The 56918-nt window shown below is 59.7% G+C and carries 54 protein-coding genes and 1 riboswitch (2 of these 55 running past the window's edge); of the genes, 26 read left to right on the top strand and 28 right to left on the bottom strand.

The window, feature by feature from the left end:
- The 7 genes from betA to yccS form a co-directional block, all read left to right on the top strand.
- On the top strand, positions 1–175 hold the 3' portion of the coding sequence (gene betA / locus WA225_RS26815; protein ID WP_422610285.1) for a choline dehydrogenase. 1529 nt of this gene lie to the left of the window's left edge; only the last 175 of its 1704 coding nucleotides appear in the window; its start codon lies beyond the left edge, outside the window; the stop codon is at positions 173–175.
- A gap of 256 nt (positions 176–431) precedes the next feature.
- Positions 432–1874, top strand: coding sequence for a TldD/PmbA family protein (locus tag WA225_RS26810; protein WP_422610284.1), 1443 nt, complete (start codon positions 432–434; stop codon positions 1872–1874).
- Complete coding sequence (locus tag WA225_RS26805; RefSeq protein WP_422610283.1) at positions 1874–3211, top strand: TldD/PmbA family protein; 1338 nt, start codon at positions 1874–1876, stop codon at positions 3209–3211. Before WA225_RS26810 ends, WA225_RS26805 begins: the two co-directional genes overlap by 1 nt.
- 139 nt (positions 3212–3350) lie before the next feature.
- The gene (mdtD, locus tag WA225_RS26800) at positions 3351–4778 is read left to right on the top strand and encodes a multidrug transporter subunit MdtD (RefSeq protein ID WP_007913788.1); all 1428 of its coding nucleotides are present in this window, start codon (positions 3351–3353) and stop codon (positions 4776–4778) included.
- 80 nt (positions 4779–4858) lie between these two features.
- Positions 4859–6244: an ATP-dependent RNA helicase DbpA gene (gene dbpA / locus WA225_RS26795; RefSeq protein ID WP_008085781.1), complete on the top strand. Its 1386-nt coding sequence runs from the start codon at positions 4859–4861 to the stop codon at positions 6242–6244.
- A 131-nt stretch (positions 6245–6375) separates the two neighbouring features.
- The gene (locus WA225_RS26790) at positions 6376–7554 is read left to right on the top strand and encodes an NAD(P)/FAD-dependent oxidoreductase (RefSeq protein WP_422610282.1); all 1179 of its coding nucleotides are present in this window, start codon (positions 6376–6378) and stop codon (positions 7552–7554) included.
- 223 nt (positions 7555–7777) lie between these two features.
- Positions 7778–9970 (top strand): YccS family putative transporter, encoded by a 2193-nt coding sequence (gene yccS / locus WA225_RS26785; protein WP_422610281.1) that lies wholly within the window; start codon positions 7778–7780, stop codon positions 9968–9970.
- Positions 9971–10091: 121 nt separating this feature from the next.
- Here yccS and WA225_RS26780 read toward each other — a convergent pair whose 3' ends face one another.
- The gene (locus WA225_RS26780; protein ID WP_422610280.1) at positions 10092–10829 is read right to left on the bottom strand and encodes a substrate-binding periplasmic protein; all 738 of its coding nucleotides are present in this window, start codon (positions 10827–10829) and stop codon (positions 10092–10094) included.
- Between the two features lie 254 nt (positions 10830–11083).
- Between WA225_RS26780 and WA225_RS26775 the strand changes: the two genes are divergently transcribed.
- Positions 11084–11536: a GNAT family N-acetyltransferase gene (locus WA225_RS26775; RefSeq protein WP_099757392.1), complete on the top strand. Its 453-nt coding sequence runs from the start codon at positions 11084–11086 to the stop codon at positions 11534–11536.
- Positions 11537–11722: 186 nt separating this feature from the next.
- Here WA225_RS26775 and WA225_RS26770 read toward each other — a convergent pair whose 3' ends face one another.
- From WA225_RS26770 to WA225_RS26760, 3 genes are read right to left on the bottom strand one after another with little or no spacing between them, the layout of a single operon-like run.
- Complete coding sequence (locus WA225_RS26770) at positions 11723–12019, bottom strand: winged helix-turn-helix domain-containing protein (protein WP_093429875.1); 297 nt, start codon at positions 12017–12019, stop codon at positions 11723–11725.
- 24 nt (positions 12020–12043) lie between these two features.
- Positions 12044–12538: a M48 family metallopeptidase gene (locus WA225_RS26765; protein ID WP_034153713.1), complete on the bottom strand. Its 495-nt coding sequence runs from the start codon at positions 12536–12538 to the stop codon at positions 12044–12046.
- Positions 12539–12581: 43 nt separating this feature from the next.
- Positions 12582–14705: a putative bifunctional diguanylate cyclase/phosphodiesterase gene (locus WA225_RS26760; RefSeq protein WP_422610279.1), complete on the bottom strand. Its 2124-nt coding sequence runs from the start codon at positions 14703–14705 to the stop codon at positions 12582–12584.
- A gap of 321 nt (positions 14706–15026) precedes the next feature.
- Between WA225_RS26760 and WA225_RS26755 the strand changes: the two genes are divergently transcribed.
- From WA225_RS26755 to WA225_RS26740, 4 genes are all read left to right on the top strand, one after another.
- The gene (locus tag WA225_RS26755; RefSeq protein WP_077574849.1) at positions 15027–15695 is read left to right on the top strand and encodes a polysaccharide lyase family 7 protein; all 669 of its coding nucleotides are present in this window, start codon (positions 15027–15029) and stop codon (positions 15693–15695) included.
- 391 nt (positions 15696–16086) lie between these two features.
- On the top strand, positions 16087–16449 hold the full coding sequence (locus WA225_RS26750; RefSeq protein ID WP_422610278.1) for a DUF6124 family protein: 363 nt from the start codon (positions 16087–16089) through the stop codon (positions 16447–16449).
- Positions 16450–16551: 102 nt separating this feature from the next.
- Positions 16552–16803 (top strand): helix-turn-helix domain-containing protein, encoded by a 252-nt coding sequence (locus WA225_RS26745; protein WP_007913766.1) that lies wholly within the window; start codon positions 16552–16554, stop codon positions 16801–16803.
- Complete coding sequence (locus WA225_RS26740; RefSeq protein ID WP_422610277.1) at positions 16800–17999, top strand: type II toxin-antitoxin system HipA family toxin; 1200 nt, start codon at positions 16800–16802, stop codon at positions 17997–17999. The genes WA225_RS26745 and WA225_RS26740 overlap by 4 nt, the downstream gene beginning before the upstream one ends.
- Before the next feature lie 82 nt (positions 18000–18081).
- On the opposite strand, the gene WA225_RS26735 is transcribed toward WA225_RS26740, so the two are convergent.
- The 8 genes from WA225_RS26735 to tkt form a co-directional block, all read right to left on the bottom strand.
- Positions 18082–19356, bottom strand: coding sequence for a type II toxin-antitoxin system HipA family toxin (locus WA225_RS26735; RefSeq protein WP_422610276.1), 1275 nt, complete (start codon positions 19354–19356; stop codon positions 18082–18084).
- On the bottom strand, positions 19349–19600 hold the full coding sequence (locus WA225_RS26730) for a helix-turn-helix transcriptional regulator (RefSeq protein ID WP_422610275.1): 252 nt from the start codon (positions 19598–19600) through the stop codon (positions 19349–19351). The genes WA225_RS26735 and WA225_RS26730 overlap by 8 nt, the downstream gene beginning before the upstream one ends.
- Positions 19601–19757: 157 nt before the next feature.
- Entirely contained in the window at positions 19758–20822 is a 1065-nt protein-coding gene (fba, locus tag WA225_RS26725) for a class II fructose-bisphosphate aldolase (protein ID WP_008081027.1), read from the bottom strand.
- Positions 20823–21107: 285 nt separating this feature from the next.
- Entirely contained in the window at positions 21108–21440 is a 333-nt protein-coding gene (locus tag WA225_RS26720; protein WP_016987235.1) for an MliC family protein, read from the bottom strand.
- Between the two features lie 57 nt (positions 21441–21497).
- Positions 21498–21719 carry a hypothetical protein gene (locus WA225_RS26715; RefSeq protein ID WP_007913756.1) on the bottom strand — a complete coding sequence of 74 codons (222 nt, stop codon included), beginning with the start codon at positions 21717–21719 and terminating at the stop codon, positions 21498–21500.
- Positions 21720–21753: 34 nt separating this feature from the next.
- On the bottom strand, positions 21754–22917 hold the full coding sequence (locus tag WA225_RS26710; protein WP_422610274.1) for a phosphoglycerate kinase: 1164 nt from the start codon (positions 22915–22917) through the stop codon (positions 21754–21756).
- A gap of 12 nt (positions 22918–22929) precedes the next feature.
- Positions 22930–23982 carry an erythrose-4-phosphate dehydrogenase gene (gene epd, locus WA225_RS26705; RefSeq protein WP_422610273.1) on the bottom strand — a complete coding sequence of 351 codons (1053 nt, stop codon included), beginning with the start codon at positions 23980–23982 and terminating at the stop codon, positions 22930–22932.
- A gap of 178 nt (positions 23983–24160) precedes the next feature.
- Complete coding sequence (tkt, locus tag WA225_RS26700; RefSeq protein WP_397483955.1) at positions 24161–26158, bottom strand: transketolase; 1998 nt, start codon at positions 26156–26158, stop codon at positions 24161–24163.
- Between the two features lie 259 nt (positions 26159–26417).
- On the opposite strand from tkt, the gene WA225_RS26695 reads away from it, so the two are divergent.
- The 4 genes from WA225_RS26695 (at position 26418) to WA225_RS26680 (ending at position 31061) form a co-directional block, all read left to right on the top strand.
- Positions 26418–27413 carry an ArsR/SmtB family transcription factor gene (locus WA225_RS26695; protein ID WP_422610272.1) on the top strand — a complete coding sequence of 332 codons (996 nt, stop codon included), beginning with the start codon at positions 26418–26420 and terminating at the stop codon, positions 27411–27413.
- Positions 27414–27431: 18 nt separating this feature from the next.
- Complete coding sequence (gene metK / locus WA225_RS26690) at positions 27432–28622, top strand: methionine adenosyltransferase (protein WP_194935207.1); 1191 nt, start codon at positions 27432–27434, stop codon at positions 28620–28622.
- Positions 28623–28882: 260 nt separating this feature from the next.
- The gene (gene ligB, locus WA225_RS26685; RefSeq protein WP_422610271.1) at positions 28883–30559 is read left to right on the top strand and encodes an NAD-dependent DNA ligase LigB; all 1677 of its coding nucleotides are present in this window, start codon (positions 28883–28885) and stop codon (positions 30557–30559) included.
- A 97-nt stretch (positions 30560–30656) separates the two neighbouring features.
- A complete protein-coding gene (locus WA225_RS26680; RefSeq protein ID WP_422610270.1) occupies positions 30657–31061 on the top strand; it encodes a DUF1090 domain-containing protein in 405 nt (134 codons plus the stop codon).
- A gap of 63 nt (positions 31062–31124) precedes the next feature.
- Here WA225_RS26680 and WA225_RS26675 read toward each other — a convergent pair whose 3' ends face one another.
- Positions 31125–31574 (bottom strand): c-type cytochrome, encoded by a 450-nt coding sequence (locus WA225_RS26675; RefSeq protein ID WP_129395868.1) that lies wholly within the window; start codon positions 31572–31574, stop codon positions 31125–31127.
- Positions 31575–31702: 128 nt separating this feature from the next.
- Here WA225_RS26675 and WA225_RS26670 point away from each other — a divergent pair, with 128 nt between their 5' ends.
- Positions 31703–32887, top strand: coding sequence for a murein transglycosylase A (locus WA225_RS26670; RefSeq protein WP_422610269.1), 1185 nt, complete (start codon positions 31703–31705; stop codon positions 32885–32887).
- Positions 32888–32999: 112 nt separating this feature from the next.
- Here the strand turns inward: WA225_RS26670 and WA225_RS26665 are convergent, their stop codons facing one another.
- Both WA225_RS26665 and WA225_RS26660 read right to left on the bottom strand, forming a co-directional pair.
- Positions 33000–33383 carry an MAPEG family protein gene (locus WA225_RS26665; protein ID WP_242209575.1) on the bottom strand — a complete coding sequence of 128 codons (384 nt, stop codon included), beginning with the start codon at positions 33381–33383 and terminating at the stop codon, positions 33000–33002.
- A gap of 39 nt (positions 33384–33422) precedes the next feature.
- Positions 33423–34256, bottom strand: a complete 834-nt coding sequence (locus WA225_RS26660; RefSeq protein WP_422610268.1) for an EamA family transporter — start codon at positions 34254–34256, stop codon at positions 33423–33425.
- Between the two features lie 213 nt (positions 34257–34469).
- On the opposite strand from WA225_RS26660, the gene WA225_RS26655 reads away from it, so the two are divergent.
- Positions 34470–35639: an MFS transporter gene (locus WA225_RS26655; RefSeq protein ID WP_064116238.1), complete on the top strand. Its 1170-nt coding sequence runs from the start codon at positions 34470–34472 to the stop codon at positions 35637–35639.
- A gap of 269 nt (positions 35640–35908) precedes the next feature.
- Positions 35909–37174 carry a cation:proton antiporter gene (locus WA225_RS26650; protein ID WP_422610267.1) on the top strand — a complete coding sequence of 422 codons (1266 nt, stop codon included), beginning with the start codon at positions 35909–35911 and terminating at the stop codon, positions 37172–37174.
- Here the strand turns inward: WA225_RS26650 and WA225_RS26645 are convergent, their stop codons facing one another.
- Together WA225_RS26645 and WA225_RS26640 are read right to left on the bottom strand one after the other, a co-directional pair.
- Positions 37175–38062, bottom strand: coding sequence for a formate/nitrite transporter family protein (locus WA225_RS26645; protein ID WP_422610266.1), 888 nt, complete (start codon positions 38060–38062; stop codon positions 37175–37177).
- A 163-nt stretch (positions 38063–38225) separates the two neighbouring features.
- Positions 38226–38633, bottom strand: a complete 408-nt coding sequence (locus tag WA225_RS26640; RefSeq protein WP_016984776.1) for an acyl-CoA thioesterase — start codon at positions 38631–38633, stop codon at positions 38226–38228.
- Positions 38634–38831: 198 nt separating this feature from the next.
- A riboswitch (S-adenosyl-L-homocysteine riboswitch) is annotated at positions 38832–38931 on the top strand.
- A 23-nt stretch (positions 38932–38954) separates the two neighbouring features.
- Between WA225_RS26640 and ahcY the strand changes: the two genes are divergently transcribed.
- The 4 genes from ahcY to WA225_RS26620 all read left to right on the top strand — a co-directional run bounded on the left by ahcY (position 38955) and on the right by WA225_RS26620 (position 44430).
- Positions 38955–40364, top strand: coding sequence for an adenosylhomocysteinase (ahcY, locus tag WA225_RS26635; protein WP_102357732.1), 1410 nt, complete (start codon positions 38955–38957; stop codon positions 40362–40364).
- 173 nt (positions 40365–40537) lie between these two features.
- Entirely contained in the window at positions 40538–41383 is an 846-nt protein-coding gene (gene metF / locus WA225_RS26630) for a methylenetetrahydrofolate reductase [NAD(P)H] (RefSeq protein WP_095049506.1), read from the top strand.
- A gap of 125 nt (positions 41384–41508) precedes the next feature.
- Positions 41509–42321: a substrate-binding periplasmic protein gene (locus WA225_RS26625; RefSeq protein ID WP_422610265.1), complete on the top strand. Its 813-nt coding sequence runs from the start codon at positions 41509–41511 to the stop codon at positions 42319–42321.
- Between the two features lie 222 nt (positions 42322–42543).
- Positions 42544–44430 carry a DEAD/DEAH box helicase gene (locus WA225_RS26620; RefSeq protein WP_422610264.1) on the top strand — a complete coding sequence of 629 codons (1887 nt, stop codon included), beginning with the start codon at positions 42544–42546 and terminating at the stop codon, positions 44428–44430.
- 252 nt (positions 44431–44682) lie between these two features.
- Here the strand turns inward: WA225_RS26620 and WA225_RS26615 are convergent, their stop codons facing one another.
- From WA225_RS26615 to WA225_RS26605, 3 genes are all read right to left on the bottom strand, one after another.
- Positions 44683–45261 (bottom strand): YceI family protein, encoded by a 579-nt coding sequence (locus WA225_RS26615; RefSeq protein WP_064116243.1) that lies wholly within the window; start codon positions 45259–45261, stop codon positions 44683–44685.
- A 31-nt stretch (positions 45262–45292) separates the two neighbouring features.
- Positions 45293–45844, bottom strand: a complete 552-nt coding sequence (locus WA225_RS26610; protein ID WP_422610263.1) for a cytochrome b — start codon at positions 45842–45844, stop codon at positions 45293–45295.
- A gap of 348 nt (positions 45845–46192) precedes the next feature.
- Positions 46193–47980, bottom strand: coding sequence for a flavin monoamine oxidase family protein (locus WA225_RS26605; RefSeq protein ID WP_422610262.1), 1788 nt, complete (start codon positions 47978–47980; stop codon positions 46193–46195).
- A 223-nt stretch (positions 47981–48203) separates the two neighbouring features.
- Here WA225_RS26605 and WA225_RS26600 point away from each other — a divergent pair, with 223 nt between their 5' ends.
- Together WA225_RS26600 and WA225_RS26595 are read left to right on the top strand one after the other, a co-directional pair.
- Positions 48204–49610, top strand: coding sequence for an adenosylmethionine--8-amino-7-oxononanoate transaminase (locus tag WA225_RS26600; RefSeq protein ID WP_007913711.1), 1407 nt, complete (start codon positions 48204–48206; stop codon positions 49608–49610).
- A 143-nt stretch (positions 49611–49753) separates the two neighbouring features.
- Positions 49754–50473: a 16S rRNA (uracil(1498)-N(3))-methyltransferase gene (locus WA225_RS26595; RefSeq protein ID WP_422610261.1), complete on the top strand. Its 720-nt coding sequence runs from the start codon at positions 49754–49756 to the stop codon at positions 50471–50473.
- Positions 50474–50609: 136 nt separating this feature from the next.
- On the opposite strand, the gene trhA is transcribed toward WA225_RS26595, so the two are convergent.
- The gene (gene trhA, locus WA225_RS26590) at positions 50610–51227 is read right to left on the bottom strand and encodes a PAQR family membrane homeostasis protein TrhA (protein WP_007964065.1); all 618 of its coding nucleotides are present in this window, start codon (positions 51225–51227) and stop codon (positions 50610–50612) included.
- 142 nt (positions 51228–51369) lie between these two features.
- On the opposite strand from trhA, the gene WA225_RS26585 reads away from it, so the two are divergent.
- Entirely contained in the window at positions 51370–52290 is a 921-nt protein-coding gene (locus WA225_RS26585) for a LysR substrate-binding domain-containing protein (RefSeq protein ID WP_422610260.1), read from the top strand.
- Between the two features lie 191 nt (positions 52291–52481).
- On the opposite strand, the gene madM is transcribed toward WA225_RS26585, so the two are convergent.
- From madM to WA225_RS26550, 7 genes are all read right to left on the bottom strand, one after another.
- Positions 52482–53246, bottom strand: coding sequence for a malonate transporter subunit MadM (madM, locus tag WA225_RS26580; protein WP_201228976.1), 765 nt, complete (start codon positions 53244–53246; stop codon positions 52482–52484).
- 1 nt (position 53247) lies between these two features.
- The gene (gene madL, locus WA225_RS26575; protein WP_201228977.1) at positions 53248–53664 is read right to left on the bottom strand and encodes a malonate transporter subunit MadL; all 417 of its coding nucleotides are present in this window, start codon (positions 53662–53664) and stop codon (positions 53248–53250) included.
- A 67-nt stretch (positions 53665–53731) separates the two neighbouring features.
- Positions 53732–54652 (bottom strand): malonate decarboxylase subunit epsilon, encoded by a 921-nt coding sequence (gene mdcH, locus WA225_RS26570; protein ID WP_422610259.1) that lies wholly within the window; start codon positions 54650–54652, stop codon positions 53732–53734.
- The gene (locus WA225_RS26565; RefSeq protein ID WP_422610258.1) at positions 54649–55269 is read right to left on the bottom strand and encodes a malonate decarboxylase holo-ACP synthase; all 621 of its coding nucleotides are present in this window, start codon (positions 55267–55269) and stop codon (positions 54649–54651) included. Before WA225_RS26565 ends, mdcH begins: the two co-directional genes overlap by 4 nt.
- Complete coding sequence (mdcE, locus tag WA225_RS26560) at positions 55263–56048, bottom strand: biotin-independent malonate decarboxylase subunit gamma (protein ID WP_422610257.1); 786 nt, start codon at positions 56046–56048, stop codon at positions 55263–55265. Before mdcE ends, WA225_RS26565 begins: the two co-directional genes overlap by 7 nt.
- Positions 56045–56896 carry a biotin-independent malonate decarboxylase subunit beta gene (locus tag WA225_RS26555; RefSeq protein WP_175555540.1) on the bottom strand — a complete coding sequence of 284 codons (852 nt, stop codon included), beginning with the start codon at positions 56894–56896 and terminating at the stop codon, positions 56045–56047. The genes mdcE and WA225_RS26555 overlap by 4 nt, the downstream gene beginning before the upstream one ends.
- Positions 56889–56918, bottom strand: partial view of a malonate decarboxylase subunit delta gene (locus tag WA225_RS26550; protein WP_007913697.1) — the 3' end only. Its footprint extends 270 nt past the window's final position; 30 of the gene's 300 nt are visible here — the last part of the coding sequence; its start codon lies beyond the right edge, outside the window; the stop codon is at positions 56889–56891. Before WA225_RS26550 ends, WA225_RS26555 begins: the two co-directional genes overlap by 8 nt.

Genomic DNA, 56918 nt, shown 5'->3' with positions numbered 1-56918 from the left:
GCCGATCATCACCACCGGCAACCTGAACGCGCCGACAATCATGATCGCCGAGAAAATCGCCGACAAGATCCGTGGCCGCCAGCCGCTGCCGCGTAGCACCGCCGACTACTATGTCGCGGGCGATGCGCCGGTCAAGGGCAAGCCGATGCGTGATATCACCCCGGTTGCTCAGTAGCCGGAAGTGATCGTTCCCACGCTCCGCGTGGGAATGCATCCGGTGACGCTCCGCGTCACACAGCGGACGCAGAGCGTCCATGGCGGCGTTCCCACGCAGAGCGTGGGAACGATCTCCTGCCTCGCACAGTAAATCTTCCTACACCCGCTCTTCACTTGATCCTACCCCCACGCAGGCCTACTCTAGACCTCGCGCAACCGTTTCACCCCCTCCCCGCCGTTGCTCTACCGCTTCCCCCTGACAAGGAGGTTCCCGAATGTTCGATTTCCACCCCCAGCTCAAGCAGCGCTTCGCTGCCTTGCGCACGGGCGCTGAGTTTTTTTCCCTGCGGTATGTACGCGAGTCCGGCCAATACCTGTCGGTACGTAAAAACGTCGCCGAGCCGCCGAGCCTGAGCCGCGACGAAGGCGCGATGCTCACCGTGCGCGTCAACGGTGTTGAGGCCTACGCCGCGACCAACGACCTGTCGCAACAAGGTCTGCAAGCCGCCCTTGAGCGCGCAGAACTGCAAGCCCGCCGACTCAAGCCGCACGCCTTGCTCGACCTGCGTGATCAGCCAGTGTCCAGCGATCGCGCTGATTACTTTTCACCCAATCTCGACCAAGCCTTCCCGTCCCTGAGCGAATGCTTCGAGCTGCTCGGCGCGGAATCCGCCTCGGTGCCAAAGGATGAGCGCCTGGTGAACTGGCAGGTGAGCATTGGCATTACCCACGTCGAACAGATCTACCTGAGCAGCGCCGGGGCGCAATTGCGCCAGGCCCAGCGCTTCGTCTATCCAGGCCTCGACGTCACCGCCTACGACGGCAACGACAGCCAGACCCGCAGCCTCGGCCGCGAGAACTTCGGCCAACAGGGCGGCGCTGATGTGATCAGCCGCTGCGGCCTGATCGGTGCCGGCCCGCAAGTCGCCGACCAGGCATTGCAACTGCTGCTCGCGCCGAACACCCCGCAAGGCCCGCGCGACCTGCTGTTGATGCCTGATCAAATGATGCTGCAGATCCACGAATCCATCGGCCACCCGCTGGAACTCGACCGCATCCTCGGCGACGAACGCAACTACGCCGGCACCAGTTTCGTCAAAGCCAGCGACTTCGGCAGCCTGCAATACGGCTCGAAACTGCTCAACGTAACCTTCGATCCGGGTATTCCCGAAGAACTCGCCAGCTATGGCCACGATGACGACGGCACCAAAGCGAGCAAACAATTCCTGATTCGCGATGGCTTGCTGCTGCGTCCGCTGGGCGGTGCGCTGTCGCAGTTCCGCGCTGGTCTCGATGGCGTTGCCAACAGCCGCGCCTGCGGCTGGAACCGGCCGCCGATCGACCGCATGGCCAACCTCAATATCGAGCCGGGCGATCAGCCGTTGAACAAACTGATCGAAGGCATCGAGAACGGCATCCTGATGAGCACCAACCGTTCGTGGTCGATCGACGATGCGCGCAACAAATTCCAGTTCGGCTGTGAATGGGGTCAGTTGATCGAAAACGGCGAACTCAAAGGCGTGGTGAAAAACCCGAACTACCGGGCGATTTCCGCGCACTTCTGGAAAAGCCTGCGCGCTGTCGGCGACGCCAACACCGTCAAGGTGCTCGGCACGCCGAACTGCGGCAAGGGTGAACCGAACCAGGTGATCCGCGTCGGCCACGCTTCGCCGGCCTGCGTATTCAGCAACGTTGATGTGTTTGGGGGAGACGCCTGATGAGCATTTCGAAGAGTCAGTCCGACGCCTTCAAGGTCATGGTCGAGTGGCTGCGCGACAGCGTCCGTGAGCCGGAGCAATTCACCCTCAGCTTCGCCGCTGAATCTTCGGCCTTCGTGCGTTTCAACCACGCCAAGGTGCGTCAGGCCGGGCAAGTGCAGCAAGCCAACATCGTTCTGAAGCTGATCAACGACGGCCGTCACGCCGACCTGCAAGTCACCCTGTCCGGCGACCAGGAAGGCGATCTGCAACGGCTTGCCGAAGGCCTGCAACAACTGCGCGAAACCCTGCCGTTGCTGCCGCAGGATCCGTATCTGCTGCTCAATCACACCGGCTGGCAGAGCCAGAACGTGCAGGAGCATCCGCTGCCGGATACCGAACAGGTGGTCGATGAAATCTGCGCCGCCGCTGAAGGGCTGGATCTGGTCGGCTTTTATGCTGCCGGTCCGATCAGCCGTGGTTTCGCCAGTTCTTCGGGGGCGTTTGGCTGGCATCAGGCCAACAGCTTCAACTTCGACTTCAGCCTGTTTCACGAGAACGGCGAAGCGGTGAAAGCCAGCTACGCCGGGCATGACTGGAGCCGCGAAGGTTTTGCCAAGCGCTTTGCTCAGGCGCGCGAGCAACTGGAGTTTCTCGGTCGTCCGCTGCGCACCCTGGCGCCGGGGCAATACCGCGCGTACCTGGCACCGGCGGCGCTGGAAGAAATCATGGGCATGCTGAGCTGGGGCGGTTTCTCTGCGCAGTCGATTGCCAGCAAGAGCAGCCCGTTGCAGAAGCTGTATGTCGGCGATCAGGCGTTCAGTCCGCTGCTGTCGCTGGACGAGAAAGTCAGCGAATCGCTGAGCCCGGCGTTTTCCGGCGAAGGTTATCCGCGCAGTGATTTGCGGCTGATCGTCGAAGGCAAGGCCGGCGATCAACTGGTGGGCTCGCGCAGTGCCGCTGAATACGGCCTGACCGCCAACGGCGCCGGCGGCGGTGAAATGCCGAGTGCATTGAACATGGCCGCCGGTGATCTGTCGCAAGCAGAGATCCTCAAGCAGTTGGGCACCGGGCTGTACATCAGCAACCTGTGGTACCTGAACTACTCGGATCAACCGGCGGCGCGCATGACTGGCATGACCCGTTTTGCGACTTTCTGGGTCGAGAACGGCGAGATCCAGGCGCCGGTGAGCACCATGCGCTTTGACGACAGCGCTTACAGTTTGCTGGGTTCGCAGCTGGAAGCGTTGACCGCCGAACGTGAGTTGTTGCTGTCGGCGAGTACGTACAGCCAGCGCAATACCTCGTCGGCGTTGCTGCCGGGAGCGCTGGTCAGCCGGTTGACCTTGACGCTCTGACGGCAATCGTTCCCACGCTCTGCGTGGGAATGCAGCCCGGGACGCTCCGCGTCCCTGCCGAAAGCGGACGCGGAGCGTCCGTTGAGGCATTCCCACGCAGAGCGTGGGAACGATCATCAAACAGACAACAAGAGGTTCCATGCCCAACCGCCCGCCTCTCGACGCCATCACCGCCCGCTGGTTGCCGTGGGTCGTCGCTATCGCTTTCTTCATGCAGTCCCTCGACGGGACCATCCTCAACACCGCCCTGCCCGCCATGGCCCGCGATCTCGCCGAAGATCCGTTGCGCATGCAGGGCGTGATCATCGCCTACATGCTCACCGTAGCCCTGCTGATCCCCGCCTCAGGCTGGATCGCCGACCGCTTCGGTACCAAGAAAATCTTCTTCGGCGCGATTCTGCTGTTCAGTTTCGGCTCGCTACTCTGCGCCTTGTCGAGCAGCTTGAGCATGCTGATCGGCGCCCGGGTCATCCAGGGCCTGGGCGGTGCGCTGATGTTGCCGGTCGGGCGACTGGTGGTGCTGCGTGCCTATCCGCGCTCCGAACTGGTGCGGATCATGGGCTTCATCACTATCCCCGGCCTGCTCGGCCCATTGATCGGCCCGACAATGGGCGGCTGGATGGTCGAATACCTGACGTGGCACTGGATCTTCCTGATCAACCTGCCGGTCGGCGTCATCGGTTGCTACGCCGTGTGGAAATTCATTCCCGACCTGCGCGGCACCGAGCGCACACGCTTCGATAGTTTGGGTTTCCTGTTGTTCGGCGCGGCGATGATCCTCATCACCATCGCCATGGAAGGCCTCGGCGAATTGCACCTGCCGCACTTGCGCGTGATGTTGCTGCTGTTCGGCGGCATGGCCTGTCTGGCGGCGTACTGGTTGCGCGCCGGGCACATCGAAAATCCGTTGTTCGCACCGTCGCTGTTCAAGACCCGCACGTTTGCCGTGGGTATTCTCGGCAACCTCTTTGCGCGTCTGGGCAGCGGTGCTCTGCCGTTTCTGGTGCCGTTGCTGTTGCAAGTGGCGCTGGGCTATTCGCCGTCGCAAGCGGGGATGAGCATGCTGCCGCTGGCGGCTGCGGCGATGATCGCCAAGTGGGTGGCGCGACCGTTGATCGAACGACTTGGTTATCGCATCGTCCTCACCGGCAACACGCTGGCGCTGGGGATCATGCTGGCGAGCATGGGGCTGGTCAGCGAGCAGACGCCGTACTGGCTGTTGTTGTGTCTGCTGGCGATTCTCGGCGCGATCAACTCGCTGCAATTTACGGCGATGAACACGGTGACGTTGATCGATCTGGATGATGCCAGCGCCAGCAGCGGCAACAGCTTGCTCTCGGTGGTGGCGCAGTTGTCGCTGAGCCTCGGCGTTGCCTGCGCCGGTGCGTTGCTTGGCGGGTTTACCGCAGAGATCGGCAACGATGGCGTGGAAACCGTGCTCGGCGCGTTTCAGTTGACCTTCGTCACCGTCGGCATCATGGCCATGCTCGCTGCAACGATCTTCTCGCAACTGTCGAAAGAAGACGGCCGCCGCGCCAAACGCCCGGAAGAACACATCGAACATTAACCACTGTTCGTCCAGAACTTTCGAAGAAAGTGGCACGGGGCTGCTACACTGCGCGACATTTTGTTTTGCAGGCCAGTCCCGTGACCACCATCGCCACCGCTTTTAATACTCTGCCGCTGTCCGCCGCCATGCTGGCTAACCTCGAATCCCTCGGTTATGCCCAGATGACGCCGATCCAGGCGCAGAGCTTGCCGGTGATCCTCAAGGGGATGGACCTGATCGCCCAGGCCAAGACCGGCAGCGGCAAGACCGCCGCGTTCGGCATCGGCCTGCTCAACCCGATCAACCCGCGCTACTTCGGTTGCCAGGCACTGGTGATCTGCCCGACGCGTGAGCTGGCCGACCAGGTTGCCAAGGAAATCCGTCGTCTGGCCCGTGCCGAAGACAACATCAAAGTCCTGACCCTGTGCGGCGGCGTGTCGTTCGGCCCGCAGATCGCTTCGCTGGAACACGGCGCGCACATCATCGTCGGCACCCCGGGCCGCATTCAGCAGCACCTGCGCAAGGGTTCGCTGGTCCTCGATGGCCTGAACACGCTGATCCTCGACGAAGCCGACCGCATGCTCGACATGGGTTTCTACGACGCCATCGAAGACATCATCGTCAAGACTCCGGAACGTCGTCAGACCTTGCTGTTCTCTGCCACTTACCCGGTGGGCATCAAGCAACTGGCGTCGAAGTTCATGCGTGATCCGCAAACGGTGAAAGCCGAAGCGTTCCACGATGACACGCAGATTGAGCAGCGCTTCTACGAGATTTCTCCGGAAGATCGCATGAGCGTGGTGACCAAAGTCCTGCACCACTTCCGCCCGGCTTCATGCGTGGCGTTCTGCTTCACCAAGCAGCAAGTGCAGGAAACCGTCGATCACCTGACCGCCAAAGGCATTTCCGCCGTCGGCCTGCATGGCGATCTGGAACAGCGTGACCGCGATCAGGTGCTGGCGATGTTCGCCAACCGCAGTACCTCGGTACTGGTCGCCACCGACGTCGCCGCCCGTGGCCTGGACATCGATGCGCTGGACATGGTGATCAACGTCGAACTGGCCCGCGATTCGGAAATCCACATTCACCGCGTTGGCCGTACCGGTCGTGCTGGCGAAAAAGGCATCGCGATCAGCCTGGTTGCACCGGGTGAAGCGCACCGCGCACAAGCCATCGAACAACTGCAGAAATCGCCGCTGAACTGGGATCAGGTCGATAACCTCAAATCCCAGGGCCTCGCCCCGTTGCAGCCGCCGATGACCACCCTGTGCATCGGTGCTGGCCGTAAAGACAAGGTTCGCCCGGGTGACATTCTGGGTGCATTGACCGGCGATGCCGGCATTCCGGGTGCACAGGTTGGCAAGATCGCGATCTTCGACTTCCAGGCTTATGTAGCCGTGGACCGCACCGTGGCCATGCAGGCCTTGCAGCGTTTGAACGACGGCAAGATCAAGGGCCGTTCGCTGCGCGTCCGCATCCTCTGACCTGATCGTTCCCACGCTCTGCGTGGGAATGCATCCCGTGACGCTCCGCGTCACATAACAACGGACGCAGAGCGTCCATGGCGGCATTCCCACGCAGAGCGTGGGAACGATCATTGTGTGAGGACACCGTTTTGCGCTCTACCGAAGTCGTGATCATTGGCGCTGGCGCCGCTGGGTTGATGTGTGCACTGACCGCCGCCGGGCGTGGGCGTCAGGTGTTGCTGCTCGACCATGCGAACAAGGCCGGCAAGAAAATCCTGATGTCGGGCGGTGGCCGCTGCAATTTCACCAACATGTACACCGAACCGAGCAACTTCCTCTCGCAGAATCCGCACTTCTGCAAATCCGCACTGGCGCGCTACACCCAGTGGGATTTCATCGGCATGGTCGGCAAACACGCCGTGCCGTACCACGAGAAAAAACTCGGCCAGTTGTTCTGCGATAACAAATCCAGCGACATCCTCGAAATGCTCCTGACCGAGTGCGATCAGGCTGGCGTCGAATTGCACCTCGACACGTCGATTCAAACGATCGAGAAGGTCGAAAGCGGTTACCTGCTCGACACCACCCTCGGCCAGGTTCAGTGCCAGTCGCTGGTGATCGCCACCGGCGGTCTGTCGATCCCGACGTTGGGCGCCACCGGTTTCGGTTATCAGGTCGCCAGGCAGTTCGGTCATGAATTGCTGCCGACCCGCGCCGGGCTGGTGCCATTCACCATCACCGACCAGCTCAAGGAACTCTGCACCGAGCTGTCCGGAACGTCGGTGGATTGTCTGGTCAGCTGCAACGACCAGAGCTTTCGCGAGAACATTCTGTTCACGCACCGCGGCCTCAGCGGTCCGGCGATTTTGCAGATTTCCTCGTTCTGGGAATCCGGGGATACGGTGGAGATCAACCTGCTGCCGGATCACGACGCGGCAAGCTGGCTGCAAGAGCAAGTGGCCGAGCGCCCGAACAGTGAATTGAAAACCCTGCTCGGTGAAATCTTCACCAAGAAGATGGCCAATTTGCTGGCGGACAACTGGTTTGTGTCCAAACCGATGAAGCAGTACACCCACGCGGAACTGGCGGAAATTGCCGAGAAGCTGGGCAACTGGAAAGTCGTGCCAGCGGGGACTGAGGGTTATCGCACAGCCGAGGTAACACTCGGTGGCGTCGACACCCGCGAAGTGTCGTCGAAAACCATGGAATCGCTGAAAAGCCCCGGCCTCTACTTTATCGGCGAAGTGCTCGACGTCACCGGGCATCTGGGCGGTTTCAACTTCCAGTGGGCGTGGGCCTCCGGCTACGCCGCCGCGCAGTACGCCTGATCAATACACAAAACCCTGTGGGAGCGAGCTTGCTCGCGAAAGCGGTCTTTCAGTCAACATTGTGGTGACTGACACATCGCATTCGCGAGCAAGCTCGCTCCCACAGTGGTTTTTGGTGTAAGTAAAAGGAACACTTTTTGCTGTCAGATGTGATCGGCGCCATTGCGTCGGCGTCATTACTGGCTCAATTTAGCGGCATCGCCTCGGAAGGCCTTCGCACTTCATGTCCTCGACCTCGTTTCGTCAGTCTTTGCGGCGCCTGTGGGCGCTGGATAAATTCAGCTACAGCGTGCGGGTGTTCATCGCCCTGACCGGCAGCATGGCGCTGTGTTGGTATCAGGATGAAATGGGCCTGCTGATCCCGTTGTTCCTGGGGATTATTGCCAGCGCCCTGGCCGAGACCGACGACAGTTGGCAGGGCCGCCTCAACGCCCTCGCGGTGACGCTGGTGTGTTTCAGCATCGCCGCACTGTCGGTGGAACTGCTCTTCCCCTACCCCATCGTCTTTGCCATCGCCCTGGCGCTGGCCAGTTTCGGCCTGACCATGCTCGGTGCGCTCGGTGAGCGTTATGGCGCGATTGCCTCGGCGACACTGATTCTGTCCGTATACACGATGATCGGCGTTGATCAGCGCGGCGGCGCGGTCACTGATTTCTGGCACGAACCGATGCTGCTGGTCGCCGGTGCCGCCTGGTACGGCTTGCTCTCGGTGGTGTGGCAGGCGCTGTTTTCCAACCAGCCGGTGCAGCAGAGTCTGGCGCGGTTGTTCCGCGAACTGGGCTTTTACCTGAAGCTGAAATCCTCGCTGTTCGAGCCGATCCGGCAGATGGACGTCGAAGCGCGGCGTCTGGAACTGGCCCAGCAAAACGGCCGCGTAGTGGCTGCGCTGAACAGCGCCAAGGAAATCATCCTGCACCGCGTCGGCAACGGTCGCCCCGGTTCGAAAGTCAGCCGCTACCTGAAGCTGTACTTCCTCGCTCAGGACATCCACGAACGCGCCAGCTCCTCGCACTATCCGTACAACGCGCTGGCCGAAGCGTTCTTTCACAGTGACGTGCTGTTCCGCTGCCAACGCCTGTTGCGCCAGCAAGGCAAAGCCTGCCGTGCACTGGCCGAATCGATCCAGATGCGCCAGCCGTTCATTTACGACGCCAGTTTCGCCGAAGCCCTGAGCGACCTCGACGCCTCGCTCGAACACCTGCGCATCCAGAGCAACCCGGCATGGCGCGGACTCCTGCGTTCGCTGCGCGCACTGGCCGCCAACCTCGGCACCCTCGATCGTTTACTCAGCGACGCGAGCAACCCCGATGCCTTGGCCGATGCGACCGACAGCAGCCTGCTCGACCGTTCGCCGCGCAACCTCAAAGACGTCTGGATTCGTTTGCGCACGCAACTGACTCCAACGTCGTTGCTGTTCCGCCATGCCCTGCGCCTGCCATTGGCGCTGAGTATCGGCTACGGCATGGTGCATTTGATTCACCCGTCGCAAGGCTACTGGATCATCCTCACCACGCTGTTCGTCTGCCAGCCGAACTACGGCGCGACCCGGCGCAAGCTCGGCCAACGGATCTTCGGCACCGCCATCGGCCTGACCGTGGCGTGGGCGCTGTTCGATCTGTTCCCGAGTCCGTTGGTGCAGTCCTGCTTCGCCATCGCTGCCGGCGTGGTGTTCTTTACCAACCGCACCACCCGCTACACCCTGGCGACGGCGGCGATCACCATCATGGTGCTGTTCTGCTTCAATCAGGTTGGCGACGGTTACGGACTGTTCCTGCCACGCCTGTTCGATACCTTGCTCGGCAGCCTGATTGCGGGTCTGACGGTGTTCCTGTTCCTGCCGGACTGGCAGGGTCGACGGCTGAACAAAGTGCTGGCCAACACCCTGACCTGCAACAGCATCTATCTACGGCAGATCATGCAGCAATACGCTGCCGGCAAGAGTGATGACCTCGCTTATCGTCTGGCCCGGCGTAATGCGCACAATGCCGATGCGGCGCTGTCGACGACGCTGGCGAACATGCTCATGGAGCCGGGGCATTTCCGTAAGGAAGCGGATGTCGGATTCCGCTTTCTGGTGTTGTCGCACACGTTGTTGAGTTATCTGTCAGGGCTCGGCGCACACCGGGAAACCCAGTTGCCGGCGGATGTGCGTGAGCATTTGATCGATGGTGCAGGGGTGAAGCTGGCGACCAGCATCGATGAAATTGCTCAGGGGCTGGCGAACAAGCAGCCGGTGGCGATTCAGAGTGACGAGGAAGAAGCGCTGGCCAATGAGCTGGAGCAGATGCCTGATGAAATTGATGAGGGGCAGCGGTTGGTGCAGACGCAACTGGCGTTGATTTGCCGGCAGTTGGGGCCGTTGCGGACGTTGGCGGCGCACCTTATCAAGGACACCAGTGAGGTTGGCGCTGGCTGACAGGACGTCTTCGCGAGCAAGCTCGCCCCCACAGTTGTTCTGTGTCGTTCACAAATCCAATGTGGGAGCGAGCTTGCTCGCGAAGAGGCCATCAGCCCCACAGAAAATGCTGGATCAACGCTCACATGCCATGCTGGCGAAGCAACTTGTCATAACTGCCATCCGCCTTCATCGCCGCAATCGCCTTGTCAAACCCCGCGACAATCTGCTCATGCTGCGGATTCTTCAGGCTGACCAATATATGCAGGCTGTTCTCACTCAACGGCTGGGGCAAAAACTCCACCGAGTTGCGCACCTTGGCTGATTCCCTGGCCAGGTAATACTTCGCCACAAATTCATCCTCCAGCGTCAGCTTGACCCGATCCGCCGCGAGCATGCGCACGGCCATGGCGAAGTTATGCACGGGGACTTTCTGCAACGCCGTGTCGGCATCGAACGGCGCCGAATAGGCATAGCCGCGCACCACTGCAATCGGATACGTGTGCAGTTGCTGCAGATTTGAGTAGTCGAGTGGTGTGTCTTTGCGTTTGAGAAAGCGGATGCGGTTGAGCAGGTATTCCCCGGAAAACTGCCCGAGCTTGGTGCGCTCGTCGTTGTACCAAGCGTTGACCAAGACGTCGTAACGCCCTTCGCCGACGCCGAGCAGCGCCCGCGCCCATGGCACCTGTTCATAACCGCTGGCGTAACCGGCCCGGGCCAGTGCCGTGCTGACGATGTCGGTGGCCAGGCCACCGTTGACCAAGGTGTCGTCGGTAAAGGGTGGCCAGATATCAAACACCAGCCGCAGCTTCTCCGCTGCAGCGGTCTGAGCCAGCAAGAGCAATCCGATCAAAGCAAAGGCTCGATGCAAACGCGGCATGCTTGAAAATCCTTAGCGGGCAAGTGCCCAGCATGTTTTCAGTCAAAACCCCAAGGCCCCTTACCGGCAAAACCCAGGCCCTAACATTAGCTCATTGCAGCCAGTGCACAGGGCTCTCCAGCAGATTACACAAAGTCGGCGTGGCCGCGACAAAGGAATGATGGCATTTTGACCTTTGTCACAGACTCTTACGCCATACAGACATCTGTGCCGTGGGCGCTTAGTATCGGGCGACACGTTCAAGGAATCGGCAAATGACAATCGAATGGGTCTGCAAACATCACAGTGATCTGGGCAAGGAACAGCTGTACGCGCTGTTGAAGCTGCGCTCGGACGTGTTCGTGGTCGAACAGAAATGCGCCTATCCGGACCTCGACGGTCAGGATCTGGAAGGCGATACCTATCATTTGATGGGGTGGGAAGATGACCAGTTGATGGCGTACCTGCGCCTGCTGGACCCGGAATCCCAGGGCGGTGACGTGGTGATTGGCCGGGTGATTACCGCACCGCAAGGGCGCGGCAAAGGGCTGGGGCACGAAATGATGGAGCAAGCACTGAAACAGGCCGAGAAGCATTGGCCGCAGGTGCCGATCTATCTGTCGGCGCAGGCGCATTTGCAGGGGTACTACGGTAAATACGGGTTTGTTGTCGCGGGTGAGGAGTATCTGGAGGATGACATTCCACACATCGGGATGCGTCGTTCCTGAAGAGCCCCTCACCCTAGCCCTCTCCCGGAGGGAGAGGGGACTGACCTTATTGTCTTGCGGCAGACATCGACCTGAAAAACCGAGTCGATTATGGATTCAGAGGAATTCGTTCAAGTCGGCGTACTTCTCCAATATCCCCCAATCGGCTCCCTCTCCCTCTGGGAGAGGGCTGGGGTGAGGGGCTTTTCAGGGATATCCCAGAACTGCCTTGATCTGCCGCAAATTACGCTCGATCCACCCGCGATCAATCGCCCCCCACTCGCGAATCCGATAGCGCCCGGCATGATTACGTGCGCCCTCTTCCTGCTCGAATTCACAGACGATATCCAGATCCGCCAACGCCGCAATCGTATCCTGCGCCGTGCGCCGGGGCATGCCGGTCACTTCGGTCAGCGTCGGCACACTCGGCGCCAGACCGCTGTCGATCAAGTACGCCACATACAAGCGGCGGTAGAAACTGCTTTTGGTCTTGCTGACGTCCATCCCCACCTTCCTGGTTGCGTACGGTTAAGCCTGCATGTCCCGCCACGTCAGGTACACGCGCAGATCAAACTCGACCTGGTGATACCCCGGCAGCATGTGCTCACACAATTTATAGAACGCCTTGTTGTGATCCGATTCCTTGAAGTGCGCCAGCTCATGCACGACGATCATTTTCAGAAAGTCCGGTGCGGCGTCTTTGAACAACGAGGCGATACGAATCTCTTTCTTGGCCTTGAGCTTGCCGCCCTGCACCCGTGAAACCGTGGTGTGCAGACCGAGGGCGCGGTGGGTCAGGTCGAGGCGGTTGTCGAACAGCACCTTGTCGATGGCCGGCGCGTTGCGCAGGTATTCCTGTTTCAAATCCAGCGCGTAACTGTACAAGGCCTTGTCACTCTGCACATCGTGACGCCCTGAATAGCGTTGATTCAGGTATTCACCCAGACGCCCTTCGGCAATCAGTTGGCGCACCTGATCCTGCAATTGCGCGGGGTAGGCCTGGAGGTACTTCAACACAGTCATGGACGAGCGACACGGTTCGAAAAGGTGCGCCAGTGTAGCGAATTCAGCCGGGCAGCGCGCTCCAGTCAAACGGTGCGGCGAAGCTGGCGGCGTCCTCGGCGATCAATGGCCGCGCGACGAGGAAGCCCTGCACGTACTCGCAGCCGTGAGCTTGCAGCCATTGGTATTGCTCGATGGTTTCGACACCTTCGGCGATCACCAGCAAACCGTATTGTTTGCACAGACTGATCACCGTGCTGACCAGCGAGGCATCCCGTTTCGAGTCCGGCAATCGCGCGATGAGATGGCGATCGAGCTTGAGCGTATCCAGCTCCAGATCGCGCAGATGCGCCAGCGAGCACGGCCCGGAGCCGAAGTCATCCAACGCCACGCGCACACCGAGGTTGCGCAGCAAACGCAGTTGCTTACGTGTTTCATCCGGGTTTTGCATCAGCGCTTCTTCGGTCACCTCGACCTCCAGTTGCCGAGGCTGCAAGGCATGTCGCTCCATCACCTGACGCAACTCGGTGACCAGATTCGGCAGACTGAACTGGGTGTTGCTCAAACTCACGCCAAGCACCAGATCTTCGGCAAACAGGGTTTCCCAGGCTTTACGCTGGCCGGCACCGCGATGATAAATCCAGCTGCCGAGGCGACTGATCAGCCGTGCCTCCTCCAGCAATGGCAAAAACAATCCCGGCGGCACATCACCGACACTCGGGTGCTGCCAGCGCAGTAAAGCTTCAAAACCACGAATCTGCCCCGTGTCGATGGCCACTTGCGGCTGATAGACCAGATTGAAATCACGGTTCTCGATGGCGCTGCGCACGCTTTCTTCGAGCATCAACCGCGAGCGCGCACGGCCATTCATTTCATGATCGTAGAAGCGATATTGCTGGCGGCCGGCGCGTTTGGCTTCGTACATGGCAATGTCGGACGCGCGCAGCAAGCCGTCGAGGTTCGAGCCGCAATCGGGGTAAGTCGCGATGCCGATGCTGGCGCCGAGAGCGATGTCCAACCCTTCGATCTGCTGACAGATCGACACTCGCTCGATGAGTTTTTCGGCAATCTTCGCCGCTTGCTCGGGGAACTCCAGATCGAGCAACGCAGTAAACTCATCACCGCCCATGCGCGCGAGAATGTCGAACGGTCGCAGACAGGCCTTCAATTGCTCGGAGACCCAGCGCAACACCCGATCGCCAGCATCGTGACCGAGTGAATCGTTGACCCGTTTAAAGCCGTCGAGATCCAGATACAGCAACACCCAACTGCTATCGCTGCGCTCGCCGCGCAGCAGCAGGTTTTCAACGGTCTGATAAAACCCGCGACGGTTGAGCAATCCGGTCAGTGGATCGGTGACCGCCTGGAACTCCAGTTGTTGGTGCAAGTGACGCACCACCGACATATCGAGCACGGTCACCACCATCGCATGCTGTTCGGCGGGCAACGCCGCACAGGACAGCGCCACCGGCACTTGCTGGCCGGGCGCGGTGCGCAGCAAGGCGTCGTGCAGCCTCAACGTCTCGCCACGCTTATAGCTGGCATAAAACTCAGAATCGGCCCACAGCGCAATGTGCGGTTTCTGTAGATAGTCGAGAAACTCCTTACCTTCCAGCTCCTTCACCGGCGCATTGAGCAGCCGCGAAATCGCCGGATTGGCGAAGCGGATCAAACCGTCCTCGCCCAGCACCAAAATGCCCTCGGCGGCGTTATCCAGCACCGAGGCATTGAAGGCGCGCGCCACTTCCAGGTCATGGCTCAGGCGCTGCAAGGCCCGGCGATTACGCTGGTGTTCCAGCAACGCCTGCACCTTGGGCTTGAGGATTTGCGGGTCGAACGGTTTGAACAGGTAATCCACCGCGCCACTGGCATAGCCCTTGATCACGGCATCCTGGGACTGTTCGTTGGCGGTCAGAAAGATAATCGGCGTGAGGCGCGTACGCTGGCTGCCGCGCATCAGCCGCGCCACTTCAAAGCCGTCCATGCCCGGCATCTGCACATCCAGCAGCACCAGATCGACGTCGTGGGAGAGCAGAATATTGAGCGCTTCGAAACCGGAGGCTGCGGTGAGGACGTGCCAATCCTGGCGCTGCAGCAACGCGCGCATGCTGATCAGATTTTCAGGGTAATCATCAACGATCAAAAGGACAGAGCTGCCTTCACCTGGCGGGGGTTGCGCGCATTCCATGCTGCTTCTCTTGTCGGGACTTTCGGTCGGTTTCCGGTAAAAACCGCACACATACTGAGCCTTCACTCTAGTACTGGATCCAGGAAAGCAGAAGCTGTCATCAGGCCATCATTTAACCAAAGCGTGAATTAGCCGACTAACGGTCACCGCTGAAGCCCCCGGAAACCGGCAGAGATGGCATTTCGACAGGATGTTGACGTCAACCATCTGCCAAACGGGCGTTAACAAAATTTCCCTCTACGCTTATAAAGGCCGCCCCAAAACGTGCGGGCTAGAGCTTCTGGCACGTACGTGCAGTGAATCTAGAGTGGAAGAACCGACATGATCGATCTCGCAACCTGGAACCTCAGCGTTCCCGTTGGCAGCCCGCCATACACCGTCGAAACCTCCAAACTGGTGAACGGCTTCAAAGATCAGTACTTCCATTCCGACACCGGCACCTTGTTCTTCTGGTCACCGGTTACCGGGTCAAAAACCGAAAACGCCATCTACCCGCGCACCGAACTGCGTGAAACCTACAGCAACGGCACCCTGCGCAACTGGTATTACCCGGACGCCGACAACTTGCTGCGCGCGACGGTCACGGTGAACAAAGTACCGAGCTCCGGCAAGATCGTCATCGGCCAGATCCACGCTTATGAAAGCCAGAAGCCGATGGTCAAACTCGAATACCAGTACAAAAGCAAAACCGAGACCGGCAACCTCGTGATCAAGGTGCGCATGCACCCGGATGAAGATGAAAGCCGCGTGATCACCTTGGCGACCGGCATCAAACTGGATCGCGAATTCAACTACCTCATCCACTTGAGCCCCGGCGGCGCCTTGGGTGTGAGTGCGGCAGGTTATCAGTGGGATTCACAAATCAGCGCGACATGGCGCAACAAGCCGTTGTACTTCAAGGCTGGGGTGTATGTGCAGGACAACACCGGCTATACCAGCGAAGGCGGCCAGGTGACCTTCTCAAAACTCGATATTGATCACGACAAATAACCCAATCCCCACTGTAGGAGCTGCCGAAGGCTGCTCCTACCTTTAAACAGCGCTGTTTATATCTGTCAGCAATTACTTCCGGATGCCTACAACACCTTGCGTCGTTGCCTACCACTACGCCAGAATCCGCCGGCTTGTGCGCCTGGCGGGCCATCGGTAACTTGATTCGTGTCACTGATTTCCAGTGATCGGGTTTAGTAGCCCGAGGTTACGCGAAGCGTATGAGCATCCGTTCAGTCAGGTATTTCTAAGCCTGCACTTGATGGTAGCTGTACGCAGGGCGCCTTCGGGTGCGCCGGTCGCGTCTCCCCGGTCTACTAACCTGCGTTCAGCTGCCACCCTCTTCGTTTAGTAGCGATCCGGTGTCGGCTCCATTTACCGGAGACGAAACATGATCAAATCAACGCCACACCCGCCAGAAACAAATCCCGCATCCCCCTACGAATCCCTCGATTCAAAAAAACTCAACGACGCCGCCGAGCGCGCCCTCGACCACTACCTAAAACCGTCCGCCTTCATCATGGCCAGCACGCATAAACCGGAGCCCATGTACCTCGCCAACCCGAAGTACAACACCGAATCCCTGCTGGCCAACGCCAGCGAAACCCTGGGTTCAGCCAGCGAAATGCTCAACAACTTCGCCGCCATGCTCGACACCTCACACCGCAAGACCGCGCTAGGCATCGCGCAAGTGGTCATGCTCGGTGAACTGGCGGTGAATCAGGCGCTGGATCACGTTGAACTGAAGGAATAGTCGTCCACAAAAAAAGCCCGCATCACGGCGGGCTTCTTGAGCCAAATAGATTAAATGTTCCGTATACGCTACATTGACATCAAAATGTGACGGTAGCGCAACATGGATTACTCTCTTTTAATTACCCGTCTCGGCATTCAATTACGTGAAAAACGTATAAATCGTGGCCTGACGCAGGCGCAGCTTGCCGATCTGGCGGGACTGACGCGATACAAAGTCATCGCAGTGGAGAAAGGCACCCTTTCTGTCGGCATGATCGCTTACGCGCGGGTTTTAGCTGCGCTGGACTGCGAACTCTCGGTGGTTCCAGCAACGATGCCAACCCTTGAAGAGCTTGGAGATTTATTCGAATGAAAATGTCCTCTCTTCAAGTCAGTACCCCTGAGGGTAATAGCGGCAGACTGTTCAGCGATGCCGAGGATTTCACTTTCCGTTATCACGAAGATGCATCGCCACAAATGGCGATCAGCCTCTCGATGCCTGTACGACATGACGACTTTCGTCGGCGCGAGCTGCACCCTGTTTTTCAGATGAACCTGCCAGAAGGCTATGTATTGGAGCAGTTGCGCAACCGCTTGGCCAAGACTGTGAACGTCGACCCGATGCTCCTACTGGCGCTTTCCGGCAGTACATCGCCGATTGGCAGGGTTCATGTACGCTCTGAAACCGTTGATGCATTGTTGCAGGCGCAAGAATTTCCGGGAGAAAAACTCGAAGAGATTCTCACGTGGGACGGTACGGAAGATATCTTCGCCGACATGCTTGATCGCTACATCCTGCGTGCGGGCATTTCAGGTGTTCAACCCAAGTTGCTGGTGCCGGAGCGGCAAGAAATAGAATTGCCGAGAGTGACATCCAAAACCTCGGATCTGATCATCAAGAGTGGCAGAGACGAACTTCCGGGCCTGGCGATCAACGAATTCCTTTGCATGTCCATGGCGAAAGAGGCGGGTATTCCCGTTCCACCGTTTTACCTTTCCGACAACGCCAAACTGTTTGTCATGCGTCGATTTGACCGCGACGACCAGCTCAACCCCATTGGGTTTGAAGACATGGCCGTGCTGATGGGGCTGTCGGCTAATCAGAAGTACAGCAAAAGTTATGCGGCAATCGCCAAGGCTGTCCGAGTGTTTTGCCCGGTGAGACACTTGCGTACGTCGCTTGATCAACTCTTCGATAGCGTCGCCCTGAGCTGCATCGTCGGAAACGGCGACGCTCATTTGAAAAATTTCGGATTGCTCTATTCAGAACCCACGCAACGCGATGCGCATCTGGCGCCGGCTTACGACATCGTCAACACCACGGCCTATATTCCAGAAGATGTTTTGGCATTGGATCTGGCGGGCAACAAGTCAATGTTCGCCTCACGACAAGGACTCCTGGAGTTCGCTCACACCTGTGAAATCGACCAACCCAAAGAGCGCATTCAGCATCTGCTAGCCTCGGTTGAAACCGTGCTTGAGCGCTATCCTCAATATCGCGAACAGGCGCCTCATGTGGTCAACGCCATTGAGCACGCGGCAGCGCCATTTTCTCTGACTTTTAGATAACTTCGTTACCTTGAGAAATCCCGCCCACAAAAAAACCGCCTCGCGGCGGGTTCTTGAACAGCAGCATAGCGCTAAAGCTTGGCTAAACTTTGCCATCACCCAATATAGGCTTACGCTTCAACCCCGATCCAACCGAATTATTCAAGGCAACTGTACGCCCGGCATCCCATTCGCGTTGCATCCCCACAAACAATTCAGCATCCACTCGCGACCGATGAGCAGTCATTGCCTGACTCATTGCCTCAGCTATCCGATCAATGATCAATGCCGGCCTATCCACCGCGCAGTGTTTGCGCCCGAACTCAATCAGTTGCTGGCGATCCGGGTAGTCTTTGGTTTTATTCATTTTGATTGCCAGGGTACGGTCAACCAGTGACCGCCCGGACTTCGGGTTGTAGTTTTCATAGACCGTGGTGGTCGTAACATCGTATATCGGGGCCAACTGCACAGTTTCTGGAGCCGCAGGCTGCGTGTATATAACGCCGAAGTTCTTCAAATGTGCATCGCCATTACGCACCATCACCGAAAGGCAAACAGAGGAAAAGTATCGCTCCAGCTCCCGAATCGGATCGGCATGGCGACATACCTGGCGGATGACAGCCGCGAGGGTTTCATAGCTTTGCGAATACTTGTAATTGTCGTGCGGATCTTTGTTCAGGCCCAACAGCACCGCCATGTCTTCAAACCCGAGCCGACCTGAAGAAGTCAGGTCAAATCGCTCCATGACGAAAAGCTGACCGTTTTCAGAAAGCCAGAACGGTGGCGTTTCCAATCCTGCCAGCCTCGCCGCCTCCAGACACAGAAACTCGTTCTGGGCCAAGTGCTCATACTCCTCGGCGCCTGATTTGACGATAAGATCGGAGCTGAGCATTGTTTTTCGGCTACCGGTGAGTTTGTCCAGGTCAGGCACTAGTACCTTGGGCTGCACTCCGGAAATACCCGACTCGAAGTAGGTTTCAACCAGAAAGTTGAAAACACCCTGAGAGGCGTCGGCAGACAGAATGTCTTGCAGACCGACCTGCGCGCGCACAGCGGTAGGGGGCTCAGTCGGATTTTCATAAGTAAGGCGCCCAATCTGATTACCGCCAATGACCGATAGCAGGCGCATTTCATCGACCTGCATATGCTTGGCCATCCGGCGTTTGATCTGATCGGCCAGAAAACCTTCCGGCACATTCATATCGAAGATCGGGTGCAACACATTGCTCACCGCGGGTGTCGGGTCATAAGGCATGACCAACGAGACTTCCCGAGACGCTTCTGCCGCCTGGTAGGCAAACGAGAACTGCGAACCTTTGGATAGCTCGCCCGCGCAGCCTTGCGGCGTCATGACTTTGAGTCGTTTGACCTTATTCATCATGCTCTACCAGATCGGCAAGCGACTTGAGATCGATTCGGTTGTCGACAATTTCGAGCGCCATGCCCAACGCGGCAATCACCCGGTACACGGTATAAAAAGCGACGTTTTCACCGGCCTCAAGATCGATGATGGTCTTGCGACTGCATTTGGCCTTGTGCGCCAGCATTAGCTGGCTATAGCCCTTGGCTTTGCGCAGCTGACGAATGCGTTCGGCGAAAATCGCAGGATTGTTCAGGATCAAAATGTCACCTATACCGGACTTTAAGCTGATAAAAATTATTAAAGTTCACTATAGGTGACATTTCAAGTGCGGATTTCCAAGTATCGCTACCAAACATTTCACCCACAAAAAACCCGCCTCACGGCGGGTTTCTTTTAAAGCAGTCTAACGCTCAGGCTTAGTTAACCTTGGCGTTCAACTCACCCTTCAGATAACGCTGATACATCGCTTCCAGCGAGATCGGCTTGATCTTCGAAGCATTACCGGCAGTACCAAACGCTTCATAACGAGCGATACACACATCACGCATCGCCGTCACAGTCGCGCCGAAGAATTTACGCGGGTCGAATTCGCTCGGGTTGGTGGCCATCAGGCGACGCATCGCACCGGTGGACGCCAGGCGCAGGTCAGTGTCGATGTTGACTTTGCGCACGCCGTGCTTGATGCCTTCGACGATTTCTTCAACCGGTACGCCGTAGGTTTCTTTGATGTCGCCGCCGTACTGGTTGATGATCGCCAGCCACTCTTGTGGCACCGAGGACGAACCGTGCATCACCAGGTGGGTGTTCGGGATGCGTTTGTGGATTTCCTTGATGCGGTCGATCGCCAGCACGTCGCCGGTAGGTGGCTTGGTGAACTTGTAGGCGCCGTGGCTGGTGCCGATGGCGATGGCCAGGGCATCGACCTGGGTGCGCTTGACGAAGTCAGCGGCTTCTTCCGGGTCGGTCAGCATTTGGCTGTGATCCAGAACGCCTTCGGCGCCGATGCCGTCTTCTTCACCGGCCATACCGGTTTCCAGCGAACCCAGGCAGCCCAGCTCGCCTTCTACCGAAACGCCGCAGGCGTGCGCCATGGCCACGGTTTGTTGGGTAACGCGGACGTTGTAGTCGTAGTCGGTCGGGGTCTTGCCGTCTTCGCCCAGCGAGCCGTCCATCATTACCGAGCTGAAGCCCAGTTGGATCGAGCGCTGGCAGACGTCAGGGCTGGTGCCGTGGTCCTGGTGCATGCACACCGGGATGTGCGGGAATTCTTCGATCGCGGCGAGGATCAGGTGACGCAGGAAAGGCGCGCCGGCGTATTTGCGAGCGCCGGCCGAAGCCTGGACGATCACCGGGGAGTCAGTCTTGTCAGCGGCTTCCATGATGGCGCGCATCTGCTCAAGGTTGTTGACGTTGAAAGCTGGAACGCCGTAGCCGAACTCGGCTGCGTGGTCCAACATCTGGCGCATGCTGATAAGTGCCATTGTGTGTGTCTCTCCCGGTTGAGGGTCGTTAATCGTGCCAGCCTGCCGGAGCGGCGGCGGCTATTCAAGTGATTGCAGATCGGGGGTTGAGGCCCGGTCTGGTGATTCGATAAAGCAAAATCCTGAGAGCTACACAGAACCCCTGTGGGAGCGAGCTTGCTCCGGGCGGCGATCCGACGAATGCATTTCAACAGCCAACATTGATGCAAGCTGATCCACTGCTTTCGCGAGCAAGCTCGCTCCCACAGTTGGATCGGTTTCCACATTGGATCTGTGTCGTGTCAATTACTGCGCTTTGCAGCCGCGGCCGATCAGGTCATTGGTGGCGACCCAGTACACCAGGCCTTCCTCACCCTTGACGTGAAACGCCAGCATGCCGTCGCTGTACAGCGTGCCCGAGGCGCCCGGCTCTTCTTTCAGGCGATAGACCTGATCACCGCCACCCAGTCGAACGTCGACTTCCTTCTGGCCGGCATCGGCGTAGCGCCACAGCACTTTGGCTTGGCTGTCGCAGGTCCAGGTCGTCCAGTTATCCGCCGGGGCGGAGGACTGAAACAGGTTCAACTGCGCGCAACCGCCCAACAATGCCAACGCCGCAATGGCGATCAAGCCTTTCATCCGTGTTCCTCGACTGACGGCACACGCCGCCAGCCCTGAGTTAAAGAGTCAGACCCGTCAAGGACAACCATGTTCCTTGGCCGGGGTTTGCGTCTCGTATTTGTCCAGACCATCCGGGCCCGAGCGCTTGTTCAGCACCGGGTTGGTTTCGGCCTGCCAGTCGGCCTGATAGCAGCCCTTCTGCGACTCGCTCGGCGCCGGCGTGGCTTCGGCCTTCGGGTTACTCCCGCAGGCCGCCAGCGTACCGGTCAGCAACAACAGTGCTAACGACTTGACCATGTAAACACTCCTTTGCCTGGCCAAACGGGCGGCCTCAGGCCTTGGCCCGGCTTTCCAGGACTTCAACGGCTGGCAGCACTTTGCCCTCGACGAATTCGAGGAACGCGCCACCACCGGTGGAAATGTAGGAGATTTGCTCAGCCACGCCATATTTATCGATCGCGGCCAAGGTGTCGCCACCGCCAGCGATGGAGAACGCCGAGCTTTCAGCGATGGCCTGGGCCAGCACTTTGGTGCCGTTGCCGAACTGGTCGAATTCGAACACGCCGACCGGGCCGTTCCACAGAATGGTTTTCGACGATTTCAGCAGTTCGGCGAAGTTGGCTGCGGTTTGCGGGCCGATGTCCAGAATCATGTCGTCAGCCGCAACGTCAGCGATCAGCTTGACGGTGGCTTCTGCGGTTTCGGCGAATTCTTTGGCAACCACCACGTCAACCGGCAATGGCACGCTGACCTTGGCGGCGATGGTGCGTGCGGTGTCGAGCAAATCTGGCTCGTAAAGGGATTTGCCAACCGGGTGACCGGCCGCCGCGAGGAACGTGTTGGCGATGCCGCCGCCGACGATCAGTTGATCGCAGATCTGGCTCAGGCTGTTCAGCACGTCGAGTTTGGTCGACACCTTGGAGCCGGCAACGATGGCCGCCATTGGCTGAGCCGGGGCGCCCAGAGCTTTGCCCAGTGCATCCAGTTCAGCAGCCAGCAATGGACCAGCAGCGGCGACTTTGGCGAACTTGGCGACACCATGCGTCGAACCTTCAGCGCGGTGAGCAGTGCCGAAAGCGTCCATCACGAACACGTCGCACAGGGCGGCGTATTGCTGGGCCAGTTCGTCAGCGTTCTTTTTCTCGCCCTTGTTGAAGCGTACGTTTTCGAACAGCACGATGTCGCCGGCCTTGACGTCAACGCCGCCGAGGTAATCAGCCACCAGCGGCACTTCACGGCCAAGCGCCTTGCTCAGGTAGTCAGCGACTGGCTTGAGGCTGTTCTCGGCGGAGAACTCGCCTTCGGTCGGACGGCCAAGGTGCGAGCAGACCATCACCGCCGCGCCTTTTTCCAGGGCCAGCTTGATGGTCGGCAGCGAAGCCAGGATACGCGCATCGCTGGTGACGACACCGTCCTTGACTGGGACGTTGAGGTCTTCGCGGATCAATACGCGCTTACCTTGCAGATCGAGGTCGGACATCTTCAACACGGTCATGGGTCGCACTTCCTACGGTTTTTTTGAAGTTGCTGTTTGCAGATAGTGTTCTGCAACGTCCAGCATTCGGTTGGCAAAACCCCACTCGTTGTCGAACCAGGCCAGGATGTTTACCAGTTTGGGGCCGGAAACACGGGTCTGACTGGCATCGACGATGGCCGAATGTGGGTCATGGTTGAAATCACAACTGGCGTGCGGCAGCTCGGTGTAGGCGAGCAAGCCTTTGAGCGGGCCACTGGTGGCGGCCTCGCGCAGGATCCGGTTGACCTCATTGGCGTCGGTCGCGGTCGCGGTCTGCATCGTGATGTCGAGGCAGGACACGTTGACCGTCGGCACGCGTACGGCTTTGGCCTGAATTCGCCCGGCAAGTTCCGGCAGCAGACGCTCGATACCGCGCGCCAGACCAGTGGACACCGGGATCACCGACTGGAACGCCGAACGGGTGCGGCGCAGGTCTTCGTGGTGATAGGCATCGATCACCGGCTGATCGTTCATCGCCGAGTGAATCGTGGTGATCGACACGTAATCCAGGCCGATCGCCTTGTCGAGCAGGCGCAACAACGGCACGCCGCAGTTGGTGGTGCAGGAGGCGTTGGACACCAGCAGTTCGTCGCCGGTCAGGCAATCCTGATTGACGCCGTAAACGATGGTCGCGTCGACATCCGCCTCGCTGGCCATCGGCTGCGAGAACAACACCCGTGGCGCGCCGGCGTCGAGAAAGCGCTGGCCGTCGGCACGGGTGTGGTAAGCGCCGGAACATTCCAGCACCAGATCGACGCCCAGTGACGCCCAATCGATGCCTTCGGGGGTGGCGCTGCGCAGGACCTTCACGCAATCGCCATTAATATGCAGACAATCGCCGTCGACACGCACCTCGCCGGGAAAGCGCCCGTGGGTGGAGTCGAAGCGTGTCAGGTATTCGATGCTGGCCATGTCCGCCAGATCGTTGATCGCGACAATTTCAAACCCGGCTTTCTCGCCTCGCTCAAACAACGCACGCAAGACGCAACGACCAATCCGGCCGTAGCCGTTGAGTGCAACTTTGTAAGGACGCGGTTGAGGCATGGGGTTCTCGATAGTACGCAGGCAGACGTAATGTTTGTTGCAACACAACCCTTGTGGGAGCTGGCTTGCCAGCGATAGGGCCATTCGCTTCAACATATATGCTGAATGAACGGACGCTATCGCTGGCAAGCCAGCTCCCACAGGGATTGCGGTGACCCTGAGGCCACCGCGCTGTGCCTTAGTCTTCCAGCAGTTCTTCCGCCTGACCCAGGATGTTTTCCAGGGTGAAGCCGAACTCTTCGAACAGTGCCGAAGCCGGAGCCGATTCGCCGTAAGTGGTCATGCCGATCACGCGACCTTCCAGACCCACGTACTTGAACCAGAAGTCAGCGTGAGCTGCTTCAATGGCGATACGTGCGCTGACTTGCAACGGCAGCACCGCTTGCTTGTAGCCAGCGTCCTGAGCATCGAACACGCTGGTGCACGGCATCGAAACCACACGCACCTTGCGGCCCTGCTCGGTCAGCTTGTCGTAAGCCTGAACCGCCAGACCGACTTCCGAACCGGTCGAAATCAGGATCAGCTCAGGCTCGCCTGCGCAGTCCTTGAGCACGTAACCGCCACGGCTGATGTCGGCAATCTGGCCGGCATCGCGTTCCTGATGTTGCAGGTTCTGACGCGAGAAGATCAGCGCCGATGGGCCGTCCTTGCGCTCCAGAGCGTTTTTCCAGGCCACGGCCGATTCAACGGCATCGGCTGGACGCCAGGTGTCGAGGTTCGGCGTGGTACGCAGGCTGGTCAGTTGCTCGATCGGCTGGTGCGTCGGGCCGTCTTCGCCCAGACCGATGGAGTCGTGGGTGTAGACGTGGATGACCTGCTTCTTCATCAGCGCCGACATGCGCACGGCGTTACGGGCGTATTCCATGAACATCAGGAAGGTCGCGCCGTAAGGCACCAGGCCGCCGTGCAGGGTTACGCCGTTCATGATTGCGGTCATGCCGAATTCGCGCACGCCGTAGTACATGTAGTTGCCGCTGGCATCTTCAGCGCTGACGCCTTTGCAACCTTTCCACAGGGTCAGGTTGGAGCCGGCGAGGTCAGCGGAACCGCCGAGCAGTTCCGGCAGCAGCGGGCCGAACGCGTTCAGGGTGTTCTGGCTGGCTTTACGGCTGGCGATGGTTTCGCCTTTGGCCGCGACTTCAGCGATGTAAGCCGAAGCTTTTTCCGAGAAGTCGGCCGGCAGTTCGCCGCTCAGGCGACGTACCAGTTCGTTGGCTTCGGTCGGGAACGCAGCGGAGTAGGCAGCGAAACGCTGATCCCATTCGGCTTCAGCGGCGCGACCTTTTTCTTTGGCATCCCACTCGGCATAGATGTCGGCCGGGATTTCGAACGGGCCGTAGTTCCAGTTCAGCGCCTTGCGGGTCAGAGCGATTTCCGCGTCACCCAGTGGAGCGCCGTGGCAGTCTTCTTTGCCCTGCTTGTTCGGCGAGCCGAAACCAATAGTGGTCTTGCAGCAGATCAGCGTCGGCAGCGGGCTCTTGCGCGCGGTTTCGATAGCGGTCTTGATCTCTTCCGGATCGTGACCGTCAACGTTGCGGATCACTTGCCAGTTGTAGGCTTCGAAACGCTTCGGCGTGTCATCGGTGAACCAGCCTTCGACTTCGCCGTCGATGGAGATGCCGTTGTCATCGTAGAAAGCGATCAGCTTGCCCAGACCCAAAGTACCGGCCAGGGAAGCGACTTCATGGGAAATGCCTTCCATCATGCAGCCATCACCCAGGAACACGTAGGTGTGGTGATCGACGATGTCGTGGCCAGGACGGTTGAACTGCGCGCCCAGGACTTTTTCAGCCAGAGCAAAACCTACCGCGTTGGCCAGGCCCTGACCCAGTGGGCCGGTGGTGGTTTCAACGCCCGGGGTGTAACCGAATTCCGGGTGGCCCGGAGTGCGGCTGTGCAGTTGACGGAACTGCTTGAGGTCTTCGATCGACAGGTCATAACCGGTCAGGTGCAGCAGCGAGTAGATCAACATCGAGCCGTGGCCGTTGGACAGCACGAAGCGGTCACGGTCGGCGAACGATGGATTGCTCGGGTTGTGCTTGAGGTAGTCGCGCCAAAGCACTTCGGCAATATCTGCCATACCCATTGGGGCACCGGGATGGCCGCTGTTGGCTTTTTGCACGGCATCCATGCTGAGGGCACGAATGGCGTTGGCACGCTCACGACGGCTAGGCATCGCTGATCTCCTGGGTGTGAATAGATTGAAACGGAAAAAAGGAGGGCATTTTCCCTCACCGGAGCGCCTCGGGGCAATGACAGATAGTCATCCACGGACGTTTTTCCCATGGTTAGCGGCGGTTTCCGTTGGTGAATCCTTTCCGCTGCTCGTTTGTAGAGTTAACCGTTTCGGGAGAAGTGCCATTTATCGAGCAATATCAAAACTTTTTGATATTGCCCTTGCGATGAATTGCCCCCCTCTCTAGACTGCCAGCCCTATGAACTTACGCGTGCCCTCCATTCGCCATGACGATTGCGACGAGCTGGCGGCCCTGTGCAAGGCCGGCGGCGATCCGCTGCGCCTGAATGTATTGCGCGCGCTGGCCAACGATTCGTTTGGCGTACTGGAACTGGCGCAGATCTTCGGCATTGGCCAGTCCGGCATGAGTCATCACCTCAAGGTACTGGCACAAGCCGACCTGGTGGCGACCCGCCGCGAAGGCAATGCAATTTTCTATCGCCGCGCCCTGCCCCACACCGAACTGCTCGGCGGCAAGTTGCACGCGGCATTGTTAGAAGAAGTCGACAACCTGGCGCTGCCTGACGATGTGCAGGCGCGCATTGAACAGGTGCACGGCCAACGCGCGGCGGCCAGTCAGGATTTTTTCGCCAGGGTCGCGGAGAAGTTTCGTGCCCAGCAGGATTTGATTGCAGGCCTGCCGCAGTACCGCGAAAGCGTGCTGGCCCTGCTCGACAAACTGAACTTCAATGGTGCAGCCACGGCCATTGAAGTCGGCCCCGGCGATGGTGCTTTTCTGCCGGAACTGGCGCGCCGCTTCGGCACCGTAACCGCGCTGGACAACAGCCCGGCGATGCTCGAACTGGCGCGTCAGGTATGTGAACGTGAACAGCTGGCTAACGTCAGCCTGCAATTGGCCGATGCATTGAACGGCACAAGCCTTCAGGCCGATTGCGTGGTGCTGAACATGGTGTTGCACCATTTCGCCGCGCCGGCCGATGCGCTCAAGCACATGGCCGACCTGCTGCAACCGGGCGGTAGCCTGCTCGTGACAGAGTTATGTAGCCACAACCAGAGTTGGGCCAGGGAGGCCTGCGGTGATCTGTGGTTGGGGTTTGAACAGGACGATTTGGCCCGTTGGGCCACCGCTGCGGGACTCGTTCCCGGGGAAAGCCTCTATGTAGGCTTACGTAATGGTTTCCAGATCCAGGTTCGCCACTTTCAGCGACCGGCTGGCGACACTCACCATCGGTAAATTCAGGAAAACATCGAGATGAGCGAATACTCCCTCTTCACCTCCGAGTCCGTGTCTGAAGGACATCCGGACAAAATCGCCGACCAGATTTCCGATGCGGTGCTGGACGCCATTATTGCCCAGGACAAACACGCACGCGTGGCTGTGGAAACCCTGGTCAAGACCGGCGTGGCCATCGTTGCCGGTGAAGTGACCACCAGCGCCTGGGTCGATCTGGAGCAGATCGTTCGTGACGTGATTTGCGACATCGGCTACACCAGCTCCGAAGTCGGCTTCGACGGCGCGACCTGCGGCGTGATGAACATCATCGGCAAGCAGTCCCCGGACATCAACCAGGGTGTTGACCGTGCCAAGCCTGAAGATCAGGGCGCCGGCGACCAGGGCCTGATGTTCGGCTACGCCAGCAACGAAACCGACGTTTTGATGCCAGCGCCGATCACCTTCTCGCACCAGTTGGTACAGCGCCAGGCCGAAGCCCGTAAATCGGGCCTGCTGCCTTGGCTGCGTCCGGACGCCAAGTCGCAAGTGACTTGCCGTTACGAAGGCGGCAAGGTTGTCGGTATCGACGCGGTTGTTCTGTCGACCCAGCACAACCCTGAAGTGTCGTACAAAGACCTGCGCGAAGGCGTGATGGAGCTGATCGTCAAGCACGTGCTGCCTGCCGAACTGCTGAGCAAGGACACCCAGTTCCACATCAACCCGACCGGCCAGTTCATCATTGGCGGCCCGGTAGGTGACTGCGGTCTGACCGGTCGCAAGATCATCGTCGACAGCTACGGCGGCATGGCCCGCCACGGCGGTGGCGCGTTCTCCGGTAAAGATCCATCGAAGGTTGACCGTTCGGCTGCCTACGCTGGCCGTTATGTTGCCAAGAATATCGTCGCAGCCGGCCTGGCCGAGCGTTGCGAGATTCAGGTTTCCTACGCGATCGGTGTGGCTCAGCCTACTTCGATCTCGCTGAACACCTTCGGCACCGGCAAGATCAGCGATGACAAGATCGTCAAACTGGTACGTGAAGTGTTCGACCTGCGTCCATACGCAATCACCACCATGCTCGATCTGCTGCACCCGATGTACCAGGAAACTGCAGCGTACGGCCACTTCGGTCGCGCGCCAGAGACCAAGACCGTTGGCGAAGACACCTTCACCACGTTCACCTGGGAAAAAACCGACCGCGCCGACGCTCTGCGTTCCGCTGCTGGTCTGTAAGACCTTCCCGGCGGCACAAAAAGCCCCGCACGGTTCGCGCCGTGCGGGGCTTTTTCATGCCTGAAACCGAGAATTCAACTCAGAACGTTCAGGTCGATGCACATCCAACAAACCACTCGGTCAGTCCCCTCTCCCCCGGGGAGAGGGTTAGGGTGAGGGGCTGTTTTCACTGCACAGAAACAAGCCGCAAAACACCCATCCGGCGGAGTAAATATCTTCGCCTAACCTTCAAGTATTCCCCCTGAGCAAGGACGCTCACGATGCTTGCCACGCTGCGCCTGTTATTGGTTTTCCTCATCGCCTGTACGGCCCTCAACGTCCACGCCGACTGCCCGAAATGGCCGACCACTCAAGCAAAAAACGAAATCGCCACCCTGCAAAAACAGATCGACCAATGGGACGACGCCTATCACCGCGAAGGTCGTTCACTGATTGCCGATGAGCTCTACGATCAATCGCGCACACGCCTGAACGAATGGCGAGAGTGCTTCAAACTCCCCTCGCCACCCGCGCCCTTACGCACAGCCTCAGGCTCGATCGCCCACCCCATCGCCCATACCGGCCTGGATAAACTGCATAAAGCCGGGGCTGTGCAAGCGTGGCTGCGCGACCGCCAGGATGTCTGGGTACAACCCAAAGTCGACGGCGTCGCGGTAACACTGATTTATCGTGCAGGCGTTCTGCATCAGGCCATCAGTCGTGGTGACGGGATTCGTGGTCAGGACTGGACACTGGCGGCGCAGAAGATCGGCGCCATTCCTCAACGCCTTTCACAACCTGTGGATCTGCTGGTGCAAGGCGAACTCTACTGGCGCTTGAGCGAACACGTGCAAGCCCGAGCGGGGAGCGTCAACGCCCGCGCCACCGTGGCAGGTCTGATGGGACGAAAATCGCTTGAGGCCGAACACGCCGCAGGCATCGGTCTGTTCGTTTGGGACTGGCCGCAAGCATCTTCGGAATTGCCCGAGCGAATCGCCAGATTGGCGGCACTGGGTTTCGCCACAATTGGGCCGTACAGCCACCCCGTCAGCGACTTCGCAGAGGCGCAGAAGTGGCGCGAGCACTGGTATCAATCGCCCCTGCCGTTTGCCACCGATGGCGTGGTTTTGCGCCAGAGCCAGCGCCCACCCGCCGAACGTTGGCAGGCGCGCGCCCCGTACTGGGCGGTCGCCTGGAAATACCCGTTTGCACAAGCGTTGGCGCAAGTGCGCAAGGTCAACTTCAAGACTGGTCGCACCGGCCGCATCACACCGGTGATCGAGTTGATCCCGGTCATGCTCGATGACCGAGAAATCAAACGGGTCAGCGCCAGCTCGTTGAAACGTTGGCAAACGCTGGATATTCGTCCCGGTGATCAGATCGCGATCAGCCTCGCCGGCCTGACCATTCCACGGCTCGACAGTGTTGTGCTGCGCACCCGCGAACGGGCAGACATCAATATTCCCAAGGCCGAAGACTTCCACACCTTGAGTTGCTGGCAACCCACCGCCGGCTGCGAGAGCCAGTTTCTCGCGCGCCTGACCTGGCTCAGTGGCAAACAGGGTTTGGCGATGCAACATGTCGGTCGTGGCACCTGGGAGAAACTTCTCGAAACACGCCGCGTAAACAACCTGCTGGATTGGTTGACCCTCGACGCGCCAGAGCTTGCTAACATTGCCGGCTTCGGCGAGCGCAGCAGCGAACGCCTGATGAACAGTTTTCACAGTGCGCGCCAGCGGCCGTTCGCCCAATGGCTCAAGGCCTTGGGCCTGCCGCCAACCGGTCAGGCCCAACTGCCTGCTTCGTGGCAGGCGGTGGCACAACGCACCACCGAACAATGGCAGGCAGAAGCCGGTATCGGCCCGGGACGCGCAACGCAATTAAGCGCATTCTTTCGCGACCCGCAGGTACTGGCCTTGAGCGAAACCTTACGTGCCGCCGGAATCGACGGTTTTTGACTACGCAATCCCGGCGCGCCGGGAACCCATCGGCTGCCGAGGCGCTCCAACAGCGCAGTGCCTGACCGACCCGATTGCCTTTGCACATGGAGCTTTTATGAAATTTCTTGCACCGTTCGCCATGCTCACCCTCTGCGGCATGATGGCCGCGCCCGTAATGGCCGACGAAGACGCCCCGGGGCTGACCGGTTGCGCTGCGAAAAAGCAGGGCATCATGAACCAGATCGAACAGGCCAAAACGCGCGGCAATGCCGATCAGCAGGCCGGGCTGGAAACTGCCTTGCGTGAAGTGACCGAGCACTGCACCGATGCCGGCCTGAAGAAAGAACGCGAAAACAAGGTGCTCGAAGCCAAGCACGAAGTGAAGGAGCGTCAGGCTGATCTCGACAAGGCCATGAAGAAAGGCGATCCGGAGAAGATCAACAAGCGCAAAGACAAGCTCGCCGAGTCGCGCAAAGAGTTGCAGGAAGCGCTGGACGCGCTGGACGAAAACGATAAGTAATCGGCGGATTACTGTGGTGAGGGGACTTATCCCTCACCACAAGTTACTCGGCAGATTCAAGCATCAATGATCGCGAAACTGTTTATGGCAAGCAGTGCAGGCATCTTCAACTTTCTGCACCGCGGGCCCCAGGTTGCTGGCTTTGTACGGCTGAACCTGACTGGCGATCACCAACTCACCGGTGGCCGCTTCAAGGTTGCGGGCCATTTCCTGAAAACGCGCCTGCTGCTTCCAGACATCATCCTTGGCGCTGGTGTGATCTTCTTCGCGAACCTGCGGGAAATGCTTCCACGGTTCATGGGACAACGCATCGAGTTTGACCGCGCCTTCGGCGAACTTCGGCCCGTCGAACGGAATGCGTCCACGCAACATACCGCCCAGGTCTTCGCCGGTCTTGAGCATCTGCTTGAAGATCGCCTTGCGTTGGCCCAGCGGGGAATTGGGGTCGACACCGCCGCAGGCGGAAAGGGTCAGACAGGCCAGCAATACAACAGAAATTCTTTTAAGAGTCATGGTGGCCTCAGGTCACGGAATTCGGCGGCCAGTATCCTCGCGTCACCGTCAAACACCAATAGCCCTATTAAAAATACGGGTTGTCCGAGCGCATGGAGCACGCGGGCAACCGGCACAGGAATCACTCCATGAACAGCCGTTTCAAGGCCTGGCGTCACCCGCTGATCGCAACCCTGCCACTGCTGGCAATTCTCGCCGGCTGCACCGGCGGTGACAACGCCAAGCCAAAAACCCACGCGCTGGCCACCTATTCCAGCGCCACCTGGGAAGCACTGCCGGCCGTGTCCGACAGCGATCTGGTCGCCGGCTTCGGATCGTGGCGCAGCGCCTGTATCCGGCTCAAGGCTGATGCAGTCTGGGGCACCACCTGCGCCGCCGCGGCAAACGTCCCGCAAAGTGCCGGCGAGATTCGCGCCTTCCTCAAACAAAACCTCGACGTCTACGGCCTGCGCGCCGAGAACGATAACCCCAACGGTTTGATCACCGGTTACTACGAACCGGTCTACCCCGGCAGTCTGACGCCGACCGACACGGCCAATGTGCCGGTGTACGGCGTGCCGGAAGACATGATCATCGTCTCGCTGGACAGCATTTACCCGGAACTGAAAGGCAAGCGACTGCGCGGTCGCCTCGAAGGTCGCGTGCTCAAGCCTTACGACGACGCAGCGACCATCGAATCCAAAGGCGTGAAAGCCCCCGTGGTTGCCTACCTGACCGATCCGATGAATCTGCAGTTTTTGCAGATCCAGGGTTCCGGGCGAATTCAAACCCCGGACGGCAAACAGTTGCGCATCGCTTACGCCGATCAGAACGGCCATCCGTATCGCCCTATCGGGCGCTGGCTGGTCGAGCAAGGTGAGCTGAAGAAAGAAGACGTGACCATGAACGCGATCAGCAACTGGGCCAAGGCCAATCCTTCGCGCATTCCGGAACTGCTCGGCAGCAATCCGAGCTATGTGTTCTTCACCCGCAACCCGGACAGCAACGAAGGCCCACGCGGTTCGCTGAACGTACCGTTGACGGCCGGCTACAGCGCGGCGGTGGATCGCAAGGTGATTCCGCTGGGCAGCCTGTTGTGGCTGTCGACCACTCGCCCGGATGGCACGGCACTGGTGCGCCCGGTGGCGGCGCAGGACACCGGCGGCGCGATTGCCGGCGAGGTGCGTGCGGATCTGTTCTGGGGCACCGGTGATGCCGCCGGGCAACTGGCCGGGGACATGAAACAGCAAGGGCAGATCTGGATGCTTTGGCCAAAAGGCGCGGCGTTGCCGCAAGTGCCACAGGTGGCTGATACACCGAAGGAAAAATCTTAAGTCTTCAGTGCCTGATCAATCGCCTTCGCGGGCAAGCCCGCTCCCACAGTTGGAACGTATCACCCTGTGGGAGCGGGCTTGCCCGCGATGAGGCCATCAGCAACACCGATAATCAAACAGAGACAAAGAAGAACGAAGCAATCAACCCCATCCCCACAAACCACACCAGCGAGCGCAAGATCGCCCAGTCCGCCAGGTAGCAAATGATGTACAGCAGGCGACTGGTGATAAACATCACCGCCAGCACATTCACCGTCACCAGCTGCGCCGTCCCCACCAAATGCGCAACGATCACCGCTGCGGCAAACGCCGGGGTCACTTCAAAGCTGTTCATCTGCGCGGCATGCGCACGTCTCGCCACACCGTTGAGACTTTCGAGAAAGTCGCGCGGATCGTGGTTATCACTCAGCCGGTAGCCGCCCACGGCTTTCGCCACGCCAGTGCAGATATACGGCAGAAAAATCGCGATCAACACACACCACAGAGCCACCGTCATAACGCCGTCCTTTTTTCGATTTAGAGAATTCGCGAGCGATCAGAACTTCATCACCAGCATGCCGATCAGCACCAGCCCACAGGCTAAGAGCCGTGGCCGGCCAAAAGGTTCTTTGAGGTAGCGCATGCCGAACAGCACGACCAGAATCACGCTGATCTCGCGCAACGCCGCCGCTTCGGCAATCGAGCCCAACTGCATCGCCCATAGCACCAGAGCGTAGCTGGCCAACACACAGACGCCCACTGCCAGGCCCAGCCTCCACTGCTCACGCCAGAACAGCATGAACGCCGGACGCTTGGCGACCCACGCCAACAGCGGAAATGGCCAGGCGCTGAGCAGCGTGACCCAGACCAGATAATCGAGCGGGTGCGACCAACGCCGCAGTGCCTGACCATCGATGTAGGTGTAGCAGCCGATGCACAGGCCAATCAGCGCCACCACCGGCAGCATCGACCACGGCAAGTGCTTGCCACCGCCGCCCTGCCACAGCAAGCAGACCATGCCCAACGGAATCAGCATGATGCCGAATATCTGCTGGGTGGTGAGCACTTCACCGGCGAAGATCAGGGTCAGCGCCAGCACGACCAGCGGCGACAAACCGCGCATCAGCGGATACACCAAGCCCAGATCGCCAACCCGATACGCCTGAATCAGCAGGTAGCGATACAGCAATTCAAACGCTGCCGACGCCAGTATCCATGGCCAGATTTCCATGGGCGGCAGGCTCACGAATGGCAACGCAATGGCGACGACCAGCAGCGCCACGCTGTCCATGCACGCCACCACCAGCAGCCGTTCGGCGCTGAATTTGATCAATGTATTCCACGTCGCGTGCAACAGCGCCGCCACCAATACCAAAGCTGTCGCCAGCACGTCCCACTCCTTATTGTTGTTATCCAGCCAATTAGTCAGATTATTGATTCGCGATGTGTCAGCAGCTGTTTATACTGCAAGCGACCACGCCGCACTCAGTTGCGCACAGAAAAAAAACCAATAATTGCTGCCTGCACCGGCCTCCATCGAGATCGGTCGTCGGCCTGCGTATGCCTGATCAAAGCGTCAAGACTACCGACAGAGACCTTGCGCATGCCACTCGCCTTGCTTGCACTCGCTGTTGCCGCGTTCGGCATCGGCACCACCGAATTCGTCATCATGGGCTTGTTGCCCGACGTCGCCCGCGACCTTGCCGTGAGCATTCCCCACGCTGGTCTGTTGATCACCGGTTATGCGTTGGGCGTGGTCTTCGGCGCGCCGATCCTGGCGATCGGCACCGCAAACATGCCGCGCAAAGCAACGTTGCTGGGCATGACGCTGATGTTCATCCTCGGCAACATCCTCTGCGCACTGGCGCCCAACTACGCGACGCTGATGGCCGCTCGTGTGGTCACAGCGCTGTGTCACGGTGCGTTCTTCGGTATTGGCTCGGTGGTCGCCGCCGGGCTCGTCGCGCCGAACAAACGCGCGCAGGCGATTGCGATGATGTTCACCGGCCTGACCTTGGCCAACGTCCTCGGCGTGCCATTGGGTACAGCGCTCGGGCAATACGCCGGTTGGCGTTCGACCTTCTGGGCAGTCTCGGTGATTGGTGTGATCGCCGCTCTGGCGCAGTGGCTGTGGTTGCCCAAACACATCCCGATGGACAAGGCCAACCTCGCCAGCGAATTCAAGGTGCTGGGCAAGGTCAACGTGTTGCTGGCGCTGGGCATGAGCGTGTTGGCCTCGACCAGCCTGTTCAGCGTGTTCACCTACATCGCGCCGATCCTGCAGGACATCACCGGCGTCAGCCCGCACGGCGTCACGGTGATGCTGCTGTTGTTCGGCGTCGGTCTGACCGGTGGCAGCATGCTCGGCGGGCGTTTGGCCGATAGCCGTTTGCTGCCGTCGCTGGTCGGTGTGGCCTTGGCGGTGGTGGTGATTCTGGCAGCGTTCAGCCAGACCAGCCGTTCGGTCGTACCGGCGGCGATCACGCTGGTGCTGTGGGGGATTTTCGCTTTTGCCCTGTGCCCGATTCTGCAACTGCTGATCATCGATCAGGCCCATGAAGCGCCGAACCTCGGCTCGACGTTGAACCAGAGCGCTTTCAACCTCGGTAATGCCGCGGGTGCGTGGATTGGCGGGCTGGTCGTGGCCAGTGGCGCGGACCTGGCGGATTTGCCGTGGACGGGTGCGCTGGTCGGCGTGTTGACGGTGCTGACGGCGCTGTTTTTCATCTATCTGCAACGTCGCGAAGCGGCTGCGGTCAATGTGTCCGGCTAGCCCTCACCCTAACCCTCTCCCAGAGGGAGAGGGGACTGACCGTGTTGAATGTTCGAGTTACATCGACCTGAAATTTCGAGCCGAACTCAGGCCCTGAAAGACTTGAAGATCTGCTCCCTTTCCCCCTCTCCCTAAGGGAGAGGGCTGGGGTGAGGGGGCTCTTGATCTCATCACACCATCAACTGTGTCCCGATCCTGACTCAGCCCATCCAATCCCTGCACCAAAGATTCGGTGCGCTATCTTTCACCCCTCATCCAAAGGACCCCGGATGCTTGAACTTGTCGCCGCTTTCATCTGCCTCACCACCCTCCTGACCTTCGTCAACTTCCGCTTCATCGGCCTGCCGCCGACCATCGGCGTGATGGTTACCGCGCTGCTGTTCTCGCTGATCCTGCAAGGCCTGAGCGTGCTCGGCTACCCCGGTCTCGAAGAGCGCGTGCAGCAACTGATCGGCCAGATCGACTTTGGCGATCTGCTGATGAACTGGATGCTGTCATTCCTGCTGTTTGCCGGCGCCCTGCACGTCAACCTCAATGACCTGCGCAGCTACCGCTGGCCCATCGGCCTGTTGGCGACCTTCGGCGTATTGATTGCCACCACGGTCATCGGCAGCCTCGCCTATTACATTTTTGCCCTGTTCGGCTGGCACGTGAGCTTCTTGTATTGCCTGCTGTTCGGCGCGTTGATTTCGCCGACCGACCCGATCGCGGTGCTCGGCGTGTTGCGTACCGCCAACGCCTCGAAACCGCTGAAAACCACCATCGTCGGTGAGTCGCTGTTCAACGACGGCACCGCTGTAGTGGTGTTCACCGTGTTGCTGGGCATCGCCCAACTCGGCGAAACCCCGACCGTCAGCGCCACCGCGATGTTGTTCGTGCACGAAGCGATTGGCGGTGTGCTGTTCGGCGGGCTGATCGGCTATCTGGTCTATCGGATGATCAAGAGCATCGAGCAGCATCAGATCACCGTGATGCTGACGCTGGCGCTGGTCATCGGCGGTTCGGCGATGGCCACCGAGATTCACGTTTCAGCGCCGATTGCGATGGTGGTCGCCGGTCTGATCATCGGCAACGTCGGGCGCAATCTGGCGATGAATGACATGACTCGCCGCTACCTCGATGGTTTCTGGGAATTGCTCGATGACATGCTCAACGCGTTGCTGTTCGCGCTGATCGGCATGGAGCTGTTGCTGCTGCCATTCAACTGGCTGCACATGGCCGCGGCAGGTTTGTTGGCGGTGGCGATTCTGCTCTCGCGCCTGCTCACCGTGGCCCCGGCGATTGTCCTGCTGCGCCGCTGGCGCACGGTGCCGGCCGGCACCATCCGGATTTTGACCTGGGGCGGTTTGCGCGGCGGTGTTTCGGTGGCACTGGCGCTGGCCCTGCCGCTGGGCCCGGAGCGCGATCTGCTGCTGAGCATCACTTACATCGTGGTGCTGTCCTCGATCCTGTTGCAGGGACTGACCATCGGCAAACTGGTCAAGTACGCGACTCGCAACGAGCCCGTGACCACCAGCGAACCCGCGCATCACTGATCATTTTTTGATCTCTCGCGGATCAGGCTTCTCGGCCTGATCCGCCGCTTCCTTCGGCGCCCCGCTCTCGCTGCGGATCTGCGCATGACTGATCAGCGCAAAGATAAAGCTGCCGCCAATGATGTTCCCCGCCAATGTCGGCCCTGCGAAGACCATCCAGAAATCACTCCACGGCAGCTCGCCGGCAAACACCAGATATGACACCTCCGCCGACCCCACCACAATGTGGGTGAAATCGCCGAGCGCCATCAGGTAGGTGATGAGGATGATGATCCACATCTTCGCGCTCTCCATGGACGGGATCATCCAGACCATGGTGGCGATCATCCAGCCGGAAACGATGCCCTTGGCGAACATCTGGCTGGCATGGTTTTCCATGACCTTGCGGCCAATTTCGAGGAAGGCAACGTCGGTCTTGCTGTCGAAGATCGGCAGTTCGAGCATCACGTACGCGACCAGAATCGTGCCGCACAGGTTGCCGACCAGCACCACTGTCCACAGGCGGATCAGCCGCCCGAAGTTTTGCAGGGTCGGTTTGCTCATGACCGGCAGCACGGCCGTCAGGGTGTTTTCGGTGAACAGTTGCTGACGGGCGAGGATCACCGCGAGAAAACCTGCGCAGTAACCGAAACTGGCGATCACTTTGAATTCGTCACCGTCGGGCAGGCGCGAGTTGAGCAGGCCCATGCCCATCAGCGACAGGCCCATGGTCAGCCCGGCCGCCAGCGCCGACCACCAGAGCGCGGCGATGCTGCGCTCCAGTTCCTGATCGCCTTGGCTGCGGATGATTTCATGCAGAACGGCCGCGCGGGGCGGCTGGCTTTTCTCGACTTCGTGCTGCTCTTTGGCCGAGAGGTCGGGGGTCTTGCCGTCGGTGGGGGTCGTCATGGCGTGGGAACCGTGGGGGGTGGTGTTTACCTACGACCCCTGCGGTTCATGGCTGTTCAGTGGCCAGATCAATCTTCGGTGACAGGGCAACCGCTTTCGCGAGCAAGCTCGCTCCCACAGGTACAGCGTGATCCTTGTGGGAGCGAAGAAAGCGCCGCCGATGTCACTTGGTGACCAATTCATCTTCCTGGAACTGATCTTTCACATATTTGATTTCAGTGCGCCCGTGCGGTGCCGGCAAACCGTCTTCACCGAGGTTCACGAAAACCATCTTCTCAACGGTGAGAATGCTCTTGCGGGTGATCTTGTTGCGCACTTCGCAGGTCAGGGTGATCGAGGTGCGGCCGAACTCGGTGGCGGTGATGCCCAGTTCGATGATGTCGCCCTGGCGCGAGGCGCTGACGAAGTTGATCTCGGAAATGTACTTGGTCACCACGCGCTGATTGCCCAGCTGCACGATGGCGTAAATCGCCGCTTCCTCGTCGATCCAGCGCAGCAGGCTGCCGCCGAACAGGGTGCCGTTGGGGTTGAGGTCTTCGGGTTTTACCCATTTGCGGGTGTGGAAATTCATCTTCACTCCTGAGTGTCTTGCCGAACGATGGGCGGTATCTTGGCAGACTGAGCGGTCATGCTCCATGCAGCTTCGACTATGGTCGTCATTAACGATCTTCATCTGGCCGACAGAAACCCTTTGGAAGATCAGTCTAGACGGCTATAATCGCCCCCGTTTCAAAACGGTAACGTTCACTTGCTACCGTTTTCCCGCCACCTGTCCGAGGGGCGCTGCAGCAGGTTCAACCTGTCAGGCTCGGATGGGGCGTTGACCGGCCTCAGGCTGGACACTAAACGCACAACGGCGCCCATTCGCATACATTACGAATGGAGGCTCTTCATGAGCGCTGTTATCACGCCTGCAGATTTTAACGATTACAAAGTTGCCGACATGTCCCTGGCTGCCTGGGGCCGTCGCGAAACCATCATCGCCGAATCGGAAATGCCGGCCCTGATGGGTCTGCGTCGCAAGTACTCCGGCGAACAGCCGTTGAAAGGCGCCAAGATCCTCGGCTGTATCCACATGACCATTCAGACCGCCGTGCTGATCGAAACCCTGGTTGCCCTGGGTGCCGAAGTACGCTGGTCGTCGTGCAACATTTTCTCGACTCAGGATCAGGCTGCTGCCGCTATCGCTGCTGCCGGCATCCCGGTTTTCGCCTGGAAAGGCGAAACTGAAGAAGAGTACGAGTGGTGCCTGGAACAAACCATCCTGAAGGATGGCGCGCCATGGGACGCCAACATGATCCTCGACGACGGCGGCGACCTGACTCAGTTGCTGCACGACAAGTACCCACAAGTACTGGATCGCGTTCACGGCGTGACCGAAGAAACCACCACCGGCGTACACCGTCTGCTGGACATGCTGGCCAAGGGCGAACTGCGCATCCCGGCCATCAACGTCAACGATTCGGTGACCAAGTCCAAGAACGACAACAAGTACGGCTGCCGTCACAGCCTGAACGATGCGATCAAGCGCGGTACTGACCACCTGCTGTCCGGCAAGCAAGCGCTGGTCATCGGTTACGGTGACGTGGGCAAGGGCTCGGCTCAGTCCCTGCGTCAGGAAGGCATGATCGTTAAGGTTTCCGAAGTTGACCCGATCTGCGCCATGCAAGCGTGCATGGACGGTTTCGAACTGGTTTCGCCGTTCATCGACGGTATCAACGACGGTTCCGAAGCGAGCATCGACAAAGCGCTGCTGGGCAAGATCGACCTGATCGTGACCACCACCGGTAACGTCAATGTTTGCGACGCGAACATGCTCAAAGCTCTGAAGAAGCGTGCTGTTGTCTGCAACATCGGTCACTTCGACAACGAAATCGACACCGCTTTCATGCGCAAGAACTGGGCATGGGAAGAAGTGAAGCCACAGGTACACAAGATCCACCGTACCGGTCCTGGCGCATTCGACGCGCAGAACGACGACTACCTGATCCTGCTGGCCGAAGGCCGTCTGGTTAACCTGGGTAACGCCACTGGCCACCCAAGCCGCATCATGGACGGTTCGTTCGCCAACCAGGTGCTGGCGCAGATCTTCCTGTTCGGCCAGAAGTACGCCGACCTGTCGCCAGCCCAGAAAGCCGAGCGTCTGACCGTTGAAGTACTGCCGAAGAAACTCGACGAAGAAGTGGCCCTGGAAATGGTTCGCGGCTTCGGCGGCGTGGTCACCCAACTGACCAAGCAACAGGCTGACTACATCGGCGTGACCGTCGAAGGCCCGTTCAAGCCGCACGCTTACCGCTACTGATTGGCGCTGGCTGCTCGCTCTCCCTGTGGGAGCGAGCTTGCTCCGGGCGGCGATCCGACGAATGCGGTTTATCATTCAGCAACAATGCTGCCTGACCCACTGCCTTCGCGAGCAAGCTCGCTCCCACATGGGATTGCAGCGCCTCGAAGGTTCTTGTTTCCAAGGGTATGACCATGTCCCAAGACCGTCGCTACAGCTTCGAGTTCTTCCCGACCAAGACCGATGCTGGGCATGAAAAGCTGCTCAACGTTGCCCGTCAGTTGGCAACGTACAATCCCGATTTCTTCTCCTGCACCTATGGCGCGGGGGGTTCGACCCGTGATCGCACCCTCAACACCGTGTTGCAACTGGAAAGCGAAGTCAAAGTACCGGCCGCACCGCACCTGTCGTGCGTCGGCGACAGCAAGGACGACCTGCGCGGCCTGCTGAACGAGTACAAGGCTGCCGGCATCAAGCGTATCGTCGCCCTGCGTGGCGACCTGCCGTCCGGCATGGGCATGACCAGCGGTGAGCTGCGTCACGCCAATGAACTGGTGGAATTCATTCGTGAAGAAACCGGTGACCATTTCCACATCGAAGTGGCTGCTTACCCGGAGATGCATCCGCAAGCACGCAACTACGAAGACGATTTGGCCAACTTCATCCGCAAGGCCCGCGCCGGCGCCGACAGCGCGATCACCCAGTACTTCTTCAACGCCGACAGCTATTTCTACTTTGTCGACCGTTTGCAGGCGCAGGGTGTCGATCTGCCGATCGTCCCGGGGATCATGCCGATCACCAACTACAGCAAACTCGCGCGCTTCTCCGATGCCTGCGGTGCGGAAATCCCGCGCTGGATTCGCAAGCAACTGGAAGCCTACGGCGATGACACACAAAGCATTCAGCGCTTTGGCGAGCAAGTCGTCAGCGAGATGTGCGAACGCCTGTTGCAGGGCGGCGCACCGGGGCTGCACTTCTATTCCATGAACCAGGCCGAACCTAGCCTGGCGATCTGGAATAACCTGAAGTTGCCGCGCTAAAACCAGCTGACGCCGTACCCAAAAGATCGCAGCCTCAACTGCGATCTTTTGCTTTTAAAGGCCCGAAACAGAGCTTGTACAGGCACTTTCTGGCTCTTTCGCGTTTCTCGTCGTAATCTCAAGCCATGCCTTTGATCACGCAGTTATTCGCCGTGCTGGTTTTTGCTTGCCTGAGCTTCGCTGCTCGAGGTGAAAAGCTGCGTATTGTCACCGAGCCATGGGCGCCTTACGTGTATGAAGAAGGCGGCAAGAACCTCGGGCTCGACTACGAAACCACAGCCATTGTCTTCAAGCGACTGGGCATTGAAGTCGAATGGCAATTCCTGCCATGGAAGCGCTGCCTGTCGATGCTCGAGACCGGTCAGGCCGACGGTGCACTGGACATTTTTCACAGCGAAGAGCGCGACGCCACCCTGCTTTACCCGAGCGAACCGCTGTCGGACGTCGAGTTCGTGATGTTCTACGCCAATGACCGGCCGCACCCGTTCCGTAAACTCGAAGAGCTCAAAGGCCTGACCATCGGCACTTCGCCAGGCTATTTGTATAGCCCGGATTTCCGCGAGTCGACCCTGTTTACCCGTGAACCGGCACCGACCCACGAAGCCAACTTTGGCAAACTGGTGCGTGGTCGCATCGACTTGCTGATCACCGATCGCCGCGTCGGTCAGCATTTGCTCGATGAATTGAATATTCGCGATCAGATCACTGAAAACCCCACAGTCATTAGCCGCCAGAGCCAGTTTCTGGCGGTTCGACGCAATGCCGGCATGGATTTGCTGGTGCAGCGTTTCGGCGCCGAGCTCAAGCGATTCAAGCGTGAACCGGCGTATGCAGAGTTGAGCGCCCGCTATGGCGCCGCGCCCGCCAGCAGTCCTTCGATGGATTCGGCCACCGCCAGCGGCAAAACCGTTGAGCAGCAGGAAAGCGGCGCGCAGTGATTGCTCTGTTATACTCCGGCGTTCCCGCCAGGCTCACGCCCGGACGCCCGGAACCGTAACAGGCCTCTCGACCCGCTACAGCGCAGCTTTGCAGCCCGCGCGAGCGCTCCAGACGTGCCTTCGGAACCGCAGCAGGACCGGACGGGATTGCGTCCTCTTAAACGTGATTCGCGCCAGGCAAGACTCCCATTGGGCCAAGCCCTAACTAAAACAGGATTACTCATGTCCTTTGCTTCCCTCGGTCTCTCCGAGGCTTTAGTCCGCGCCATCGAAGATGCGGGCTATACCGAGCCTACTCCGGTGCAACAGCGGGCCATTCCCGCCGTGTTGCAAGGTCGCGACCTGATGGTTGCGGCACAGACAGGTACCGGTAAAACCGGCGGTTTCGCCCTTCCGATCCTGGAGCGGTTGTTCCCCAACGGTCACCCGGACAAATCCCAGCGTCATGGCCCGCGCCAACCGCGCGTACTGGTCCTGACCCCGACCCGCGAACTCGCGGCCCAGGTTCACGAGAGCTTCAAGATCTACGCCCGTGACCTGAAATTCGTCAGCGCCTGCATCTTCGGCGGCGTCGGCATGAACCCGCAGGTTCAAGCCATGTCCCGTGGCGTCGACGTGCTCGTTGCCTGCCCGGGTCGTTTGCTCGATCTGTGCGGCCAGGGCAGCGTTGACCTGTCCCACGTGGAAATTCTCGTCCTCGACGAAGCCGACCGCATGCTCGACATGGGTTTCGTGCACGACGTGAAGAAAGTTCTCGCGCGCCTGCCGTCCAAGCGTCAGAACCTGCTGTTCTCGGCGACGTTCTCCAAGGACATCACCGATCTTGCCGGCAAGCTGCTGCACAACCCGGAACGCATCGAAGTGACGCCGCCGAATACCACGGTCGAGCGCATCGAACAACGCGTATTCCGTCTGCCGGCCAGCCACAAGCGTGCGCTGCTGGCGCACCTGATCACCGCCGGCGCGTGGGAACAGGTGCTGGTGTTCACCCGCACCAAACACGGCGCCAACCGTCTGGCCGAGTACCTGGACAAGCACGGCCTGCCGGCTGTGGCGATCCACGGTAACAAGAGCCAGAACGCGCGGACCAAAGCGCTGGCCGACTTCAAGGCCAACCAGGTACGCATTCTGGTTGCCACCGACATCGCCGCACGCGGTCTGGACATCGATCAGTTGCCACACGTGGTCAACTTCGAACTGCCGAACGTCGATGAAGATTACGTGCACCGTATCGGCCGTACTGGCCGTGCCGGTCGTTCGGGCGAGGCGATCTCGCTGGTCGCGCCGGACGAAGAGAAGCTGCTGAAAAGCATCGAACGCATGACCAAGCAGAAAATCGCCGACGGCGACCTGATGGGCTTCGATTCGAGCACCATTGAAGCCGAAAAGCCGGAAGTGCGCGAGCGTCCGGACGTGCGTAACCCGCGCAACCCACGTGGCCCACGCGGCGACGGCCCGAATGGCGGCGGCGGTGGCGGCGGTCGTAAAGACAAAGGCAAAGACAAGGGCAAGGAAAAACCTGCCGGTGAACGTGGCGAGCGTCCTGCCCGTCAACAGAAGCCGCGCGAAGGCACTCCGGCCCGCGAACAGCGCCCGAGCCAACCGCCACGCGCGGCGGCTGATCGTGCACCGGACGAGTTCCTCGACGACGATGTGGATAACTTCGGTAACCGCGTTGACTACGTGCCGAAGCCGGCTCCGGCTGGCGGCCGTGGTCGTCGTCCAGGCGCACCGGCTCAAGGTGCTGGCGCAGGTTCGGGCGCACCACGCGGCGGTCAGTCGCAAGGTCGCCAGAACGGTCCGCGCAACAGCAACGGTTCGAGCACCGGCACCCCGCCAGCCAAACGCAGCGGCGGCCCGCGCAACGGCGCACCGCGTGATGGTCAGTCGGGTCGTCGCGATGACTCCGCCTCGTCCTCGCGCAACCGCCGCCCGGCCCGTGACGATCAGCCACGCAGCGAGCCAGCCGTACAAAACCCGCGCAGCACTGGCCCGAAGATCATGCACAAGGAGTCGAAAGCCGACCGCTTTCCGACGCCTGAGCAGCTCGATCAACTGCCAAGCCGCCCGCGTGGCGAAAAACCAGCCTTGCTGACCCGCAATCGCTGAGTTGACGCCGCCATGAAAAATGCCCCGCCTCGAAAGAGCCGGGGCATTTTTTTGCTGCGGCGAATCCCCGCATCACCACAATCCCACTGTGGGAGCGAGCTTGCTCGCGAAAGCGGTCATTCAGCCAACATCATTGCTGACTGACCCGCCGCCTTCGCGAGCAGGCTCGCTCCCACAGGGGATGTGTGTGGCGGGCAATAAAAAACGCCCCCGACCTTTCGACCGGGGGCGTTTTTGTGTGGAGGACGAAAGTTATTTAACTTTCACGCCTTCCAGCGAGATGTCCAGATCCGCGGTTTGCGAAGTAGGACCTGGGCCCTTGATCCCGAAATCGTTCAGGTTGAGGGTGGTGGTGGCGTTGAAGCCAGCACGCTCGCCGCCCCATGGATCCTTGCCTTCGCCGTTGAACGTGGCCTTGAAGGTTACAGGCTTGGTCACGCCGTGCAGGGTCAGGTCGCCGGTCACGTCAGCGGTCTTTTCACCGGTCGACTTAACAGCGGTGGAGACGAACTTGGCATCAGCAAACTTGCCCACGTCGAGGAAGTCTTTGCTGGCGATGTGCTTGTCACGTTCAGCGTGGTTCGACCACAGGCTGGCGGTTTTCACGTCGACAGCGATCTTGCTGGCTTCAGGCTTGGCCGAATCCCACGAGAACGTACCGTCGAAATCCTTGAAAGTACCGTGGATGAAGCTGTAACCCAGGTGGCTGATTTTCCAGTCAACGAAGGCGTGCTGGCCTTCCTTGTCGATTTTGTAGTCCGCAGCCATGGCCTGACCAGCCGAGAGCAGTGCAGAACCGATTGCCAGAGCGGCCAGAGTCTTTTTCAACATGCTTTCTTTTCCTTTGAGTCGAGGTTGAATTTCAGGCTTTGCGACCGAGCATTCGCGTCAGGGTCACATCACGATCGATAAAGTGGTGCTTCAATGCTGCCAACGCATGGAGGCCGGAAAAAATTACCAGCACCCACGCCAGCCAGAGATGAATCACCCCAGCGGTATCTGCCTGATCCGGTAGCCCGGAAACCAGTGCAGGAACTTCAAACAGGCCAAACACCGGAATCCCGACACCGTCTGCGGTGGAAATCAGGTAACCGGCAAGCATCACAGCGAACAGCGCCAGATACAGAAACCCGTGGCCGAATTTAGCGCCGATCCGGGTCATGCGGCTGTAGCTTTGCAGCGTCGGCGGCGGTGGGCTGATAAAGCGCCACAGCACCCGCAACACCATCAAGGCCAGCAACACCAGGCCGATACTCTTGTGCAGATCCGGCGCTTCTTTGCGCCAGCTGCTGTAGTAATCCAGCCCGACCATCCACAGTCCCAGCGCGAACAGCCCGAAGACCACCAGCGCCACGCCCCAGTGCATGAAGATGCTGACCCAACCATAGCGCGAAGAAGAGTTACGTAGCTGCATTGCCCAAATCCTGTGAGAACTGCGAACCAAGACTAGCGAGTTATCTATCGAATTAAAGCGGAAAATTTCGCTTTGAAATATCGAGAAATACGATCAAGAGTCTGTAAGTGGCGTGTTAAGGAAAGATTAAAGGGAAAAGTATGGCGGGATGTTAGGTGGAAGATCCTGATGATGCGCTGTCTGGCCAGGCTTCATCGCGGGCAAGCCCGCTCCCACAGTGGTCGGCGGCGTTCACAAATCCTGCGCTCACCTCACAAACCTGTGGGAGCTGGCTTGCCAGCGATGGGGCCCTCACAGGCAAAAAAAAGCGCGGCATAAACGCCGCGCTTCTTCATTCACCGCAAGGCCTTACTGCGCCTTGGTCTCGGTCGTTGCCGCCGGAGCTGCTGCGGGCTTGGCTGCAGGTTTCGCCGCTGGCTTCTTCGCCGGTTCAGCCTTTTTCGCTGCCGGTTTCGCCGCAGGCTTTTTCGCCTCGGTTTTAGCTGCAGGCTTCTTCGCCGCTGGCTTGGCTGCCGCTTTCTTCGCCGGCTCGGCTTTCACTGGTGCCGCAGGCTTCGGCGCTTCCACCGGAACTGGCGCAGGGGTCGGCGCAGGTGCTGGAGTGACCGGAGCAGGAGCCGGCTCTGGCGCTTTCACAGGCTCTGGCTTCTTCTCGTCATCCGAACCACCGAACAGGTTGCTGAAGAAGTTGCCCTTCTTCGCCGCCACGGCACCCGCCGCGCCTGCCGCTGCTGCAGCCGGCACCACTTTGGCTGGCTCGAACGATTTGCCTGCCGCCAGATCTTCAACCTGACTGGCCGCACGCTGACCGGTGCGCAATGCGCCTTCCAGCGTGCCCGGGTACAAGGTGTCGGTGTGTTCGCCGGCGAACGTCACGCGTTGCAGCGGACGTTCCCACAGACGCCAGAACTTGCTGATCTGGCCCGGGCCATAAGCCAGGTAAGCGCCGCCCATCGACGGGTCGGTGCTGTAACGACGGATCTCATAACCGGTGAACGAGCCACGGGCCTGTGGATAAAACGCGTGCAGACGAATCAGCACCTGATCGACCATCTGCTTGTCGCCAAACGCCTGCATCACACGGGCATTGTCGCCGGACAGGTTGATCACTACGTTGGCGCCGCCCTTCAGGGCAGGTTCGATCCACAACATGCCAAGACCTGCGTTGCTGTAGATCTCGCCGGACATACGCGCCTTGCTTTCCCACACTGGCGTCTTGAACTTCAGCATGATCTGGTCGCGCCAGCCGTAGTTGGTGCCCTTGATCGCGGCCATGTGCTGGGCATCCAGCGCCGGCGTCAAAGCAATCTTGTTCAGCGCACGCAGCGGCACAGCCAACACCACGTAGTCAGCCTGATAGCCAACAGCGCCGACCTTGACGGTCACGCCGTCCTTGTCCTGAGTGATGGCCGATACCGGCGAATTGGTCTTGATCGTTTTGATCTGCTTGACGAACGCCTGCGCCAGCACCTGACTGCCGCCAACCAGACGCGAAGCGCGCAGGTCACGGTCGGAGATGCCGCGATACACGCGGTTCTGCTGAGCGAAGTACAGCAGCGACAGACGCGAAGGCTCGTCGTAGTGGGTACGGATATCCTGGTTGATCAACTGACGTGCGGTGGCCGGCAGATTCTGCTTGTCCAGCCAGCTCGCCACGGTGATCTGGTCAAGTGCGTGCAGGGTGCTGGTCGCTGTCGGGTTCTGCGGGTCGTCGATCGAACGCGCCAGATCGTCGAGGGTTTTCTGGTAGCGCTTCAAGGCGTCGGCGGTGGCCGGCTGCTTGGTTGCCAGATCGGCAGCGGAGAAATACTCGCCGTCGATCAGATAACCCGGCGTACGCACGAATTCCGGGGCCGGCGTGGTGGCCAACTTGAAGGTCGACACGTATTTGTTCAGCACCGGCTGCGTCTTGTCGTTGCCGATCCACTCGCTGGTGGCCATGCCGGAGCGACCGCCCATGCTCGGCTTGGCTTCAAGCAGGGTGACCTGCCAGCCTTTGTTTTGCAGTTCGTAGGCAGCAGTCAGGCCCGACAGGCCACCGCCGATCACGATTGCGGTTTTATCCTTGGCCAGCGCTGTAACGCTGAACAGCCCCAACATCACCAGCGCACAGGCGCGCAGCCAACCGACAGACATTCAGCGAACTCCGGAAATACACGTAGGAAAAAGCAGTTTTGCGGGTCAGACGACCCAAAGAACCGCGAAGAATACGTTAGCCATCAAAACGCCGCCAGCGACGTCTATCGGCTCATACAAAGTAGCTCAATCGACACAATGGGTTGTCCCCGCGCGACGCATTGCATAGGCTTGCGCGATTGTTTGCCCGCGCCTGTCGCGAGCCGCCTCGAGGAGACTGTAAATGGGCCTGAATAACCAGTGGATGCAACGCGACCTCGCGGTGCTGTGGCATCCCTGCACCCAGATGAAAGACCACGAACAGCTGCCGCTGATCCCGATCAAGCGCGGTGAAGGCGTCTGGCTCGAAGATTTCGAAGGCAAGCGCTACCTCGACGCCGTCAGCTCGTGGTGGGTCAACGTGTTTGGCCACGCCAACCCGCGCATCAATCAGCGCATCAAGGATCAGGTCGATCAGCTGGAGCACGTGATTCTCGCCGGCTTCAGCCATCAACCAGTGATTGAGCTGTCCGAGCGTCTGGTGAAGATGACGCCGGAAGGCCTGAACCGGGTGTTCTACGCCGATAACGGTTCGTCCTGCATCGAAGTCGCGCTGAAAATGAGCTTTCACTACTGGCTCAATCGTGGTCAGCCGAACAAGAAGCGCTTCGTCACCCTGACCAACAGCTACCACGGTGAAACCATGGCGGCGATGGCGGTCGGTGACGTGCCATTGTTCACTGAGACCTACAAAGCGCTGCTGATGGACACCATCAAAGTGCCGAGCCCGGATTGCTACGGGCGCCCCGAGGGCATGAGCTGGGAAGAACACTCGCGCAACATGTTTGCGGCCATGGAACAGACCTTGGCAGAGAATCATGACAGCGTCGCGGCAGTGATCGTCGAGCCGTTGATTCAGGGCGCTGGCGGCATGCGTATGTATCACCCGGTTTATCTGAAGCTGCTGCGCGAGGCATGCGACCGTTATGGCGTGCATTTGATCCTCGACGAAATCGCCGTTGGTTTCGGTCGCACCGGGACGATGTTTGCCTGTGAACAGGCCGGCATCCGCCCGGACTTCCTCTGCCTGTCGAAAGCGCTGACCGGCGGCTATCTGCCGCTGGCCGCGTGCCTGACCACCGACGAGGTCTACAGCGCGTTCTACGACGACTATCCGACCTTGCGCGCCTTCCTCCACTCGCATAGCTACACCGGCAACCCGCTGGCGTGCGCGGCGGCACTGGCGACACTGGATATCTTCGAACAGGACAACGTCATCGAGAACAACAAGGCGCTGGCCCAGCGCATGGCCTCGGCGACGGCGCATCTGGTCGATCATCCGAATGTGTCGGAAGTGCGGCAGACAGGCATGGTGCTGGCCATCGAGATGGTCAAGGATAAAGCCACGAAAGAGGCCTACCCTTGGCAGGAGCGCCGTGGTTTGAAAGTGTTCCAGCATGCGCTGGAGCGTGGCGCGTTGCTGCGCCCGCTGGGCAGCGTGGTGTATTTCCTGCCGCCGTACGTGATCACTCCGGAGCAGATCGACTTCCTCGCCGAAGTCGCCAGCGAGGGTATCGACATTGCCACGCGTGACAGCGTCAGCGTGGCCGTGCCAAAAGACTTCCACCCCGGCTTCCGCGATCCAGGCTGATTCAAAATTTGTGGCGCCTGATCTGCCGCTTTCGCGAGCAAGCTCGCTCCCACAGGGGAATACATCTCAAATGTGGGAGCGAGCTTGCTCGCGAATGAAGTCGACACCGGTTTAACTGATTCACATCTTTCCAGAGACCCGAAATGAGACTGTCCCGCTTCTTTATCGACGCCCCCCTGAGCACCGGCGAACACGAATTGCCGGAAGCCCAGGCGCATTACATCAGCCGCGTACTGCGCATGGCCGAGGGCGATGCGGTGCAGCTGTTCGACGGTTCCGGCCATGAGTTTCGCGGCGCCCTGCTGGAAGTCGGCAAGAAGCGCGTGACCGTGCAGATCGACGAGCAATTCGCCGGCCAAGTCGAATCGCCGCTGCACATTCACCTCGGCCAGGGCCTGTCCCGGGGTGAGCGCATGGACTGGGCGATCCAGAAGGCCACCGAGCTGGGCGTGAATGAAATCACCCCGATCTTCAGTGATCGCTGCGAAGTCCGCCTGAAGGATGAGCGAGCCGACAAACGCCTGCTGCACTGGCGTCAGGTGGCGATCAGTGCGTGTGAACAATGCGGTCGTTCGCGGGTGCCGGTGATTCATCCGCCGGTGTTGCTGGCGGACTGGATCAAGCAGACCGAAGCCGAGTTGAAACTGGTGCTGCATCCGGTGGCGGAGCCGTTGGTGAGTCATGCCAAACCGTCGACGCTGGCGTTCCTGATCGGGCCTGAAGGTGGATTGACGGATGCCGAAGTTGAGCAGGCCAAGAGCAACGGCTTCCACGCCGCCCGCCTTGGGCCCCGCGTGCTCCGCACCGAGACGGCGCCAGTGGTGGCACTGGCGGTGGCCCAACAACTTTGGGGTGATTTCTAAACCTTTTTGCCGGACTGATCGTTCCCACGCTCTGCGTGGGAATGCAGCCCGGGACGCTCCGCGTCCCAAACAGCGTGACGCAGAGCGTCACAGGAGGCGTTACCACGCAGAGCGTGGGAACGATCAGTCAGCCGGGCTACAGGACATAAAACAGAATCGCGACAAAGTGCAGCAAACTCCCGGCAATCACGAACAGATGCCAGATCCCGTGCGCATGGCGCAACCGGTGATCAAGGGCAAAAAAGATAATCCCCACCGTATACAAAACCCCGCCCGACGCCAGCCAGGCAAACCCGGCCGTACCCAGCGCCGCAATCAAAGGCTTGACCGCCACCAACACAATCCAGCCCATCACCGCATAGATCACGATCGACAGAATCCGCGCCTCCGAACGCGGTTTGATCTCTTGCAGGATGCCGATCAGCGCCAGCCCCCAGACAATCCCGAACAACGTCCAGCCCCACGGCCCGCGCAGGGTGACCAGGCAGAATGGCGTGTAGCTGCCGGCAATCAGCAGATAGATCGAAAAGTGATCGACCTTCTTCATGATCGCTTTCTTGCGCCCGCGCACGCTGTGGTACACGGTCGAGGCGCTGTAGAGCACCAGCAAGGTAAACGCGTAAATCGCCACGCTGACAATTTTCCACGGGCTGCCGTCCAGGCTGGCGATCACCAGCATCCAGACGCCGCCGATAAACGCTGCTACTGCCCCGACCAGATGCGTCCAGGCGTTGAGTTTTTCTCCGTGATACATGTATCGCTCACCTCAATATTCGTTACCGCAGCGCGCAAGGCTCGGGCCTTGAGCGTAAAAGCGCAATGTTTCTGTTCAACACCAGCCTGCATAAGTCGTGTTAATTGGGCACAATCGGCCGATACCAAAAAGAGTCCGCGCCATGCTGATCGACGAAGAATTGACCCTGAAAAAACTCGAGGTGTTCCTCGCTTTCATGCGCACCGGCAACCTCGCCCGCGCTGCCGCCGAGTTGCAGACCAGCAACGTCAGCGTGCACCGCGCCATTCATTCGCTGGAAAGCGCCCTGCGCTGCCCGCTGTTCAAACACGAAGGCCGCAACCTGACCCCGCTGGAAAGCGCTTACGTCCTCGAAGAACGCGCGCAGAAGCTGATCAATGACGTCGTCGAAAGCGTACGCCTGACCCGCGAAGCCGCCGGGTTCTCGGCTGAACGCTTCAAACTTGGCTCGCTGTATTCGCTGACAGTGAAAACCGTGCCGCAACTGATCATGGGCCTGAAAATCCGCCGCAGCGAACTCAATATCGACCTGATCCTCGGCTCGAACATCGACCTGCTCTACAAGCTGAAAAACATGGAAGTCGACGCGATTCTGGTGTCGTTGGACGACAGCATCAACGACCCGGACTGCGAGCAGATCGCGCTGTTTTCCGACGACATCTTCCTCGCCACCCCGGCGGATTCAAAGTTTGCCCAGCGCAGTGAAGTGGATCTGGCTGAGGTGCGTGATGAAACATTTATCACCCTGACCCAGGGCTTTGCCACGCATCAGGACGGTAATCGGGTATTCAAGCAGGCGGGGTTCGAGCCGAAGGTGGCGATGCAGGTGAATGACATCTTCACGCTGCTGAGCATGGTCAGTTCGGGGGTGGGTTATGCGTTGCTGCCGGGACGGATTGCGGCGGTGTATGAGAATCGGGTGAAGCTGATTCCGTTGCAGGAGAAATACCGGTTGCAGCAGCACATTGGTGTGGCGTTTTTGAAGGCCAAGGAGCGGGATCCGAATTTGTTGGCGTTGTTGGCGGAGTGTCGGATGTATGCGAATCGGCAGTTGGCGGATTAACAGCAGATCAAGAGCCTACCCCCTCACCCCAGCCCTCTCCCCCAAGGGGGCGAGGGGGAAAGGGAGCAGATCGCCATGGATTTAAAGACCAGAGTTCGACTCAGGACTTTCAGGTCGGCGTACCTCCAACATCCAACGCGGTCAGTCCCCTCTCCCTCCGGGAGAGGGCTAGGGTGAGGGGCTTTTGATCTTCAACCCACAATCCCGCGAACAATGAAGAACAACAACGAAGGCCCAAGCAAACACCCAAGCCCGGTATGAAACGTAGCCGTCAACGCCCCATAAGGCACCAACCGCCGATCCGTCGCCGCCAACCCAGCTGTAACGCCGCTGACAGTCCCGGCCAACCCACCAAACACCATCGCCGAGCGCGGGTTATCCAGGCCCATCCAGCGCGCCGCTACAGGCGTGCCAACCATCACCAGAATCGCCTTGATCAACCCGGTGGCAATCGACAGCGCCATCACATCCGAGGTCGCGCCAATCGCCGCGCCCGTCACCGGCCCGACGATATAAGTCACCGCGCCCGCGCCAATAGTGGTCATGCTCACCGCATCGCGATAACCAAATGCCCAGGCCATGCACGCGCCGACAATGAACGGCAGAATCGTGCCCAACAGCAACGCGACCACACCAATCAACCCGGCCTTCTTCGCCTCGGTCGCCTGCACTTCAAACGCCGTGGCCACAATCGCAAAGTCACGCAACATCGCCCCGCCCATCAGGCCGATACCTGAGAACAACGTCAGATCCGCCAGGCCTTTCTGGCCGCCGGTCATGGTGCCGCCGACCCACGCCAGCACCAGGCCGATGACGATGGCAATCGCCGAGCCGTGAACACGTCCGAACGTCAGGCGCTTAGAGAGCACCACCGACACCCACATGATCACGCCGACAAAAGCGAAGGCAGTGACCAGCCCGTTATGTTCCAGACCTTTCTCGATGAGATCCCACATATCAGCGGCCTCCTACTGGAGTGCCGACCGGCGTGATTTCCGCCGGTTCATCGGGCAATGGTTCACCCTTGTGGGTGCGGCTGATCAAAGCAATCGTGCAGCCGCAGACCACTACCGAACCAATCGCCGCCAGCACCGCCACCGTGCCGCCATGCAATGCGGTGACAACGTTCTGTTGCGCCGCCATTGCCACCACCACCGGAATGTACATCGCGCCCCAGAAGCCGACGCCCATCTCGCAATCCTTGGTCATGCCGCCGCGCTTCTGCATCCACAACCGTGCGCAAATCAGCAGGATCATGGCGATGCCGACCCCGCCAACGTTGGATTTGACGCCCAACAACACGCCGAGCATGTCACCCATGATCACCCCTGCCAGCGTACAGATCGCGAGCAGCGCCACACCGTAAATAATCATTGTTGTAGTCCTCAAAGTGCATCGTCGAATGTTGTTTTTGTTGTTCGAAGCTTGAGTCGCGGCGGTTTTAGAGTTGGCGGTTTCCCTCCTCACGCAACAGCGCCTGCAAGGTGTCGAGGCGAGCACTGTCGAAGGCAGTGACCGTGCCCGAGTCGAACACCCGGCGCGCCAGCCCGGTCAGTACGGCACCGGGCGGCAATTCGATCTGTAGCCGTACGCCGCGCTCGTAGGCGCTTTGCACGGTGCCGCGCCAATCCACCACGCGGCACATGTTGAAAGCGAGGTCGTCGCGCAGCGCTTGTACTTTGGTCACAGGGCGCGCGCGGCTGCCGCTCAGGTAAGCGATTTTCGGGCTCTTCAGTTCAATCTTGGCGAAGGCTTCGGCGAGGGTTTGTGCAGGTGCCTCCAGCAGCGGACAGTGCGACGGCACACTTGCCGCCAGACGTTTCGCCAGACCGGCGCCGCGACTGCGCGCCAGTTCCGCGACTGTTTGCATCGCCTTATCACTGCCGGCAATCACCACTTGGTTGTCGGCGTTGATGTTGGCCAGGTACACCGGCGCATCCTCGCAGTGCACCTGCGCCAGCAACGTTTCGACTGTGGATAACTGCAGACCGATAATCGCGGTCATGCCGTAGCCTTGTGGATAAGCTCGCTGCATCAGTTCACCGCGCAGGCTGACCAGATGCAGCGCATTGCTGAAGCTCAACGCGCCAGCGACCACCGCTGCCGGGTAAGCGCCGATGGACAGGCCGGCGACGTAATCCGCCGTGAGTCCGTCCTGCAATAACTGCCGTGAAGCCGCGACGCCGGCGATCAGCAAACAGAGCTGAACCGCCCTCGTCGTGCGCAATGCTTGAGCAGAATCTAGTAGCAAAACATCTTCGCCAAGTACATCACTGGCTTCGACCAAGGTTTCGCGAGGCAAGCGCTGCAGCATGCCCGCCTGCTGCGCGCCCTGGCCGGGGAACACCAGCAGACTGCTCACGCTGCCTGCTCCTGCGGGTTCCATGGATCAATCACCAGGCAAGCCTGATGAGCGTTTTTCAGCAGCACGCGCGTCGAAGCACTGGCCCACTCACGCAACGCCACAGCCCCGAACGGTGTCTGCAATTGCATATCCACCCGGCACACAGCCTGATCAAAAACCGCAACCAGTTTGCGTGCCTGATTGCGGGTGATCAGTTGCGGTGTACGCAGAATCAGATCGAGGTCACTGGCCGCGTGCATCGCGATAAAACCACTGGCCAATTCAAAGCCGACACTGCCGCTGACACCCCAGACCCAACCGCAATCGTCGAGCATCGGCCGCAGCTGTTGGAGCGCGTGCATGACCGGCAAATCACGCTCGCAATCGACATGACAAAGCGCCTCGGGACTGACCCGACAGGCAATCGAATCGACCGGCATAAACGCCGCCAACCGCTGCTCGCGCAACACTCCTCGTACGCCGACCGCGACCAAACCTTCCTCGCTCAGCGCCCGCCGCACCACCACCGGTTGCCCGACGGCCAGCGACTCGACTGCCCACAGTGGCGCATCCGCCGGCAACTGCGCCGGAGTCATGCCCCAGAGCAGATCGTGGGCCAGAGGCGTATTCACCACTGCGCCCTCAGCAGTTCGCGCACTTTGCTGGAAGCAGCACGATTTTTCGCGCCGAGACGATTGCTCAAGTCAGTGCTGGAGATATCGCTGATGGCTTGTTTCAGGCACTCGTTCACCCGTGCCAGATCCTCAGCGGTCGGTTGTTCAATCTGCTCCACCGACAAGGTTTCCCAGAGCAATCCGAGGCTGGCATAGCTGTCGATGTCATACGCCATCGGCGGCACACTGGCAGCCAACGCTTCCAGTTCTTCAACACTGCGCAAGGTCACCCGCGCCGCCGACGCCTTGCCCATCGCATGCACCATCACGCCCGGATCACGCAGGGCGATCAAACGATTGGCTTGATAACCGTGAGCCAAAAACGCCCCGGACATCGCCTTGCCCACCAGCAACGCAATCACCGGATGCCCGGCCAGACGCGCACGGGCGTAACTGTCCGCCGCACCGGCCAGCGCCTGATGAATGCCGAGCGCTTCTTCGCGCCGACCATAAGCCTGGCTCGGCACATCGACGATGGCGATGATCGGGCGCTTCTGCACTTTGTCGCGGTCAGCGCTGATCGCGTCATCCACAGCCTTGGCCAGACCCCAGCCTTCGAGCAAACCGACTTCGCCATTACGAGCGCGAGGGAAACGATTGTCCGGGTCAGCGACCACAGCGATAAAACGCCCCAGCTCACCGTCAGCAACCCTCAACGATGGCGGCAGTCCTTCAACACTTTTAGCGCCCGCGCTCAAGGCGTTGAACCAGTTCAAACCGCGCAGCGAATAACCGCTCATGAGCGCTCTCCTTGATACAGATCGCGAACCACCGACGGCTCGATTTGCGGGTCAGTGTTCAGGCTGCTCAGGCGTTGCAGAAACCAGTCGGCGCGTTGGCTGCGCGGTTGTTCCGGCAAACCTTGCTGAAGTAATTCACCAACCTGCTGACGAATCTTCGCCACGTCATCGGCGACATAACGATCCACCAGACCACTGGCAAATCGCTGCTCGCCGCCAGTCAGGCTCCAGATAAACGGACGGTCGCGAGAATCGTATTCTTCGATCCCGGCTTCCTGCTCAATCACCTGCGGGCCGTTCAAACCGAGGCGTGCCTCCTGAGTCACCAGCAAATAGCTGCACAGCGCCGCCGCAATCGACATGCCGCCAAAGCATCCAACGCTACCCGCAACCACCCCAACCACCGGTTGGTACTGCTGTAAATCGACAATCGCCGCATGAATATCGGCAATCGCTGCCAACCCGAGATTGGCCTCCTGCAAACGCACGCCGCCGGTTTCCAGCAGCAACACCGCGCGGGTCGGAATACCTTTGCGGTTGTCTTCAGCCGCCAGTTCCAGCGCGCCGGCAATCTTCGCCCCGCCGACTTCGCCAAGGCTGCCGCCCTGAAACGCGCCTTCAATCGCGGCGATCACCACCGGCAAACCATCGAGGCTGCCCTTGGCGATCACCACGCCGTCATCGGCCTGCGGCACCACGCCCTGGCGTTCGAGCCACGGCGACATCACCCGTTGAAACGGGTCGAGCAATTCGCGAAAGCTGCCGGCATCGAGCAAGGCCTTCGCCCGTTGCCGCGCGCCGAGTTCGACGAAGCTGTGTTTGTTGAGCAACGCTGCGCTGTCAGTCATGGCCGATCTCCTCGAAACCTTG

Source organism: Pseudomonas sp., from assembly GCF_049300855.1.
Lineage (GTDB): Bacteria > Pseudomonadota > Gammaproteobacteria > Pseudomonadales > Pseudomonadaceae > Aquipseudomonas.
Note: the sequence above shows the minus strand (reverse complement) of the source record. Positions and strands in the feature narration are given on the sequence as shown.

What these genes read in the sequence shown, in the direction of transcription:
- WA225_RS26810 (WP_422610284.1), top strand. Translation starts at nt 432, where the DNA reads ATGTTCGATTTCCACCCCCAGCTCAAGCAGCGCTTCGCTGCCTTGCGC.
- WA225_RS26805 (WP_422610283.1), top strand. Translation starts at nt 1,874, where the DNA reads ATGAGCATTTCGAAGAGTCAGTCCGACGCCTTCAAGGTCATGGTCGAG.
- mdtD (WP_007913788.1), top strand. Translation starts at nt 3,351, where the DNA reads ATGCCCAACCGCCCGCCTCTCGACGCCATCACCGCCCGCTGGTTGCCG.
- yccS (WP_422610281.1), top strand. Translation starts at nt 7,778, where the DNA reads ATGTCCTCGACCTCGTTTCGTCAGTCTTTGCGGCGCCTGTGGGCGCTG.
- WA225_RS26780 (WP_422610280.1), bottom strand. Translation starts at nt 10,829, where the DNA reads ATGCCGCGTTTGCATCGAGCCTTTGCTTTGATCGGATTGCTCTTGCTG.
- WA225_RS26775 (WP_099757392.1), top strand. Translation starts at nt 11,084, where the DNA reads ATGACAATCGAATGGGTCTGCAAACATCACAGTGATCTGGGCAAGGAA.
- WA225_RS26770 (WP_093429875.1), bottom strand. Translation starts at nt 12,019, where the DNA reads ATGGACGTCAGCAAGACCAAAAGCAGTTTCTACCGCCGCTTGTATGTG.
- WA225_RS26765 (WP_034153713.1), bottom strand. Translation starts at nt 12,538, where the DNA reads ATGACTGTGTTGAAGTACCTCCAGGCCTACCCCGCGCAATTGCAGGAT.
- WA225_RS26760 (WP_422610279.1), bottom strand. Translation starts at nt 14,705, where the DNA reads ATGGAATGCGCGCAACCCCCGCCAGGTGAAGGCAGCTCTGTCCTTTTG.
- WA225_RS26755 (WP_077574849.1), top strand. Translation starts at nt 15,027, where the DNA reads ATGATCGATCTCGCAACCTGGAACCTCAGCGTTCCCGTTGGCAGCCCG.
- WA225_RS26750 (WP_422610278.1), top strand. Translation starts at nt 16,087, where the DNA reads ATGATCAAATCAACGCCACACCCGCCAGAAACAAATCCCGCATCCCCC.
- WA225_RS26745 (WP_007913766.1), top strand. Translation starts at nt 16,552, where the DNA reads ATGGATTACTCTCTTTTAATTACCCGTCTCGGCATTCAATTACGTGAA.
- WA225_RS26740 (WP_422610277.1), top strand. Translation starts at nt 16,800, where the DNA reads ATGAAAATGTCCTCTCTTCAAGTCAGTACCCCTGAGGGTAATAGCGGC.
- WA225_RS26735 (WP_422610276.1), bottom strand. Translation starts at nt 19,356, where the DNA reads ATGAATAAGGTCAAACGACTCAAAGTCATGACGCCGCAAGGCTGCGCG.
- fba (WP_008081027.1), bottom strand. Translation starts at nt 20,822, where the DNA reads ATGGCACTTATCAGCATGCGCCAGATGTTGGACCACGCAGCCGAGTTC.
- WA225_RS26720 (WP_016987235.1), bottom strand. Translation starts at nt 21,440, where the DNA reads ATGAAAGGCTTGATCGCCATTGCGGCGTTGGCATTGTTGGGCGGTTGC.
- WA225_RS26715 (WP_007913756.1), bottom strand. Translation starts at nt 21,719, where the DNA reads ATGGTCAAGTCGTTAGCACTGTTGTTGCTGACCGGTACGCTGGCGGCC.
- WA225_RS26710 (WP_422610274.1), bottom strand. Translation starts at nt 22,917, where the DNA reads ATGACCGTGTTGAAGATGTCCGACCTCGATCTGCAAGGTAAGCGCGTA.
- epd (WP_422610273.1), bottom strand. Translation starts at nt 23,982, where the DNA reads ATGCCTCAACCGCGTCCTTACAAAGTTGCACTCAACGGCTACGGCCGG.
- tkt (WP_397483955.1), bottom strand. Translation starts at nt 26,158, where the DNA reads ATGCCTAGCCGTCGTGAGCGTGCCAACGCCATTCGTGCCCTCAGCATG.
- WA225_RS26695 (WP_422610272.1), top strand. Translation starts at nt 26,418, where the DNA reads ATGAACTTACGCGTGCCCTCCATTCGCCATGACGATTGCGACGAGCTG.
- metK (WP_194935207.1), top strand. Translation starts at nt 27,432, where the DNA reads ATGAGCGAATACTCCCTCTTCACCTCCGAGTCCGTGTCTGAAGGACAT.
- ligB (WP_422610271.1), top strand. Translation starts at nt 28,883, where the DNA reads ATGCTTGCCACGCTGCGCCTGTTATTGGTTTTCCTCATCGCCTGTACG.
- WA225_RS26680 (WP_422610270.1), top strand. Translation starts at nt 30,657, where the DNA reads ATGAAATTTCTTGCACCGTTCGCCATGCTCACCCTCTGCGGCATGATG.
- WA225_RS26675 (WP_129395868.1), bottom strand. Translation starts at nt 31,574, where the DNA reads ATGACTCTTAAAAGAATTTCTGTTGTATTGCTGGCCTGTCTGACCCTT.
- WA225_RS26670 (WP_422610269.1), top strand. Translation starts at nt 31,703, where the DNA reads ATGAACAGCCGTTTCAAGGCCTGGCGTCACCCGCTGATCGCAACCCTG.
- WA225_RS26665 (WP_242209575.1), bottom strand. Translation starts at nt 33,383, where the DNA reads ATGACGGTGGCTCTGTGGTGTGTGTTGATCGCGATTTTTCTGCCGTAT.
- WA225_RS26655 (WP_064116238.1), top strand. Translation starts at nt 34,470, where the DNA reads ATGCCACTCGCCTTGCTTGCACTCGCTGTTGCCGCGTTCGGCATCGGC.
- WA225_RS26650 (WP_422610267.1), top strand. Translation starts at nt 35,909, where the DNA reads ATGCTTGAACTTGTCGCCGCTTTCATCTGCCTCACCACCCTCCTGACC.
- WA225_RS26645 (WP_422610266.1), bottom strand. Translation starts at nt 38,062, where the DNA reads ATGACGACCCCCACCGACGGCAAGACCCCCGACCTCTCGGCCAAAGAG.
- WA225_RS26640 (WP_016984776.1), bottom strand. Translation starts at nt 38,633, where the DNA reads ATGAATTTCCACACCCGCAAATGGGTAAAACCCGAAGACCTCAACCCC.
- ahcY (WP_102357732.1), top strand. Translation starts at nt 38,955, where the DNA reads ATGAGCGCTGTTATCACGCCTGCAGATTTTAACGATTACAAAGTTGCC.
- metF (WP_095049506.1), top strand. Translation starts at nt 40,538, where the DNA reads ATGTCCCAAGACCGTCGCTACAGCTTCGAGTTCTTCCCGACCAAGACC.
- WA225_RS26625 (WP_422610265.1), top strand. Translation starts at nt 41,509, where the DNA reads ATGCCTTTGATCACGCAGTTATTCGCCGTGCTGGTTTTTGCTTGCCTG.
- WA225_RS26620 (WP_422610264.1), top strand. Translation starts at nt 42,544, where the DNA reads ATGTCCTTTGCTTCCCTCGGTCTCTCCGAGGCTTTAGTCCGCGCCATC.
- WA225_RS26615 (WP_064116243.1), bottom strand. Translation starts at nt 45,261, where the DNA reads ATGTTGAAAAAGACTCTGGCCGCTCTGGCAATCGGTTCTGCACTGCTC.
- WA225_RS26610 (WP_422610263.1), bottom strand. Translation starts at nt 45,844, where the DNA reads ATGCAGCTACGTAACTCTTCTTCGCGCTATGGTTGGGTCAGCATCTTC.
- WA225_RS26605 (WP_422610262.1), bottom strand. Translation starts at nt 47,980, where the DNA reads ATGTCTGTCGGTTGGCTGCGCGCCTGTGCGCTGGTGATGTTGGGGCTG.
- WA225_RS26600 (WP_007913711.1), top strand. Translation starts at nt 48,204, where the DNA reads ATGGGCCTGAATAACCAGTGGATGCAACGCGACCTCGCGGTGCTGTGG.
- WA225_RS26595 (WP_422610261.1), top strand. Translation starts at nt 49,754, where the DNA reads ATGAGACTGTCCCGCTTCTTTATCGACGCCCCCCTGAGCACCGGCGAA.
- trhA (WP_007964065.1), bottom strand. Translation starts at nt 51,227, where the DNA reads ATGTATCACGGAGAAAAACTCAACGCCTGGACGCATCTGGTCGGGGCA.
- WA225_RS26585 (WP_422610260.1), top strand. Translation starts at nt 51,370, where the DNA reads ATGCTGATCGACGAAGAATTGACCCTGAAAAAACTCGAGGTGTTCCTC.
- madM (WP_201228976.1), bottom strand. Translation starts at nt 53,246, where the DNA reads ATGTGGGATCTCATCGAGAAAGGTCTGGAACATAACGGGCTGGTCACT.
- madL (WP_201228977.1), bottom strand. Translation starts at nt 53,664, where the DNA reads ATGATTATTTACGGTGTGGCGCTGCTCGCGATCTGTACGCTGGCAGGG.
- mdcE (WP_422610257.1), bottom strand. Translation starts at nt 56,048, where the DNA reads ATGAGCGGTTATTCGCTGCGCGGTTTGAACTGGTTCAACGCCTTGAGC.
- WA225_RS26555 (WP_175555540.1), bottom strand. Translation starts at nt 56,896, where the DNA reads ATGACTGACAGCGCAGCGTTGCTCAACAAACACAGCTTCGTCGAACTC.